Origin of the sequence: uncultured Maribacter sp., from assembly GCF_947495965.1 — a bacterium.
Classification (GTDB): Bacteria; Bacteroidota; Bacteroidia; order Flavobacteriales; family Flavobacteriaceae; genus Maribacter_B.
Genome location: NZ_CANMBB010000001.1, coordinates 749,730 through 807,400, shown reverse-complemented (window position 1 = coordinate 807,400; position 57,671 = coordinate 749,730). Strand labels below are relative to the sequence as shown.

40 protein-coding genes and 1 tRNA gene (2 of these 41 cut by a window edge) are annotated in these 57,671 nt (G+C 31.0%); 19 read left to right on the top strand and 22 right to left on the bottom strand.

Annotated elements, in window-relative coordinates; genetic code table 11:
* Positions 1–1,634: the 5' portion of a chloride channel protein gene (locus Q0820_RS03215; protein ID WP_298485035.1), read on the bottom strand. 151 nt of this gene lie to the left of the window's left edge; 1,634 of the gene's 1,785 nt are visible here — the first part of the coding sequence; it begins with the start codon at positions 1,632–1,634; its stop codon lies off the left edge, out of view.
* Between the two features lie 63 nt (positions 1,635–1,697).
* The gene (aspS, locus tag Q0820_RS03210; RefSeq protein ID WP_298485033.1) at positions 1,698–3,452 is read right to left on the bottom strand and encodes an aspartate--tRNA ligase; all 1,755 of its coding nucleotides are present in this window, start codon (positions 3,450–3,452) and stop codon (positions 1,698–1,700) included.
* Positions 3,453–3,703: 251 nt separating this feature from the next.
* Here aspS and Q0820_RS03205 point away from each other — a divergent pair, with 251 nt between their 5' ends.
* On the top strand, positions 3,704–4,054 hold the full coding sequence (locus tag Q0820_RS03205; protein ID WP_298485031.1) for a nicotinic acid mononucleotide adenyltransferase: 351 nt from the start codon (positions 3,704–3,706) through the stop codon (positions 4,052–4,054).
* 127 nt (positions 4,055–4,181) lie between these two features.
* Here Q0820_RS03205 and Q0820_RS03200 read toward each other — a convergent pair whose 3' ends face one another.
* The 6 genes from Q0820_RS03200 to Q0820_RS03175 all read right to left on the bottom strand — a co-directional run bounded on the left by Q0820_RS03200 (position 4,182) and on the right by Q0820_RS03175 (position 11,860).
* The gene (locus Q0820_RS03200) at positions 4,182–7,673 is read right to left on the bottom strand and encodes an efflux RND transporter permease subunit (RefSeq protein WP_298485029.1); all 3,492 of its coding nucleotides are present in this window, start codon (positions 7,671–7,673) and stop codon (positions 4,182–4,184) included.
* Positions 7,674–7,677: 4 nt separating this feature from the next.
* Positions 7,678–8,847, bottom strand: a complete 1,170-nt coding sequence (locus Q0820_RS03195) for an efflux RND transporter periplasmic adaptor subunit (RefSeq protein WP_298485027.1) — start codon at positions 8,845–8,847, stop codon at positions 7,678–7,680.
* Positions 8,848–8,876: 29 nt separating this feature from the next.
* A complete protein-coding gene (locus Q0820_RS03190; protein WP_298485025.1) occupies positions 8,877–10,217 on the bottom strand; it encodes a TolC family protein in 1,341 nt (446 codons plus the stop codon).
* Entirely contained in the window at positions 10,218–10,823 is a 606-nt protein-coding gene (locus Q0820_RS03185) for a TetR/AcrR family transcriptional regulator (RefSeq protein WP_298485024.1), read from the bottom strand.
* Between the two features lie 76 nt (positions 10,824–10,899).
* Complete coding sequence (locus tag Q0820_RS03180; RefSeq protein ID WP_298485022.1) at positions 10,900–11,313, bottom strand: hypothetical protein; 414 nt, start codon at positions 11,311–11,313, stop codon at positions 10,900–10,902.
* A gap of 10 nt (positions 11,314–11,323) precedes the next feature.
* Positions 11,324–11,860, bottom strand: a complete 537-nt coding sequence (locus Q0820_RS03175) for an RNA polymerase sigma factor (RefSeq protein WP_298485021.1) — start codon at positions 11,858–11,860, stop codon at positions 11,324–11,326.
* Between the two features lie 174 nt (positions 11,861–12,034).
* On the opposite strand from Q0820_RS03175, the gene Q0820_RS03170 reads away from it, so the two are divergent.
* On the top strand, positions 12,035–13,009 hold the full coding sequence (locus tag Q0820_RS03170; protein WP_298485019.1) for a polyprenyl synthetase family protein: 975 nt from the start codon (positions 12,035–12,037) through the stop codon (positions 13,007–13,009).
* A gap of 4 nt (positions 13,010–13,013) precedes the next feature.
* On the opposite strand, the gene Q0820_RS03165 is transcribed toward Q0820_RS03170, so the two are convergent.
* Positions 13,014–14,090 (bottom strand): DUF2652 domain-containing protein, encoded by a 1,077-nt coding sequence (locus Q0820_RS03165; RefSeq protein ID WP_298485017.1) that lies wholly within the window; start codon positions 14,088–14,090, stop codon positions 13,014–13,016.
* Between the two features lie 76 nt (positions 14,091–14,166).
* The gene (locus tag Q0820_RS03160; RefSeq protein ID WP_298485015.1) at positions 14,167–16,455 is read right to left on the bottom strand and encodes a TonB-dependent receptor; all 2,289 of its coding nucleotides are present in this window, start codon (positions 16,453–16,455) and stop codon (positions 14,167–14,169) included.
* Positions 16,456–16,547: 92 nt separating this feature from the next.
* Between Q0820_RS03160 and Q0820_RS03155 the strand changes: the two genes are divergently transcribed.
* The 11 genes from Q0820_RS03155 to Q0820_RS03105 all read left to right on the top strand — a co-directional run bounded on the left by Q0820_RS03155 (position 16,548) and on the right by Q0820_RS03105 (position 30,818).
* A complete protein-coding gene (locus Q0820_RS03155) occupies positions 16,548–17,204 on the top strand; it encodes a metal-dependent transcriptional regulator (RefSeq protein WP_298485012.1) in 657 nt (218 codons plus the stop codon).
* 2 nt (positions 17,205–17,206) lie between these two features.
* The gene (locus Q0820_RS03150; RefSeq protein WP_298485010.1) at positions 17,207–18,028 is read left to right on the top strand and encodes a ZIP family metal transporter; all 822 of its coding nucleotides are present in this window, start codon (positions 17,207–17,209) and stop codon (positions 18,026–18,028) included.
* A gap of 112 nt (positions 18,029–18,140) precedes the next feature.
* Positions 18,141–19,163 carry an endo alpha-1,4 polygalactosaminidase gene (locus Q0820_RS03145; protein WP_298485008.1) on the top strand — a complete coding sequence of 341 codons (1,023 nt, stop codon included), beginning with the start codon at positions 18,141–18,143 and terminating at the stop codon, positions 19,161–19,163.
* Positions 19,164–19,300: 137 nt separating this feature from the next.
* Positions 19,301–20,812: a GT4 family glycosyltransferase PelF gene (gene pelF / locus Q0820_RS03140; protein ID WP_298485007.1), complete on the top strand. Its 1,512-nt coding sequence runs from the start codon at positions 19,301–19,303 to the stop codon at positions 20,810–20,812.
* Between the two features lie 30 nt (positions 20,813–20,842).
* On the top strand, positions 20,843–22,450 hold the full coding sequence (locus Q0820_RS03135) for a hypothetical protein (RefSeq protein ID WP_298485006.1): 1,608 nt from the start codon (positions 20,843–20,845) through the stop codon (positions 22,448–22,450).
* Between the two features lie 40 nt (positions 22,451–22,490).
* Positions 22,491–23,252, top strand: a complete 762-nt coding sequence (locus Q0820_RS03130; RefSeq protein ID WP_298485004.1) for an endo alpha-1,4 polygalactosaminidase — start codon at positions 22,491–22,493, stop codon at positions 23,250–23,252.
* 3 nt (positions 23,253–23,255) lie between these two features.
* Complete coding sequence (locus tag Q0820_RS03125) at positions 23,256–25,235, top strand: hypothetical protein (RefSeq protein WP_298485003.1); 1,980 nt, start codon at positions 23,256–23,258, stop codon at positions 25,233–25,235.
* On the top strand, positions 25,232–29,236 hold the full coding sequence (locus Q0820_RS03120; protein ID WP_298485001.1) for a DUF2194 domain-containing protein: 4,005 nt from the start codon (positions 25,232–25,234) through the stop codon (positions 29,234–29,236). Before Q0820_RS03125 ends, Q0820_RS03120 begins: the two co-directional genes overlap by 4 nt.
* A gap of 61 nt (positions 29,237–29,297) precedes the next feature.
* Entirely contained in the window at positions 29,298–29,729 is a 432-nt protein-coding gene (locus Q0820_RS03115) for a hypothetical protein (RefSeq protein WP_298484999.1), read from the top strand.
* A gap of 144 nt (positions 29,730–29,873) precedes the next feature.
* Complete coding sequence (locus Q0820_RS03110) at positions 29,874–30,386, top strand: hypothetical protein (protein ID WP_298484997.1); 513 nt, start codon at positions 29,874–29,876, stop codon at positions 30,384–30,386.
* A gap of 54 nt (positions 30,387–30,440) precedes the next feature.
* A complete protein-coding gene (locus Q0820_RS03105) occupies positions 30,441–30,818 on the top strand; it encodes a DUF423 domain-containing protein (RefSeq protein WP_298484995.1) in 378 nt (125 codons plus the stop codon).
* On the opposite strand, the gene Q0820_RS03100 is transcribed toward Q0820_RS03105, so the two are convergent.
* The 5 genes from Q0820_RS03100 to Q0820_RS03080 form a co-directional block, all read right to left on the bottom strand.
* Positions 30,808–32,340: a carboxypeptidase-like regulatory domain-containing protein gene (locus Q0820_RS03100; RefSeq protein ID WP_298484993.1), complete on the bottom strand. Its 1,533-nt coding sequence runs from the start codon at positions 32,338–32,340 to the stop codon at positions 30,808–30,810. The genes Q0820_RS03105 and Q0820_RS03100 overlap by 11 nt on opposite strands.
* Positions 32,341–32,513: 173 nt before the next feature.
* The gene (locus Q0820_RS03095; RefSeq protein WP_298484991.1) at positions 32,514–32,669 is read right to left on the bottom strand and encodes a FeoB-associated Cys-rich membrane protein; all 156 of its coding nucleotides are present in this window, start codon (positions 32,667–32,669) and stop codon (positions 32,514–32,516) included.
* A gap of 2 nt (positions 32,670–32,671) precedes the next feature.
* The gene (gene feoB, locus Q0820_RS03090) at positions 32,672–34,909 is read right to left on the bottom strand and encodes a ferrous iron transport protein B (RefSeq protein ID WP_298484990.1); all 2,238 of its coding nucleotides are present in this window, start codon (positions 34,907–34,909) and stop codon (positions 32,672–32,674) included.
* A 3-nt stretch (positions 34,910–34,912) separates the two neighbouring features.
* On the bottom strand, positions 34,913–35,146 hold the full coding sequence (locus Q0820_RS03085; protein WP_298484988.1) for a FeoA family protein: 234 nt from the start codon (positions 35,144–35,146) through the stop codon (positions 34,913–34,915).
* A 95-nt stretch (positions 35,147–35,241) separates the two neighbouring features.
* Positions 35,242–35,916 (bottom strand): SCO family protein, encoded by a 675-nt coding sequence (locus tag Q0820_RS03080; RefSeq protein WP_298484986.1) that lies wholly within the window; start codon positions 35,914–35,916, stop codon positions 35,242–35,244.
* Between the two features lie 163 nt (positions 35,917–36,079).
* Here Q0820_RS03080 and rseP point away from each other — a divergent pair, with 163 nt between their 5' ends.
* The gene (gene rseP / locus Q0820_RS03075; protein WP_298484984.1) at positions 36,080–37,435 is read left to right on the top strand and encodes an RIP metalloprotease RseP; all 1,356 of its coding nucleotides are present in this window, start codon (positions 36,080–36,082) and stop codon (positions 37,433–37,435) included.
* Between the two features lie 81 nt (positions 37,436–37,516).
* Positions 37,517–37,590: transfer RNA gene (locus Q0820_RS03070), tRNA-Asn, on the top strand.
* 374 nt (positions 37,591–37,964) lie between these two features.
* On the opposite strand, the gene Q0820_RS03065 is transcribed toward Q0820_RS03070, so the two are convergent.
* A complete protein-coding gene (locus Q0820_RS03065; protein ID WP_298484982.1) occupies positions 37,965–38,513 on the bottom strand; it encodes a VOC family protein in 549 nt (182 codons plus the stop codon).
* A 321-nt stretch (positions 38,514–38,834) separates the two neighbouring features.
* Between Q0820_RS03065 and Q0820_RS03060 the strand changes: the two genes are divergently transcribed.
* Entirely contained in the window at positions 38,835–39,734 is a 900-nt protein-coding gene (locus Q0820_RS03060) for a DUF1080 domain-containing protein (protein ID WP_298484981.1), read from the top strand.
* Between the two features lie 25 nt (positions 39,735–39,759).
* The gene (locus tag Q0820_RS03055; protein ID WP_298484978.1) at positions 39,760–41,016 is read left to right on the top strand and encodes an Ig-like domain-containing protein; all 1,257 of its coding nucleotides are present in this window, start codon (positions 39,760–39,762) and stop codon (positions 41,014–41,016) included.
* Positions 41,017–41,124: 108 nt separating this feature from the next.
* On the opposite strand, the gene Q0820_RS03050 is transcribed toward Q0820_RS03055, so the two are convergent.
* Both Q0820_RS03050 and Q0820_RS03045 read right to left on the bottom strand, forming a co-directional pair.
* Positions 41,125–42,363: a hypothetical protein gene (locus tag Q0820_RS03050; protein ID WP_298484976.1), complete on the bottom strand. Its 1,239-nt coding sequence runs from the start codon at positions 42,361–42,363 to the stop codon at positions 41,125–41,127.
* Positions 42,364–42,426: 63 nt separating this feature from the next.
* Entirely contained in the window at positions 42,427–43,644 is a 1,218-nt protein-coding gene (locus tag Q0820_RS03045; RefSeq protein ID WP_298484974.1) for a family 43 glycosylhydrolase, read from the bottom strand.
* Between the two features lie 437 nt (positions 43,645–44,081).
* Here Q0820_RS03045 and Q0820_RS03040 point away from each other — a divergent pair, with 437 nt between their 5' ends.
* The gene (locus Q0820_RS03040; protein ID WP_298484972.1) at positions 44,082–45,668 is read left to right on the top strand and encodes a tetratricopeptide repeat protein; all 1,587 of its coding nucleotides are present in this window, start codon (positions 44,082–44,084) and stop codon (positions 45,666–45,668) included.
* Between the two features lie 333 nt (positions 45,669–46,001).
* Here Q0820_RS03040 and Q0820_RS03035 read toward each other — a convergent pair whose 3' ends face one another.
* The 3 genes from Q0820_RS03035 to Q0820_RS03025 are packed head-to-tail and all read right to left on the bottom strand — an operon-like array spanning position 46,002 to position 52,455.
* Positions 46,002–47,612, bottom strand: a complete 1,611-nt coding sequence (locus Q0820_RS03035) for a hypothetical protein (RefSeq protein WP_298484970.1) — start codon at positions 47,610–47,612, stop codon at positions 46,002–46,004.
* 11 nt (positions 47,613–47,623) lie between these two features.
* The gene (locus Q0820_RS03030; protein WP_298484969.1) at positions 47,624–49,354 is read right to left on the bottom strand and encodes a RagB/SusD family nutrient uptake outer membrane protein; all 1,731 of its coding nucleotides are present in this window, start codon (positions 49,352–49,354) and stop codon (positions 47,624–47,626) included.
* An 11-nt stretch (positions 49,355–49,365) separates the two neighbouring features.
* Positions 49,366–52,455 carry a TonB-dependent receptor gene (locus tag Q0820_RS03025; RefSeq protein ID WP_298484968.1) on the bottom strand — a complete coding sequence of 1,030 codons (3,090 nt, stop codon included), beginning with the start codon at positions 52,453–52,455 and terminating at the stop codon, positions 49,366–49,368.
* A 770-nt stretch (positions 52,456–53,225) separates the two neighbouring features.
* Between Q0820_RS03025 and Q0820_RS03020 the strand changes: the two genes are divergently transcribed.
* Entirely contained in the window at positions 53,226–57,431 is a 4,206-nt protein-coding gene (locus tag Q0820_RS03020) for a two-component regulator propeller domain-containing protein (RefSeq protein ID WP_298484966.1), read from the top strand.
* A gap of 8 nt (positions 57,432–57,439) precedes the next feature.
* On the opposite strand, the gene Q0820_RS03015 is transcribed toward Q0820_RS03020, so the two are convergent.
* Positions 57,440–57,671, bottom strand: partial view of a VCBS repeat-containing protein gene (locus Q0820_RS03015; protein ID WP_298484964.1) — the end only. Its footprint extends 3,101 nt past the window's final position; the window shows 232 of its 3,333 coding nt (coding positions 3,102–3,333); its start codon lies off the right edge, out of view; it ends in the stop codon at positions 57,440–57,442.

Here is a 57,671-nt window from a genome sequence, read left to right as displayed (position 1 = left end):
CCATAAAAAATATAATCTGGAGCTTGGTGCATAAAGGTTTCTACTTTTGTGGTTTTATACAAAGTTCTATCAAACATAAACTCCCGAATATCATCTAGCAAAACAATACCAACTAGCGCTTTTTTATCATCTACCACTGGGTAAATATTTCTGGTAGATTTTGCTACAGATTTAAGCAGCATGTCTCCAAGTGTCATTTCAGGATGTATAACCTTAAAGTTATCTTCTATAACATCATCTAACTCCATTAAAGTTAATACCGTTTTGTCCTTATTATGAGTTAATAGGTTGCCACTTTCTGCCAGTTCTCTAGTATAAATAGAATGGTCTACAGCATTCTTAGTTATTAAGTAAGATATAGAAGCTGTTATCATTAATGGAACAAATAGTTCATAACCACCAGTTATTTCTGCAATTAAGAAAATAGCCGTTAGCGGCGCATGTAAAACCCCTGCAATTAAACCAGCCATTCCTATTAGTGTAAAATTACTCTCCGATACAGAAAAACCTAAACCTAAATGGTTAATTACCTTTGCTACAACATTACCTAAAGCACTACCCATTACCATTGTTGGGATAAAAATACCACCAGAACCACCAGCGGCAAACGTAGTGGTCATTGCTACGGCCTTAAAAATGGTAAGCCCAAAGAGTAGCGCAATTACCACCCATATATTATTCTTATAAGCATCAAAAGGAGTGGTTCCTATTGCTTTTAAATGATTGCCTTCTAAAAGATTATTAATAAAACCAAAACCTTCTCCATATAGTGGCGGAATAAAATAGAGCATAATACCAATGGCTAACCCACCAACTAAGAGTCGGTATTTTGGACTTTTAAGAGGTTTAAAAAGGTTAAGAATGCCAAAGTACATTTTTGTAAAATAGATAGATGCAATAGCTGTACCTACGCCCAGTAAAATATAGAATAAGGTGTCTTTAATTTCAAAATTATCGGTTAAGGAAAATTTAAACAATACTTCATTACCCAAAAAGAAATACGAAGTTAATACTCCAGAGATAGATGCTAAAAGTAATGGAAGTACAGAAAGCATCGTAAAATCTAAGCTAAAAACTTCTACGGCAAAAATAATAGCAGCAATGGGGGATTGAAATATAGATGCTATTGCCCCTGCAGAGGCACATGCAATTAATAAAGAACGAGTTTTAGCATTTACATGCAATATACGGCCAAGATTAGAGCTAATAGCTGCGCCAGATGCTACTGCTGGCCCCAGTAACCCAACAGAACCTCCAAAACCAACGGTAAGTGGAGCGGTTATTAAAGGACTATATATTTTTTTAAGTTTGATGAGACTTTTTTTCCTAGAAAGCGCAAACAAAATAGAAGATACTGCGTGTTCTATTTTTTCTTTGTGGATGTATTTAACATATAGATAAACCAACGTTAAACCTAAAATAGGCAATATAAAGTATAACTGATTGCTTGAAAAAACTATCCCAGTTTCTAGAGAAGAACTAATAAAATAGGTAAGGTTTTTTAGTGTAACCGATGCTAAACCTGCAAGTAAACCTACTAGTATACTTAATATATGTTTAAAATTCTTATCAGAGATATGTTTATATCTCCATTTAAGAAGTTTTGTGAATAGTGTTTTTTGTTGGGCTGGCATTTGTAAAAATCCTTTCTTAAAAGTATTAAAAAAAATCCTGCTAATTAGCAGGATTTTATATTATTAAGACTCTAAGTTTAGTTGTAACCGTAGTTCTTTTAATTGTTCATCATCAATAGGAGCAGGAGCATCTATCATAACATCACGCCCGCTATTGTTTTTAGGGAAAGCAATAAAATCTCTTATGGTTTCTTGTCCGCCTAAAATAGAAACTAATCTATCTAAGCCAAAAGCAATACCGCCATGAGGAGGAGCGCCATACTGAAAAGCATCCATTAAAAAGCCAAATTGTGCTTTTGCCTCTTCTGGTGTAAATCCTAAATGCTTAAACATAGTTGCCTGTGTTTCTTTATCATGAATACGAATAGAACCTCCACCAATTTCATTACCATTAAGTACCAAATCATATGCATTTGCTTTTACTGCTCCTGGGTTGGTATCTAACAATTCTAATTGCCCTGGTTTTGGTGATGTAAATGGGTGGTGCATGGCATGGTAGTTTCCTGTTTCTTCATCTAATTCTAATAAAGGAAAATCTATTACCCATAATGGAGCAAATTCTTCTGGCTTGCGTAGGCCTAAACGTTCTGCCATTTCCATACGTAAGGCACTTAACTGTGCTCTTGTTGCATTGGTGTCTCCAGAGAGTACACAAATTAAATCGCCAGCTTTAGCTCCTGTAACTTTTGCCCAGTTTGCTAGATCTTCTTGGTCATAGAATTTATCTACAGAAGATTTAAAACTACCATCTTCATTACATTTTACATAAACCATTCCCTTAGCACCCACTTGTGGTCTGCGTATCCAGTCTATAAGTTTGTCTATTTCTTTTCTAGTATAGGTTGCTGCACCTGGTATTGCTATACCAACTACTAGCTCTGCAGTATTAAAAACATTAAATTCTTTGTGTTGTGCAACAGCGTTTAATTCTCCAAACTCCATCCCAAAACGAATATCTGGTTTATCATTACCATACTTAGCCATAGCGTCGTCATATGTCACTCTTGGGAAAGAAGTAATGTCTATACCTTTTATTTCTTTTAAAAGGTGTTTTGTTAAACCTTCAAAAGCATTTAAAATATCTTCTTGTTCTACAAATGCCATTTCACAATCTATTTGTGTAAATTCTGGCTGGCGATCTGCACGCAAATCTTCATCTCTAAAGCATTTTACTATTTGAAAGTACTTATCCATGCCACCAACCATAAGCAATTGCTTAAACGTTTGTGGCGATTGCGGTAGCGCATAAAATTGCCCCTCATTCATACGACTAGGAACCACAAAATCTCTAGCTCCTTCTGGAGTAGATTTAATTAAATACGGAGTTTCTACTTCTATAAAACCACCATCGGAAAGATACTTGCGTACTTCCATAGAGACCTTACTCCTAAATATAAGGTTGTTCTTTACTGTATTTCTTCTAATATCTAAGTAACGATATTTCATTCGAATATCTTCCCCACCATCAGTGTCATCCTCAATAGTAAAAGGTGGTGTTTTAGATTCATTAAGAATAGTTAGTTCTTGTACCAATACTTCTATATTTCCTGTTGGGATATTTGCGTTTTTAGAAGCTCTTTCTAATACAGTACCCTTTATTTGAATTACAAACTCTCTTCCAAGACTACGAGCTTGCTCTAGAAGTTCTTTAGAAGTTCTTTCTTCATCAAAAATAAGTTGGGTTATTCCAAAACGGTCACGTAAATCTATCCAAACAACAAAACCTTTATCTCTAGTTTTATGTACCCAACCAGATAGGGTAACAATATTATCTATATGTTCTTCTCTTAATTCACCACAAGTATGACTCCTATACATGATATTTTACTTTTGAAGGCAAATTTAAGAAGTATCGGGAGTTTTGTTGGTTTTATTACAACGGATTTTTATTTAATTATGTCGAGAAATGTTACCGTGACAAAAATAGTTAAGTTATTTGTTTTCAATTGTTTATGTGTTCAATGTTAATTTAATGTAAACTAAATGTTACGTATTTGTTGATTTTGTGTAAAATATTTATATATTTGTAACGTTAATGTTAGTATAATGTTTATTAAAATATATAAAATATGAAAAAAGTAATCTTCTTTTTAGCACTTATAGCAACTGTTGGTATGTACGCACAAGATAAAACCCCTTCTTATGAAATAGAGGGAGAAATAGTAAAAGCAACATTTTACCACAATAATGGAGAAATTTCTCAAACTGGTTATTTCGTAGATAAAAAGTTACATGGGGAATGGAAAATGTACAATGAAAACGGAAAAAAAATTGCTATGGGGCAATATGAAAATGGTGTGAAAACTGGAAAATGGTTTTTTTGGAAAGGTGAAGGTCTTAGTGAAGTAGATTATTCTAATAACCAAATTGCAAATGTTATTCAGTGGAATAACGCAGAAGCTGTAGTATTAAATAAATAGAGCTTCTTATATAACTTAAAAATAAAGAGTTTACTTTCCCTCGTAAGTAAGCTCTTTTTTATTAGTGTTTAAGAAAAAGCCCTTACAAGAAATTCTTGTAAGGGCTTTTTATGTAATGTTAAATTCTTTAGGTTGTTAGGCCTATCTCTTCTATATCTGTTTTTGGTTTTCTTTTTATTGCAATTTTAATACGGTATACTATATTAAATAATACCGGAACAATAATTAGAGTTAAGAATGTTGCCACAATTAAACCAAAAATAACGGTCCATGCTAATGGTCCCCAGAAAATTACATTATCTCCTCCCATATATATTTTAGGATTAAATTCTGAGAATAATGAAAAGAAATCTATGTTTAAGCCAATAGCAAGCGGAATTAAACCAAGTACTGTAGTAATTGCAGTTAAGATTACAGGGCGTAACCTTGCTTTACCACCTTTGGTAAGTATTGTTGTTACCTGTTCCATAGATAGTAACTCTTTTTCATCTATATCTAATTCAACCTTTTTTCTATCAATAAGAATTTGGGTATAATCTAAAAGTACTACACCATTATTTACAACAATACCTGCTAAAGATATAATACCCATCATTGTCATCATTATAACGAAGGACCAACCTGTTAGCATTAAACCTCCAAACACACCAATAAAACTTAAGAAAATAGCAATCATAATTATTAGTGGTTTAGAAATGCCGCCAAATTGAAAGATTAGAATTAACATGATTAACCCTAGACCAGAAAAGAAAGCACCTACTAAAAACGCCATTTGTTTGTTTTGCTCTTCTATTTGTCCTGTAAAATCAATCTTAACGTCTTCGGGGAGTTTTTTATAACTCTCCATTTCTTTCTGTATTTGAGCAACAATAACCGTAGCATCTGTAAATCCTGGTTTTAATCCAGAATATATAGTTACTATTCGTTTTTTGTTTTTATGTTTAATAGCACTAAATCCAGAAGTGTTTCTTTGTTTTGCTACTGCAGAAACAGGTACTTCTTTAATTTGCCCGTTAGAAGGGTCTCTGAAAATAATATTTTGATTAAAAAGAGCGCTTTTATTGTAACGTATATCTTCGTTAAAGCGAACATTAATGTCGTAATCTTCTCCATTAATTTTATATACACCGGCTTTTTCACCAAATAAAGAACGTCTTAACTGTTGTCCTACTTGTCCAACACTTACGCCTAGTTCTCCAGCTTTTTCTCTGTCTACAGATACTTCCATAGATGGCTTACTCTTGTTAACATCAATTTTTAATTCTTCAATACCTGCTATATTTTTAGTATTTATAAAATTTCTTACATCTTCAGCCGCATTTATAAGTTCTTTATAATCTTTCCCTTCAATTTCAATATTTATTGGGTATCCAGCTGGAGGACCAGCAGCATCTTTTTCTACAGATATTGTAACTCCAGGATAAATGCCTGTTAAAGCATCTTGTATTTTTCCTCGAAGCTCTTCCGTATCTCTACCTCCTCTATATTTATACTCTTTCATAGAAATAGTAACTTTACCTCTATGTGGCATTTCTGCAGAAGAACCACCATCTGTCTGTGGGTTACCAGCACCTTCCCCTACTTTAGAGACTGCAGATTCTACTAAGTAATTAGTGTCTCCGTTTATATATGGCTCACTATTAATAATATCATAGACTCTTTTTTCTATGGCTTTAGTAATGGTATTTGTTTTTTCTATAGAAGTTCCTTGAGGGTATTCTATGTAGGCATAAATCTCATTAGGGGTATTATCTGGAAAAAATTCTATTTTGGTTCTTCCAGAACCTATAGACATTCCAAAAAGCATAAATACCGCAATTAAAGTAAAGAAAGTAAAACCAAAATACCAGTACACATTTTTACCTCTTAAGGCATGTTGTATTCTTCTTTCATACCAGTTTTCAAACTTTACCATGGTATTTTTTTGGAAGCTAATTGCCCATTTTTTTAGCGCATATTTATAAACCCAAAACATAATTGCTGTAACTATCATGACAGTCCCCAGACCTCGCATAGCACCTCCAAAAACTAGTATGAAAAGACCAAAGCCACCTAAAATTGCACTAATTTTTATTAGCTGTTTTACTTTAAGTACTTTTTCTCCTAGTTCCATAAATTGAGAAACAAGCATGGAATTCATAAAAATAGCTACAAATAAAGAAGACCCTAAAACTACAGATAATGTAATTGGAAAGTACTTCATAAATTGCCCCATAATTCCAGGCCAAAGTCCTAAGGGAACAAAGGCAGCAACGGTTGTTAGGGTAGAAATAATAATAGGAAATGCAATTTCCCCAATACCTTTTTTTGCAGCTTCAGTCCTAGACATTCCTTCGTCCATTAGTCTATATACGTTTTCTACAACTACAATTCCGTTATCTACAAGCATACCTAGACCCATAATCATTCCAAAAAGAATCATAGTGTTTAATGTGTAGCCTAAAAGGGATAATATCATGAAAGACATAAACATAGACATAGGAATTGCAAACCCAACAAATAAGGCATTACGGAATCCTAAGAAAAACATTAATACTGTTACTACTAGTATAATACCAAATATTATATTATTTACAAGGTCATCTACTTGGTTTAGAGTTCTTCCAGAAGAATCATTTGCAATAGAAATATTTAAATCTTTAGGGTAGTAATTTTCTTGAGATTCTTTTACAATTTCTCTAATCTTAGTAGTTGCTTCAATCATGTTTTTACCAGACCGTTTTTTGATATCTAGCATAACTACACTCTCTCCAAACTCACGAGCAAATGTGGTTTTTTCTTTTTCATGAAAAGAAACTTTTGCAATATCTTTTAGGTATGTAGCACCATTTTCAGATTTTACAACAAAGTTATTTAGTTCTTGTGGGTCTATAACTTCGCCCATTATTCTAATGGTTCTACGTTGTTCTCCTGTTTTAATGTTACCCGCAGACATGGTCATGTTGCCTCCGCTAATAGCAGTTAAAACATCTTGAAAACTAATTTTGGCAGCCATCATTTTATAAACATCAACCGCTATTTCTACCTCTTTCTTTTGCGCTCCAAGAATATCTACTTCTTTAATTTCCTCTAAGTCTTCAATCTCATCCTCTAAATATTCGGCAAATTCTTTTAATTTTTCTACGGGATAATCACCAGTAAAATTAACGTTCATTATAGGGAAAGATTCCGAAAGGTTTAAATCAAAAATATTAGGCTCTACTTTAGCGTTATTAAATGTAGGCCAATCTTCACTAGCTTTTTCGCCATCTACTTCATCTTTAATTTTTTGTTTTGCTTGCTCTACAGTTAATTCTTCATCAAATTCAACCGTAATAATAGAGTAATCTTCTTGTGATGTTGAGGTTACTTTTACAACATTACTAACATTATTAATCCTATCTTCTAAAGGGTCTGTAATTAAACGCTCTACGTCTTCTGCTGTATTGCCAGGGTAGGGTGTACTAATGTATATTTTAGTTTCTACTATTTCTGGAAAATCTTCTCTAGGCATAGCAAAATATGCTTTAAGACCAATCCATAAAAATAGGCCAATCATCACATAAATTACCGAAGGGTTATTTATAGACCAAGAGGATAAGCCAAACTCTTTATTTATATTTTTTTTCTGTTTGCTCATAATCTTAGTTGTTTAAGATTTGTACATTTTGCCCATCATTAACGTTTCTTGCACCTTCTTTAATTAATTGTTCTCCTTTGGCAATTCCGCTAATAATTTCTACTAAACCTTCTTGAGTTTTGCCAGTGTTTATAATACGTTTTACAGCTTTTGCTTTATTGTCTTCGTTTGGTGTTGCTACGTATACATATTGGTTTCCTTCTGCGTTTTCAGAAATTATACTTTGTGGTATTAAAATGGCATTTTCTTTAGAATAATCGTTAAGATTAACTTTTGCAGTTAGGTTAGGTTTAATGTTCCCTGTTTTATTTGTAACAGGAATTTCTACACTAAAAGAACGGTTATTAGGGTTAATAAAGTTCCCTGTTTGTCTAATTTTAGTATAAATAGTATCCCCTAATACAGGAAAAAATACAATAGCTTCTTTTCCTTTTTTTATATTATTTACATGACTTTCAGGAACATCTACCTCTATATACATATTAGATAAGTTTACAATACGAAATACCTCTGATCCTGGACCTGGAGATACAACAGTACCTTGGTCTTTTATAATATCATCTATAACACCAGAAAAAGGAGCCCTGATAGTAGATTTGCTTAACGTACTTTGTGCTTGCTTTACAGCACTTTCTGAAGACTCATAATTAGTTTTAGCCTGTAAATATTGTATTTCAGAACCTATTTTTTGTTCCCATAATCTTTTTTGGCGATCAAAGGTTGTTTTTGCAAGTTCTGCTTGCGTTTTTAATTGTTGTAATTGACTAGCCATGCCACCATCATCTATAGATGCTAGTAATTGCCCTTTATTTACTTTTTGTCCTTCTTTTACATATACACGTTGTAATGTGCCAGAGGTTTCTGGGTAAATTAAAACATTTTGTTTTGTTTTAACATTACCTTGTAATTCTAAAAAGTGGTTAAAAGGAGTTTCTTTTGCAATAATAGTAGTTACCAAAGGCAGTTTTTCATTGTTGTCTAATATTGCAATTACAGAGTCTAACTTACTCATATCAATATCTAACGCCTTTTGCTTTTCTGAAATGCTGCTTTTTAAAGTTCTAATTGCATTAATGTCTTTTGATGCAATAATATTCTCTATAGATTGGTCTTGTTGGCCGCCACAAGAATACAAGACTATTGTAATGGCTATTAGGTAAATTATTTTTTTCATTTTGATTGTTTTTTATTGTTGTTTTTTGATTATGATTGTGTATTAAGAATAATTTCTAATTCGGTTTTTTTATTAATAACTTCTATCATAGATTGTAAATATTCCTGTTGCGTACTATAGAGTTGTGTTTGTGCTTGTCTAAGCTCAAAACTAGTAGCCAACCCTTCAAAATATTTGATTTGATTTTTTTTCTCTATTCTTTCTGCTAAACTTAAGTTGTCTTTTGTAGTTTGGTAATTTTCTATAGCAAGTATATAATTACTCTTTGCATTTTCTAGTTGTAAGCGTATTTGTTGTTCTGCTTCTTGTAATTGCGTTTTGGCTTTTTCTAATTCTATTTTAGCACGTTGTGTACTTGCACTTCTTTTTAAAGAACTAAAAATTGGAATATTAAGGTCTATACCAAGTATAGAGGAATTATACCATTTTTGCTCACTATTAAAAAAATTAAATTCATCTGCAAAAGCAGAACTTCCATAATTTACAAAAGCATTTAAACTAGGCAAAGCTCTACTTTTTGCAAGCTTGTGCTCGTAAAAACGTTGCTGACTTAAATTAGTAGCAAGTTTATAGTCTATATTATTTTCTATGTTTAAATTACTTTCTAATAAACTTAATTGTATTTGTTTTTCTGTAAGATTATCTAGGTTGTCCTCTAACTGAGTTGGTGCATCTATAGTTATGCCCATTACTAAATTTAACATTTGTAATGTAATACCTTTAAGACGTATGGCATTTTTTAATTGGTTATCTATAGAAGATAAAGTAATTTGTAACTGCTCTACACTTTCTTCGTCTCCTAAACCATTTTCAAATATTTTAGTAGTTTCAAATAATGTTTTTGCTAGGGTTTCTTTATTTTTTTCTAAAATAGAAACACTTTCTTGTGCTAATAAAACATTACCATATGCCTCAGTAACAGCTTTACGAATTTCTAACTGTGTTTTTTCTTTATTGTTTGCACTATAATTTAAAAACACTTTGGAAGCCTGTACACCAACAATGTAGGAACCATCAAAAATTTGTTGTGATAGGGTAGCTGTTGCAGTTGCTGTTTGTGCTTGTCCAAAAACAATAGGAACAAAAGTGCCAGGAGCACCACCAGCAAATTCTCCAGGAATTAAGGATACAGGCTGTTTTAGTTGGTTTTGATAACTTATAGAACCGTTAATTTGGGGTAAACCGCTAGCAATGGTTTCCCATTTTTGTTTTTGCGCAGCAATAATATCTCTACTCGCATTTATGGCGCTGTAGTTGTTTTCTAGAGCAAAAGATACAGCTTCGTCTAACGTAAAGCTATACGTTTTCTCTTGTGCTAGTCCTATATTGCATAGGACTATGGTTAATAATACTACTAATTTAGTTTGCATTTAATCTTGATTTGAATTGATGATTGTATTTAATATTTTTCGTCCTTTTGGTGTTACAATACCTCTTAAATGGTATTCTAAATATTCGTTCATTAGTTTGGCTGGACTAAAGCTTTTTGATGGAAAAAGATTTAAATCTTTAATGCTTGTTACTCCAGAAAAATATATTCTTGAAATAAAGTCTATATTCAGGTTTTCTCTATAAATACCCATTTCTAGCCCTCTTTTTATATTAACAATTACACACTCATTCATGACCTCAAAATGCTTTTGCTTTATAGAGTCATGTATTTTGGGATAATATTTTTGTAATTGATATTGCGGAGAAGTTTTGTCTCCTTTTAAATGTAGTAAAACAAATTTCTTTATTTCATAAAGCTCTTCAATAGGATTTTTTTCTAATGCGCATATAGCATCAATCCCTTCTGATACAGAACAAAATAAGGATAAAGTAATTTCATTTACTAACTCCGTTTTATTTTTAAAATGGGAATAGATAGTTTTTTTAGAAATAGCCATTTCCTGCGCTAAATCATCCATCGTAACGCTTTTAAACCCGTAGTTTAAAAACATATCAGTCGCCTTTTCTAGAATCTTTTCTTTCATATAAGGGGCAAATATAAGTCAAGGAAACTTTAAAAACATTAAAAGTTTCCAAAGTTTTACGTTTTTTTAACATATATTATTTTTCTGACTGCTCTTTATCTACAGAATCTTTGTTTAAATAAGAGTTAAAAGCACTTTCCCCTTCTTCTTTCCAGAATTTGTCATATTGTTTCCATTTAGAAAAGTCATTACAGTTCATATCGTCCTTATCCGAAGAAGACTTATTTTTTTTACTGCTTGATGCGCTAGAGCTGCTACCGCAACCAATACTACCTATAAGAATTTTAGAAAGTGCAAATAACCCAATAGCTTGCCAATACCCAATTGTAGCGAGACCAAATAGTTCTGGCATTAACCAGTTCCAGAGCCACATAATTCCAAAGCCTAAGAGAATAGCAAGGGCTATTGCGGCAAATATTCCAAAAATTACCCAACCAATTATTGTCCCTATATTTTTACTTCTAATTTTATGTTTTATATACTGTTCCATAATTTATTTTTTAATTTATATGTCTTTTAGTTTCTAATTTTTTTGCTAATATGGATAATGCTCTATGTCTTCTAGACATTAGTGTTCCTATAGGTATTCCTGTTTCATTTGCTATTTCTTTATAATTGTATCCTTCAAAATCTACCGCAATTAAAATGCTTTGATATTCGGGTTTTAGATTACTAATTGCTTTTTTTAATTCTATTTTAATAGTGTCAGAATATGTATCAGAGGAATTTTCATAAAAAAGCTCCGAAAATTCTAGTAGTTTTAATTCTGTTTGCTCCTCAAAAGACATTCTTTTAGTTTTGGTTCGCATAGTATCTATAATTTTATTTTTTATAGCGCGGTAAACAAAACCTGTAATGTTAGTAATAGGAGAAGAATTATCGGTTCTAGAAAAAAGTTTTAAAGCTACTTCTTGTATAATATCTTCTGCATCACGATCCGTTGTGTCCTTAATTTTAGAGTGTACATATGCCTTTAACGAAACATATTCGTTATTAAAAAACAACTTTAAATCTTTGTCATTCTCCGTGTTTGGCATTACTTATTTGGCAAATTACCTAGGTTGGTTGTCTTTAAAGACGAAGTTTTTTAAAACTATTGCATTTATTTTTATAAATCATAAAAAGAGAAAAGATATTTCTTTTTAGATGTTGTAATGTATCTTAAAGAAGATTTGATAAAATGGACGTATTTTTGAAAAAAAATTGCAAGTATGCATTCTGTAGATTATTTCCGTACCGAATTTATTTCTTATCTAGAAAAAAAAATTATAACCAAAGAACCTGTAAATCTTTATGAGCCTATATCCTATATTTTAGAATTAGGAGGCAAGCGTTTAAGACCTGTCTTGACTTTAATGACTGCAGAAATTTTTGGAGTAGATTTTAAAAAAGCTTTAGATGCAGCACTAGCAATAGAAGTTTTTCATAATTTTTCTTTAGTACATGATGATATTATGGATGATGCTCCTTTACGAAGAGGAAAAGCATCTGTCCATGAAAAGTGGGATATAAATACGGGAATACTTTCTGGAGATGCAATGCTTATAAATGCTTACCAACTTTTTGAAAATTATGAAACTGAAACCTTTAGGGCTTTAGCGCAATTATTTACAAAGACAGCCATAGAAGTTTGTGAAGGCCAACAATATGATATGGATTTTGAAACCAGAGATAATGTAACGATCTCTGAGTATTTAAAAATGATAGATTATAAGACTGCTGTTTTAGTTGGTGCAGCAATGAAAATGGGGGGCATAATTGCACATGCAAGTGTAGAAGATCAAAATAGAATTTATGATTTTGGAAGAAATTTAGGTATAGCTTTTCAATTACAAGACGATTATTTAGATGCTTTTGGAAATCCAGAAACTTTTGGAAAACAAGTTGGTGGCGATATTATTGAGAATAAAAAGACCTATTTATATTTAAAAGCCTTAGAGTTAGGAACAAAAGAGCAAATAAGAGAGTTAACCGATTTGTATTCTATACATCCAAATGATACAAAACACAAAATAGATACCGTTAAAGAGGTTTTTGTAGAAACTGGTGTTGTAAAAAATGCTAAAGAGAAAATAGCGGAGTATACTTTAAAAGCATTTAAAGTTTTAGAGGAACTACAAATTACTAAAGAAAATAAAGAGGTTCTTAGAGAATTTGGAGAAAGTTTAATGCAAAGAGAGGTTTAGTTTTTTAAGCTATAGATGTTAATTTGGCTATATTTTCCATGGTATCTATAACGGTTTTGTTAATTTTTCTTTTGGCAATTAAAAAAAGGATAAATTTTTTAATTGGAGATGTGACAAACCAGTAAGTTTCTATTTTTAAATTTGATTGTTCTTTAGAAAGTGGTGTAATAGTGTAAAATTGATAATAAGTATCTACTATAGGAGGACTTTTAGTGAATTCTCCATAAATTAATTGTCCCATTTTTACTTCTTTTACTACAGTGGTAAAATCTAAATGCTTTTCCTTTATAACACAAATATGCTCTGTACCTTCTCTATTAATTTCATTTTCATTGTACTCAAATTTATCTACTCCATTTACCCATAAATGACGGTATTTAAAATTAGAAATATATTCATATAATTTTTCTGCAGATAATGCAATATTTTTAGAGTAGGTTACATTTGGAGGATTTGGTAAAACAACCTTTTCTATAGATCTAAAAGGCTTAAGTTGTAAGAGTTCAGAATTAATAACTGCATAGATATAGGTAAGCTCTTTAGAGTCGTAAATGTCTATACCTTCTTTAAATTTAAATAGTTTGCTATAATAATAAATAGGTAATCCTATTTCAGAAGCTAAAGATTTACTTATTAAAATGTAGTTATTACTATCTACAGAGTTTTTAAGCATTCTATGCGCTTCAATAACCTGCTTTCCAAATGGTTTTCGGTTTCCTTGTACTTCAATAAATTGTAATTCTCCACAATGTGCTATAATTTTTAATTGCAAATTTGGTGCAGTTGCGCAAGCATTACAAGGACATATCCTGTTGGTTTCCAATAATTTTAAATGACTATAGAATGCTGTAAACATAGATTCTATTTGTGCAAGAAGCCTTTCTTGTGAAGGTACTTCTCCCTCCTTATAAAAAAATAAAGCATCTCCTTCAACTTCGGCAAGTTGCAAATCTTCAGTATTAGATTGTATTAAAACTTCTAATAGCTCTGCAATAACATGTTGGCTGTGTTCTACTTCTGTTGTTTGTATAAATTCTGTAAATCCAGAAATATCAGGTATAAAAAGCAGAGAATTAGCCATTTTATAGGGTTTTGTTATTTATAAAAGTATATAAATTTTGTCGGACTAATAAGACAACCTTACTACTAATTTTACTTTAATCTAAACGATAACGTATCCCAAAAAATCCTCTAATACCTTGGTTAGGGCCATAAACATAGGTTGGGTCAAAAGTTAAAGCGTTAGGGTTGTTTGCTGTAGCAACAGCATCTCCGTTGGCATCAAAAGTTACCTCTTTATCAAACGGGTCATTAGCTCTTGCAATAATAAAAGGATTTCCACGGTTGGGCGTCCAGTCTAAAAGGTTTTTAACTCCTGCATAAAGCTCTACATTTTTTATTCCCTTATATGTAAATTGTATGTTTTGTATGCTCCAAACTGGGGAGTATTCACTTCTTGGGTCTAGCGCTCCTAATAATGGCAAACGCATTGGACCATATAGGTTGCCTGTATAATCTACGGTTAAATCCCAAGGGGCAATGGTATATGTTATTCCCCATGTTCCAGAATAACCTTCGGTAAGTATTTGTCTTTCTGTTACTCCACCTTCTGTATTACTAACATCCATAATTGTAGCCCCTAAAGAAATTTTTAATTGGTTAGGAAAGGAAACATCTAAATTTACACTAGCTCCTTTAGATACGGATTTTCCGTCTAAATTATCATATATAATTTGATTAGGGTTTGTGTCATAATCTGGTAGAATTACATTACTAAAATGGGTATAAAAAAGGGATGCATCTAGTGTAGAAAAAGTACCGTTAGTCCCGTAGAATTTTTGCAAATAATTAAGGTTGGTATTGTAAGATTGTTCTGGTTTTAATGCATTAGCAATTATTACTTCTCTAGACCCAGTTAATGCAGCATGGTCTTCTGTAAATAAATTTACAACTCTAAAGCCTGTTCCAGCATTTAATCTTAAAATACCATTGGTAGTAACTTTCCATTTATAAGCGGCTCTAGGGGTGAAAATAGAGCCATGTCTGCTATCATAATCATACCTAGCACCTACTAATAAAGAATGTTTTTTATTAAACTTTATTTCGTCTTGAACAAAAAGGCTAGGAATAACTATTTCATCAGGGTTATTTTTGTTAGTAGTTTCCGTAGCAGAGGTATTATCATCATAGTAATTATATCGTAATGCTGTTCCAAAAAGTAAATCGTGTTTCCCTTTGGTTTTATCCCATGTAAGTTGTGTAAAACCAATACGCTGGTCTGCCAAATAAGGTGTATCTCCATAAAAAGAATCTTGATGATGGTCATTATAAGAAAAAGAAAATAGTACTTTCTCTTTTATTGGCAATTGGTATTTGCCTAATACTTCCCATCTTCTGGTTTTTATGCTTTCGCCATAAATATCTGTTCCGCCTCTAAATTCTGGAGTCCATTGCAATTCTCCTCCCCAGCGATTTTCATAAAAAAATCTTCCAGCAAAGGAAAGTATTCTATTTTCTTTACGCTTAATATTCCATTTTTGAAAAACAGATATTCGCTCTTGTATGGTTAAATCGGTAAAATTATCGTTGTTATTATCTATTGGGTTATCGTAATTAAAGTAATTAATTCCTATTAGCGCATCTGTCTTTTTACCAACACTTAGTTTTGTGCCAAAATCTAAACTATACTCTTCCCAACCTGTAGCAAATGCATCGGCAAAAAATATGGGAGCATCTTCTGTACTTTTTGTAATAATATTTATTAGTCCACCAACGGCTTCACTACCATACAAACTAGAAGCTGGGCCTTTTACAATTTCTATTTGTTCTATAAGAGAATTTGGTATTCCAGAAAGTCCGTATACAGTTCCTAATCCGCTAACTATTGGCATGCCATCTATTAGAACCAAAGTATAAGGACCCTCAAGACCATTAATATGTATATCTCCAGTATTGCAAACACTACAGTTTATTTGTGGCCTAACACCATTTACATTTTGTAGTGCTTCAAAGATATTTGCGGTAGGGTTCTTTTTTAAAAAAGTAGGGCTATATACTTCCACAGGAACTGGGCTATCTAATCTATTTACAGCCTTTAAGGTTCCTGTAACTACGGTTTCTTCTAATTCTTCAGAAGAAGCTATTAAATTTATAACTACTGTTTTACTTTCTTTTTCTTTAAGTGCTATTTTCTTAGCATAAGGTTGGTAACCAAGTACAGAAACCAATAATGTATAATCTCCAGCGCTTAGATTTTGTAATGTAAAAGCACCTTCCTCATCTGTTGATGTTCCTTTTATAGTACCTTTTAAAAGAACATTAGCAAAGGGTATAGGAGTGTTGTTTTCAGAAACCACCCCATTTATTTTTCCTTCTTGAGCAGTTAATGTACTATAGTTGTATAAAAATAGAAAGCTAATTAATAGAGACTTGTATAATGTATTCATTAATATTTTTATCGATGTAAAATAAAATTTAGGCAAATCTAAAAATTTGTTTTTAGTAATAAAAATGTATTTTTGTTAAAAATGAAAATTTAATGACGCTCTCAGAAGAAGACTATATTAAAATTATATATCATTTAGGCAAAGGGGAACAAGGAAAGGTTTCAACAAATGCTATTGCAGAAAAAATGGAGACAAAGCCATCTTCTGTTAGTGATATGATTAAAAAATTGTCTGAAAAAGGCCTTGTAAATTACAAAAAATACCAAGGTGTTACGCTTTCAGAATATGGTTTAAAAGTGGCGTTGTCAATTGTTAGAAAGCATAGACTTTGGGAGGTTTTTTTGGTAGAAAAATTAGAATTTTCTTGGGATGAGGTTCACGAAGTTGCAGAACAATTAGAACATATAAAAAGTGAAAAGCTTATTGATATGCTAGATAAGCATTTAGGATTTCCGCAAATTGATCCTCATGGTGACCCAATACCATCTAAAAGTGGCGAGTTTAAAAAATCTATTAAACGATTATTAAATGAAGTGCCAATTGGGAAGGAAGGTATATGTGTAGGAGTAAAAGACTCTTCGCCACCTTTTTTAAAGTTTTTAGATAAAAATAAAATAGCTTTAGGAGATTCTATTTTTGTTGTAGACAAAGAAGAGTTTGATGGCTCATTGCATATAAAAATTAGAGATATAGATATTCGAATATCAGACCAAATAGCATCTAACTTATATTTAAGAATAATAGAATAATCATGGAACAAGTAATTGCGTATTTAGAATCTATAGACCCAATTTTAGCAGCATTTTATGCTACCACTTTTACATGGGCATTAACAGCGGCAGGAGCTGCATTAGTTTTTTTGTTTAAAACCATGAATAGGGCAGTTTTAGACGGTATGTTGGGTTTTACAGGAGGTGTTATGGTGGCAGCAAGTTTTTGGAGCCTTTTAGCACCTGGTATAGAAATGAGTCCTGGAGAAGGATTTGTAAAAGTAATTCCGGCAGCAGTTGGGTTTTTGCTTGGAGCATTATTTTTATTTGGCTTAGATAAGATATTACCACACCTACATATTAATTTTAAGGAAAGCGAAACAGAAGGGATAAAAACACCATGGCATAGATCGGTATTATTAACACTAGCAATAACCTTGCATAATATTCCTGAAGGTTTGGCAGTGGGAGTTTTATTTGGTGGCGTTGCTGCAGGTTTTGATGGTGCTTCTATTGGTGGAGCAGTAGCTTTAGCTTTAGGAATAGGACTTCAGAATTTTCCAGAAGGTTTTGCAGTTGCTATGCCTTTAAGAAGGCAAGGTTTAAGTAGAACCAAAAGTTTTATGTTTGGACAAGCATCTGCACTAGTAGAACCAATTGCAGCAGTAATTGGAGCATGGGCAGTACTAACTTTTCAGCCTATATTACCTTATGCACTTTCTTTTGCTGCGGGAGCAATGATCTTTGTAGTAGTAGAGGAAGTTATTCCTGAAACCCAACAAGACAAACATACAGACATTGCTGTTATGGGTTTTATTGGAGGTTTTATTGTAATGATGACTTTAGATGTAGGTTTGGGGTAAAATATTAATCATATTAACATAACATTAGTTTTTTTAGGGGGTTATATATTTGCTCGTTAACCTAATAGTAAATATGTATTACATTTGTCACAGTTTGTAAACTATGAATACTATGAGTTTTATAAAATTAGTTTTGTTTTTATTTTTCATCAATGCAGGATGTGAAAAAAGTAAAGATGTAAGCACAGATGCGCTAGAAAAAAGTACTATTCCGCCATCTATAAGAGATAGAGATTTTAGAGAAGATATGCGTTCCTTTGTTATTGGATTAAGTGAGCATGCAAAAGAACAAAATCCAGATTTCTCTATAATACCTCAAAACGGTATAGAATTGGTTACAAAATCTGGTACGGCAGATGGTGCACCAAGTAAAAAGTATTTAGAAGCTATTGATGCTAATGGCCAAGAAAATTTATTTTACGGGTATAAGAGAGATAATGTAGCAACTAAACCTGATGTTACAGAATATAACATAGATCTTTTGAAAGTTTCTCAAGAGTTTGGAAATTCAATTTTTGTCATAGATTATTGTTCTTCTGAAGCTAAAATAAAGGATGCTTATACTCAAAATTACAATTTAGGGTTTATCCCTTTTGTGGCTACTCAAAGAGATTTAACATTAATACCACCGGTACCTACTAAACTTAATAAATTAACTAGCAGAGATGTATCTTCCCTTGATGATGCAGAGAATTTTTTATTTATTCTTAACTACGAAGATTATAATACAAAAAATGAGTTGCTTAATGAAATAGGAGACTCTAATTATGATGTAGTTTTTTTAGATATGTTTTTTAGTGATGGTACTCCTTTTTCTAAATTAGATATTGAAAAGTTAAAAACGAAACCAGGTGGTGGGCAAAGATTAGTTATTTGCTACATGTCTATTGGAGAGGCAGAAGACTATAGATATTATTGGGATAATGATTGGGATAAAAATGAACCAGTTTGGTTAGATGAAGAAAATAAAAACTGGAAAGGGAATTTTAAAGTACGGTATTGGGAAGAAGAATGGCAGAATATTATTTATGGAAATGAAGATGCCTACTTAGATAAAATACTTTCTACAGGATTTGATGGTGTTTACTTAGATATTATTGATGCCTTTGAGTATTTTGAGAACTATGATGAGTAGTGTATTTTATCGATGAAGGTAATGAATATGACCTTTTATAGATTAAATGCAATGCTTTAACTAATATAAATTAACATATCTGGATTATGTGTTTTCTTTGAATTTGTTTAACCAACTATAACAATAGGAAAACCTACATGTCACTAACCAATAATCCAATAAATGTACTCCTTATTACAGAAGGGACGTATCCTTATAATGGAGGTGGAGTATCAACTTGGGCTCATGATTTATGTTCTAAAACTAAGGGCATAGATTTTACTTTATATTCTATAAACGCAGGTGTAGAAGTAACCCCTAGATACCCATTAACAGAAAACGTAAAAAAAATTATTCAGGTTCCTATGTGGTCTCCTGAAGAACCTTTTGATTGTGTAGATTATAATATAAAATATTCAACAATACTAAAGGCAAGGGAATTTACATCAAAAGATATTATTAAAAATTCTTTTGTCCCTAATTTTAAATCTTTCATAGAAGAAATATATTCTGAAAAACAATCTTTAAAAACAATAAATGCTTGTTTTTATAAAATGTGGCGTTTTTTTCAGAAATACGATTACAAAACAACAATGACCAGTGAGCCGGTTTGGAATACTTTCTGTGATGTAATTTCTAATGTGCTCCCTAAGGATGAGCTAAATAGAATTCCATTAGAAGACATGACTACAGCAATGCGCTGGATATATCGTTTTCTTATTCCTATGGCAATAGAAGTTCCTAAAATGGATATATCTCATATTACTATTTCTGGAATTGCAGTTATACCAGCATTGGCATTAAAATATAAATACAATACTCCTATTTTAGTAACAGAACATGGTGTTTTTATTAGAGAACGTTTAATTGCAATAAGCACTGCAGATTATTCTTATTTCCTAAAAAAGATGCTAATTAATTTTTCAGAATGTATTACCAAGTTAGTCTATTATCACGCATCTAAAATTACTACAGTAAGTAAATTTAACGTGTCTTGGGAAAAATTTTATGGAGCAGAGTTATCTAAAATTGAAGTAATATATAATGGTGTAGATGAAAATTTATTTAAACCAAGATCCAAGCCAGAGCATTTAAAAGATATTCCTACTGTAGTAGCTGCAGCAAGAATTTTTGATTTAAAAGATATACTTACAATGATTAAGACTTGTGCAGAGGTTATAAAAACAATACCAGAAGTGCAGTTTTTAATTTATGGTAATAAAGATGCTGTACCAGAATATACAGTAGAATGTGAAAATTTGATAAAAGAACTTAAAGTAGAAAATAACTTTTTCTTAAAAGGCTTTCATAATAAACCAGAACTAATTTATTCAGAAGGAGATATATCTATATTAACATCAATTTCAGAAGGTTTTCCTTATACAGTAATAGAGTCTATGAGTTGTGGTGTGCCAGTAGTTGCAACAGATGTAGGAGGTGTTACAGAGGCTTTAGATGATACTTGCGGACTTGTTTGCAAACCTAAAGATTATGTAGAAATAGCAGAGAAGGTTGTTAAACTATTACAAAACCAACAATTAAGAAGTTGGATGGGAGAAAATGCAAGAAATAAAGTAACGGACCATTTTACTATAGAAACCTTTATTAAATCTTTTGAGGAGACTTATCAAAACTTAGGTCAAAAATACACTCATTTAGTAGAGTATTAAAAAAAATTAAATCCCCCTTTTTTTTTCTTAATGAAAAGCTTGCATAAAAATATAGAAGATATAACTGCATCTGTAATACAAAAAATAGGAAACCCTGTTAGTGTTATGGTTGTTTTGGCTACTTTAGAATCTTTTGGAATACGAGATAAAGATGTTTTTTCGGATTATGGTTTTGTAACTATATCAGATTTAGCGAAACATATTTATGAAGACCTAAAAGGTAGAGATGTAGAATCTCTTAAAAATGTAAATGAGCTTAAAAAGGAAAAAGAAAAAACTTCAGTTATACCAGTCTCGAGTTATTTATGGATGAAAACAAAATTGTTAATGCAATTTTATCCACTAGGAATATTTCATTTACTACCAATTTTTTTACAAATAGCATCTATAATTGTTTTTGGCTATTCTTTATGGGCTTTTATAGGTTTTAATATTGTACAGTCTACCTCTGTAGTATTTGGGGTAATTATAGGGCTAATAGTATCTGGAGGATATGTTCAGGTACTTGGAAGGCAAGCATCTTTTTATTGGCATCATCAAGAATATAAACAAGCAAAAATGGTGGTTAATAAATTAATAGAGTCTGGAATAAAAGGGTTATTGGTAACGTTTTTATTCATATTTGCTATAAATTTTCTTTTTAACCTTTACCCTTTTTCATTTATTTTAATTACTTGTATTTATGCCTTTTTAATAGGCCTGCTTCTTTTGGTATCAGCACCCTTTCATACCATAAGGCAAAGATGGGTAATATCCTTAGCAATATTAATGGCAACGGGAATAGCTTTAGGTTTAAAGCTTTATACTACGTTGCATGTATACATAACACATTGGGTAGGTATTGTGGTAGCTATATTTATATCTAAATTATTCTTAGAATACTTTTTTAATAAGAAAAGGGGATCTTACACAGAAGAAACTCTTAGGCCAAAAAAACTAATGGTAATCTATAAAAACTATAGATACTTTTTTTACGGAACCCTTATCTATGTTTTTATTTTTATTGATAGAATATTGGCATGGTCTGCAGATATAGATTTAACCCATCAGTTTATTTTTCTTTATGAGAAGAACTATGAAATTGGTATGGATCTGGCAATTGTAATCTTCTTTATGTTAGCGGGTGTTTTAGAATATTCCATTGCTTCTTTTAGTAAGTTTTTAGATGTTAAACAACGTAATATTTTATTAGTAAATAAAGATACGTTTAACCGCAGCTTGTTTAAAATGTATTTAGGACATATTTCTTTGTTGCTGCTTACGGCACTGTTAACTACAACTTTTATCTATTTATTAATTACCCAACCATGGGGGTACCAAGCAAATTTTGGGGAAGCCCTAGATTTTATAAGTATTAAAGTATGTATTATAGGAGGTATAGGATATTTGTTTTTAACATGGGGAATGCTTAACTCTTTATACCTTTTTACACTAGATGCTCCAAAAGGGCCATTGCGTTCTATACTAATTGCTTGTTTGGCTAATTTAATTGTAGGTTTTATTTTATGTAGGGTAATAAGTTATGAATATAGCGTTGTGGGTATGCTAGTAGGAGCAGGGCTTTTTATGATGTTAACTTTGCGAGAAACTATTATTTTTTTTAAAAAACTAGATTATCATTATTATGCGGCTTATTAGTATGTTTTATTTTTTATTACCTTTTTTAGGTGTATCACAGATGCATACTAAGCATAATTCTATACAGGATAAATTATTTGTTTGTTATGGCAAAGTAAATCCAGAATTAGTAAAAGGCTATGCTTTGGTAATTATAGAATCGGAACATTATTCTACTTCAGAAATTGCTGTGTTTAATAAAAACAATGAAAAGGTTGTAGCTTATTTAAGCTTATCCGAAGTAAATGAATATGCTTCTTTTTATAAAGAAATTAAACCATATACCTTAGAAAAAAATGATATTTGGAATAGTCATTTCATTGACATAAAGAATGAAAAAGCGCAACAAGTATTATTAGGTGAAATTAACAGAATGCAAAAAAAAGGTATTCAAGGTTTGTTTTTAGATAACTTAGATAATGTTTCTAAGTGGGGAAAATTATATAATCAAAAAGAAGCTTTTTTAAGCTTTTTAAAAAAACTAAAAACTAAAAATAAAGACATCTATTTAGTACAAAATGGGGGGCTTTTTATAGCTAAAGAACTTAGTAATATTACTAATGCTATCCTTATAGAATCTGTTATTAGCTCCTATAATTTTGATAAAAAAGAATACAAGTTAAGAGATAAGGATACTAAAAAACAAATTGTAGAAAATTTAAAAGCAACAAAAAAACAAGTAAAAAAACCTATTTATGTAATAGAATATGCCGAAACTTTGGAGATGAAAACCATTATTAATAGAGAGTTAAAAAAAATGGGGTTTTCATCATTTGTAGGACAAATAGATTTACAAACTATTCCAAAATTTAAAAGTAATTAAAAAATGGTGATTCTAGATAATGTTCTTTTAGGTCCTTTTCGGGTCTTGCTTCTTTTTTTAGGAGTGCTTTTTGTTCATCAAATAGTTACAAAACAACCAATAAAAACCTATAATTTAGATTACGTTGTAAAGCGTTCTATATTCTTTGGAAGTGTAATATTATTATTAATTTTTACACTAATACAGTTTAAGATGTATGATGTTTTTGCGTTAATTTCTATGTTCATTGGATTACTTCTTTTTTTATATTTAGACTTAGGAGGTCTTCGCAATTCTACTAGTCAAATTCAAAAAAAGAGAAAAGCTTTTCTTCTTTCTTTTTTTAAATTCATGGAAGAGAGACCAAATATTTCTAAGCAATTAAAAAAGAGCAAAAACTTTTTTGTTCCTAAGAAGATTAATTTTAAAATAGTAACCGCTTTTTTAGTTTCTTTTGCTTGTTTTGTTTCAAGATATTTATTTCTAAAAAATGATTTATATACGCTGTCGGGATTATGGATTCAGAATTTAGAATTTGTAAAACAGTTTAATGAGAATAAATGGTTTACTCCTGGCTTTATACTATTAGGAGAAAATGCTTTAATAAACTTTTATAGCAAAATAACAGGCATAAGTGAAGAAATGGCTGTACACTCTTTTGGATTGTTAGAAACTTTTGCAGTAAGTTTAATTCTATATTGGATATTAACTAAAATTACTAAATCCAATTTTTTAGCGCCTATGATGGGGGTTCTATTTTTTGGCTTTTTTTACAAATATTTGCCAATAAACATAAACTTATTACTAGAACATAACGCCTTATATATGGCTATATGTTTTGCATTACCGCTTATGTTATTTACTGTACAACCAAAGTTGCTTGCAAAGGAAAAGCGTAAATTTTTTATACTATTATTTATTATTTATACTGCTTTAGGATTAATAAATTTATTTGTGACTTTAATAATTATGCCAATCTTTTTAGTATTAGCATTGCTTTTAGTTACTAAGAAAAATTTACCATATGTTCTAAGGAGCTTACTAAGTTATGTTTTGGCAATTAGTTTAATATTTATTGTACATGTAATAGCTTGTTGGTATACTGAAACTTCTTTTTTCTCTTTTTTAAGAGAAAATATGATATTAGTAGATGTGTATACTTATTTTCCTCAATTGGTAATTAGTATAGATGAGTTGGTTCTTGTGTATTCTTTATTAGGAGGCATTACAATATTAGTTCTTTTACCATTATTTATAAAAAATAGAGAAAAATGGAATCCAGCAATGGTTTTTCTACTTTTCTTTAATGCCGTAATTGCTTTAAAATGGTTAAAATGGTCATGGATAGATATTGATTTGTACTATCAAACTTTATCCGTATTAATTGTTGTTCTTATAGGAATATTCTTTGGGGTATTGGCACATTACTTAAAAATTTCTGTTCCTAAAAAAAGAAACTTAAGAGTAATTAGTATCGCTGTTATTTTTATCACTTTTATTTTTGTTTCCTATTTTACAAATAGTTTTTTTAAATATGATTTTAAAAAAACAGACGAACTTAAAACAGACATTTTATTAGTATATAATGATTTGTCTAGTAATTACTTACCTTTTTCTTATGCCGTTGTAAATCAAGATTACGGTCGTAGTATTAGTAAAAGTGAGCATCACTTTATCAATTATAATATTTTTACAGAATTATATTCTAAGAGAGATTCTATCTATCAAACTATAAAGGATGATGAAGAATTAATGAAAAAGAATTCGAGCAATATTTTACCCAATAGTGTCTTTATTTTTATTCCTAAAAACAATTCTAATTCTACCGATGAAAATTTTATAATTAAAAAAGAAACCGCTTTAAAAATAGATGCGCAAATAAATATTCTTAAGAAGAGGGGACGTAGGGTAAAGGTTTATTTTGAAGATGAATTTTTAACCGTTTATGAAATAGTAAACAAAGAAAATGCTTCAAAATTGAATGATTTAATTTTTGATTTATGATTAAAAATATAAAATATGGTTTATTTATCTTTTTATTAGGATTAACTATAGGTTGCCAAAGAGATATTTACAGGTTTACACACGAGTTTAGTATTCCAGAAAAGAGTAAAGAGCTTCCTCTAGTGCAGTTTTTAGTTAGCAAAAATGAATATAGTAATGCTATAGAAAGCAAAAACTTATATAAAGCATTAGATTACACTAAAATACCATATAAAAATTTATATGTTAAAGACTTTAATGAGGTTCCTAAAATAGCACCAACAACAAGAGTTTTATGCATATACGAAACCACTCCTTTAAATGATAATGCTATTAAAGCAATACTAAATTTTGTTGCTAAAGGCGGAACATTATATGTAACTAAAGCAATTAAAGATGAACGTATTTCTTTTTTATTAGGACTTAATCCAGATGCAAATTGGGAAACTAATTTAACAGCACAAGGGTATCATCTTATCTCTCCAATTTTCCCTGGAAAACAAGGGTTAAAGTACAATGATGATGGATTACATTTAGGTTTCTCTGGACGTAATTTTTCGGATAATACGCAGGTTTTAGTATGTGCTACTAACAATAATGATTATCCTGTTTTATTAGAAAATAAGATTGGAAAAGGAAGAGTTATACTCTTTAATTCTGCTACATTACTTAATAAAAGTATGCGTGGATTTATGTTTTCTAGTATCCTTAAAGGTTTAGAAGGTATTCCTTACCCAATAGCAAATGTGGCTACAATATTTTTAGATGATTTTCCAGCTCCCACATATAGTATTTATAAAGAACCTATTAAGTCTGAGCTAAATATAACGGTAACAGATTATGTAAAAGACGTTTGGTGGCCCGATATGAAAAAATTTGCATTAGAGCAAAACATGGAGTATACAGCTTATGTTACTTTTGATTATAATGCACATGTTATTCCACCATTTACCTTTAAAGAATGGGATAGAAATACGGTTGTTAAAAATGGTTCTACCCAAAAACTAAGTGCTTGGATTGCTAGAGATGTACTTAAAAGTGGACATGAGTTAGGTTTTCATGGCTATAACCATGTCTCCTTATTAAAATCGGATTGGAAAAATCCAAAATATATAGTTACTGGACTAGATGCTGCCGAAAAAAAATGGAAAGTATTAGATTTTAAAAGTTTACCAACTTCTTATGTACCACCATCAAACTATATAGATAGTGTTGGGCTAGCAAAGTTACATGAAGGAATGCCAAGTCTTAAGTATATGCAAAGTATTTATTTAGGAACAAAAGAAGAGGGCGGTGATAGAGAATTTGATCCTGATCCTTACAATGATAAGTTTTTTGATTTTCCTAGAATAAGTAGTGGTTATGTATTAGAAAAAACAAATACATGGGCTATAGAATCTATGTATATATGTACTGGTATATGGACACATTTTGTGCATCCAGATGATGTTTATCAAATTCCAGATGCATCAAATGCTGCAACTAGTGGTCATTTTAGTTATAGAAATAAACACAAGTTAAACTGGTATTCTAAAAATGGTAAAAAAGGGATGTTTGATACTTTTAAAGACCATATTTATGAATATAAGAGAGATCATCCATTTTCAAGGTTTATTAATGCAACAAAAGCATCTGAAAAAACCATGGATTGGCGTTATGCGTATTATAGACATTCTAATTTTGATGGTCTATATGAAGTTGAGAGTACTAATGCAAGAAACAAGGATAAGAGTAATTTTTGGTTAATGTATGTAGATAATGCCAATCTTAAGTTAGTAGATGAACTTTTGGAAGGGGAAGAGGTTGAAGTTAAAAAAACAGCAATGTTAGATGGCTTTTTGTATTCTGTAAAAACAAGAAACCCATCTATCTCCGTTCCAGATTTATTTGGCAAATCTGGAGATGTGAATATACCAGACAATGTTGTACTATCGGAAGTGAATAAGGCATACGAATTATACTTGAAGAATAAAAAATTAATGGCTCCAATGGCAGATTTGGTTAATAGATTTGTTGCAGATGGAGATTTAAAAAAAGCCACTGATTTAATAGAAGAAAACTTTAAAACAAACCCAAATGCAAGCTCAGATATATGGAAAGAATATGCAACTTATATGGCTTGGCAAAAAAGAGAAAAAGAAATTTGGGTGAACCTAAACAAGTATTACTTAAGGTTCAAATCTAAAAATACAGCAGATATTTCAAGAAAAATTAAACTTATTGAAGATTATCCTAATGATATAGTTCGCAAACAATGGCTTACAAGACAAATAGATTGGAAAACAAAAGATGCCAATGTTTTAACGGAGTATGTAGATTATTTTAATGAACCCCAAAATCATAAAAAAATAAAACAAGTATTAAAGCAGTTACTAATTATACAGCCAAATTCTAAAAACGCATCACTCTATATAAATCATTTAATAGATAAGAGGGATCCTGATTTAGTAAACGAATTAATTTTATTAGAGCCCTGCAATGCTGCTTATAAAGAATTGGCTAGTACTATTGCTTGGACTTTTGCAGATAACCTTAGGTTTGATAAAGCTTTAGAATGGGAAAAATGCGCAAAAGGAATAGATAAAGAAACAAAAGATTTTTGGGTATTAAGTTCTTCTAATTTTGAAAGGATGAAAGAAAAAGATTTTCCATATTACATAGCTTTATTATTAGCAAACGATACAAGAAAAGCTGTTAAGGAACTTAAAAACGAAGAAAGTTGTTCTAAAGAATTAAAGCACTTATCTAATAAAATAGCAATAGCTTTTGCAGATTATGGAAACTATAAAAAAGCGTTAGAATGGGCAGAATGTGCAGATAGAATAGCAATTAAGGACAAAATGTCTTGGCTCTATGAGACAAATAATATAAATAAGTTAAGAAAAGTTTTTAGAAAGTATAATGCTAAAAACCCAAAAGATTATGATGCGCGTTCTTTTATGGCTACTATAATGTTGTATGAAGGAAAAATAGAGGAATCTGCTAGAATAGCATTTAGTATACCAAGTGATAAAATTGATAAAAAATATAAAAGAGCTCTTAATAAAGAAGTAAAAGACTTAGAGCTTAAAGAACAATTAGCAATATTTAGAAAATATGGCGATTTATTAGACCCTGAAATTGGAGCACAAGTTGCAAAGAAAATGAGGCAAGAAAGAGGCTCTTCTATAAGTTTTGGTTCTTTTAGTATTAATGATAAGTTAAGACCTAATGCATTAACAAATAACCTAACATATAGTACTCACAATAGTAAAGGAGATATGCATAGCTTTTCTTTTACACAAAGTACTATGTATAAATTAGATGGTTTTCCTAGAAGAAGGTCTAATGTAGGTCATGATTTAATGGGGTTAGAATATGGGTTTACAAAAAAATCTAGTAAAAAGTATAAATATGCTTTAAAAGGAAGAGCAGAGAGAGACAATTTTGGAGAGTTCTTTTTTCAAGCAGGAGCAGAACTAAACTATGCTAAGAAAGATAATTTCACAGCTTTTCAATTAGACGCTTTTCCAGTAAGATCAGGGCCTGGATATTCTTTAGATATTTACAGGCTGCAGTTTAATGTTTATAAAGAAATGGTAATAGGTAAGAAGTTTGTACCTATAATTTCATTAGAGTCTAATTATTATACTGATAAAGAAAATGATCATATGTTAATGGGTAGGTTAGAGTATAAACTCATTAAGTTTAATAAATTTAAGCTTAATCCAATGATAGAAGGTGCAGGAGGTATTGGTAGTACAGACCGTAGGTCGGGTTACCCATATTGGATGGCTAAAGAAAGAATTTATGGGGGTGCAGGAGCTATGGTAGTGTTGGGTTCAGATAAAAGTAAATTTAATTTTTCTGCAGACTTTGGTTTCTTTTTAGAAAAGAATGAACCTACTTTTCAAAGGTATATTGGAGATATGTCCTATAGAATAACAGATTTCACAAAGATTAATCTTGGATATGAATTTTATACCATTAAAAATTTCTATTCTAACGTTATTCAGTTTGGGTTAATTTATAATTTTAAATAAAAGAAGCTATCTTGTAGTTTCTTTTATTTAACTTAATAAGTTATAAATTAAAATCCTTTTTATGGCAACAAAAAAAAGACACTGGTTATGGAATTTAATATTAATAATAACATTAGCTGTGTGTTTGTTAGCCTTTGTGGTTCATTATAAAAACTGGACAAAAATAGAACCAGATGGTATTAAAATGGTCTCTGGAATATATTATAAAGAGATAAAGTTTAATGAGGTAGATAGTGTTTCTTTAGTAGATAGAATACCCCCTATGGAGCGCTTAAATGGTTTTTCTGCCTTATCTAAAGGTAATGGCTTATATAGGGAGTTTAAAGATTCTCTTACCAATAAAGAAGTACATGTTTTTGTAGATAATTTTGAACAGCAGAAAATTAAAATAGTATACCAGGATTCTTCAAAGCTTTTTTTTAATTATAAAGATAGTTTAGAGACATTAAATTTAGTGTCACTTCTTAAAAGTAAAATGAAAACTAACCATTAGGTTTTTAACATAAAAAGTTAAAATTCAATTAATTATAAATATTTCGGGTGATTTTCCGTTAGAATATAAATAGTAAAAGACACAAGCTCCCTCCTTTAAAAGTCTTTTAACTAAACCAAATCTAATATTCTAAAACCACCTACAATGAGAAAGCATCTATCTGTTTTTTTTGTTATCATTCTTAGTGTTACATCCTATTTACAAGCGCAAAAAAGTGTAGATATAGACGGTCGTTTGCAGCCTATATTAAATGATTTTTTTGAAGAATGTAAAAAGTATGGGATAGAGTATCATTCCAAATTATTTGAATTAAAAAATATTGATATAGTTAATAATTTACCGCTAGAAGAAGGAAATACAGTACTTGGAAAAGTATCTCGTAATGAAGCTGGTATGGTAGATGAAATTTTAATTAATTGGGCGGCAATGTTAGATCCAGAAATTCTTAAAGTAGTAGCTTTTCATGAATTTGCGCATCATTTTTTAGATTATAAACACACATGCCAAGACTGTAATGAAATTATGGCTGTAACCAATACTAGTTATTTTAATATTGCTAACGATTGGGAAAACCAGGTTGAAAATCTTTTTACTACGTCACCTATTTATTTGGCAAATAAAGAAGCGCATACTGTTGCTGTGAATACTTACGAATAGATAAAGAACAGTCTTTTGTAAGATATAACTATATTCGTTTCTTAAAATGAATATATGGTTGGTGTAGCACAATTTTTTGGAGCTTTATTTGGAATGTTAGCAATTATTTTTGGTGCGTTTGGCGCACATGCATTAAAGAAAATATGTAATGAAGACCAACTAAAAAGTTTTGAGACAGGTGTAAAATACCAAATGTACCATGCTCTACTATTGTTATTTTTAGGATTTAATTTAAAACTAGAAACAGTTTTAGAACATACTATGGTGTATTTTATAATTGTAGGGGTACTATTATTTTCTTTTAGTATATACGGCCTTGTATTGAGTAGTACAAAAGGGAAAAAATGGCGGTTTTTAGGGCCTATTACTCCTCTTGGAGGAGTATTACTAGTATTAGGTTGGGGAATATTATTATATACTGTTATTCTATAATTTCTGTATTCGAAATAAACTCTCGAATAGCTTGGTTAGGTTCTATTATATCATATCCTTTCCAAAAATCGGGATTGTAATTAGGCATATACGTTGGTAAAATAGTATTGTTTTCTTGGAAGGAATTATATTGTGAGCTACTTATGGTAGCTTCATCAAAAACAACAAGTTCATATCTATTTACATTACCAAAATCAAAATCTACTTTTAATGAAAGTTCATTTTGTTTTCTACGGCCTTTTACATTTTTATTTTTTTCAATTATTTTTAGAGGTCTGCGAAAACCAGCCTTAATTCCTTTGGATATATCATAGTAGCTCAAATGATATTTTTTATCTTCTCCTTTGCTAAAAATAATTTTACCAGCAGCTAAATATTCTTTCATAGAAACACCAAGTAACCCAAAATCACGCAAAGGTTTTACATTTTCAAAATCCATCCTAATTAATGCAAAATCATCAGAATTTATATATAGTTTTCCTTGGTAATCTTCAGACCTTTTTGGTTTAAATGTAATAACATAAACGGCAGCATCTCCTAAATACGTAAAATCTTCAAGAGCTAAATTATATCTTCCAGGTTTAAAGAGCACATTATAATCAGAACTTTCATAAACAGGAATATTCTCATAGAGTTTCCCCATGGTTTCTCTTTTATATTTGGCAAAAAACTTTTTTCGTTCTTCTTTGTTCTTTTTTTCGTCTGCTAATTTTTTATTTAATGCAGCAACATCTGTGGAGTCAACCTCAGATTCAAACATTTCATCAGCATCTACTTTGGTTCCAAAAAGTCCAGATTTTATTTTAAAGTAAGAGTCCGTTTTTACATTTTCTTGCATAATTTTATTGAATTTTTTCTCTAGAATTTCAAAATCTAGTTCCATACTTTTATCATACAGTTCAGATGCTTTAATAAGATTTAGTTTTTGTTCTTCACTATCTCCCGCACCATATAAATCTCCTAGAGCTTCATTGTAAACCGTATTGTTTTTAGGAATCTGATTAATAAGGTCGTCTATAAATTTTTTATTAAAGGCTTTTATTGTAGATTTCTTCAAGGTATAATCTGTCTTTAAAATTCTATTATTATACGTTTCTCTTAAAAAAACTCTTTTTTTGGCAAATCCTAGATTATAATTCTTTAGAATACTGTCTTCTACAATTTCAAGTATTTCTTCTGGAGTATAGTTTTTATTAGTTACAATAACCGGGTTAAGTTCTATTGCCATAGGAGCTAAAGAAATAGTACTCTCGGTAAATTCTTTTATGGGTTTTCCTAATGTTGCATACCCAATGCAGGATATATATAGAGAATCGGTCTCTTTAATTTCTTTATTTAAAAGAAAGCTAAAACGCCCTTCTTCATTTGTAATTACCCCCTTGTTATTTAACTTTACAGTAACATAGGGTATTGGCTTTTGTGTGGTAGAGTCTACAATTGTTGCGGTTAAAGATTGTGCGTGGCTATTAGAGCAAATAGCAGAAATAACAATAGATAAAAACCAGAAAGTAATTTTTTCCATACAAAGTTGTGTTGATTGTATTACAAACTAAAGGAATGAGAAACAAAGCACCAGCCTTTTTTTAATTTCTTTAGTACAGTTTTATCTTTTTTTTAAGAACTGTACCTGTCTTATAGACGAACTGTTCTAAGTTTTGTTACTAAGATGGAGATAATAAATTAAGTAGTGTTGTGCTAACTACAACTGCAGCCACCTTCTTGACCACAAGATTTAGTAAATTTGTTTTTATTAACTTTTACTGGTTTAGGAAGAAAGAATTTTTTAACTAAAAAACCAACAGCAAGAATTAAAGTTGCAAAAACTAAGATATCTTGTATAATTGTACTCATAATTAATGTAATATTTGGTATGCGACTAAAGCTACAATATAAGCAAAAATGCTCATAAAAACTAGTTGTCCTGCAGGCCATTTCCAGGAGTTTGTCTCTCTTTTTACAATAGCTAAAGTACTCATACATTGCATGGCAAAAGCATAAAATAATAATAGGGAAACCCCAGAAGCAAGATTAAATAATGGTTTTTTAGTTACAGGATTAATCTCTGCAGCCATTCGGTTTTTTATCGTGTTCTCTTCATCACTTCCCACACTATAAATGGTTGCTAAAGTACCTACAAACACTTCTCTGGCAGCAAAGGAAGTTAGCACTGCTATTCCTATTTTCCAATCATAACCTAATGGTTCTACAATAGGGGTTATAGCTTTTCCTAGGTACCCCATATAGGAATTTTCTAATTTATAACTAGCAATTTCTTGGTTTTTAGCTTGTTTATAAAGTTCTACACTTTTTAGTTTAAGGGAGTCTTTTAATAGCGTTGGGTTTGTTTTATAAAGTGTTTTACCATCACTTTCTAGTAAAGCTTTTTTGTAGATTGCTAAATCTTCTACAACACTTTCTTGATTAAAAGTAGATAATCCTTCTTTTTTTATTTTGTTCTCTATAATTGTGTCTGCATTTTTATAATTTTCAGAAAATCCATTAGACCCTAAAAACCATATGATTATAGAAATAGCTAGAATAATTTTACCTGCTCCAAAAACAAAACTTTTTGTTTTTTCCCATACGGTATAAGCTACATTTTTAAATAATGGGAGTTTGTAATTTGGCATTTCTACTACAAAGAAAGACCTACTTTTAATTTTTAATATTTTGTTTAATATCATTGCAGATAGGATAGATGCTGCAAACCCTATTAAATATAAAAGCATTAAAGTAAGTGCTTGGTAACTTAAGCCTAAAAATCTTCCTTCTGGTATTACTAAAGAAATAATTATTAAATATACTGGTAAACGTGCAGAACAAGTTGTAAAAGGAGTTACTAGGATGGTTATTAAACGTTCTTTCCAGTTTTCTATAGTTCTTGTGGCCATTATTGCAGGAATTGCACATGCAGTACCAGAAATTAGAGGTACTATACTCTTACCACTTAATCCAAAAGGGCGCATTATACGATCGGTTAAAAAAACAACTCTACTCATATAACCTGTTTCTTCTAGCAATGCAATGAATAAAAATAAAAAGGCAATTTGGGGTATAAAAATTACAATGCCACCAATACCAGCTAAAACTCCTTCGGCTATTAAATTTGTAAATGCTCCTTCTGGTAAGGTATTTTTAACCCACTCACTAGCTGCTGCAAAGGATTCATCAATAAAATCCATTGGGTAGCTACTCCAATCATAAATTGCTTGGAAAATAAGAAGAAGAATAAGAAAGAAAATTACATACCCAAATATTTTATGTGTAAGTACTTTGTCTAAGGTAGCTCTTACTCCTGTAGCAGCATTAACATCTATAGAATATGCTTCTTTTAATGTCTCATTTATAAATTTATACCTTAAAATGGTTTCTTTTTGTTGCAGCCTTTTAAGTTCTGATTTAGATTTTGTAGAAAAAGAAGAGGTATCTGGGATTACCTTTTTTTCTATAGGCATAAAGTTTACATCTTGCGTTATAACTAGCCAAAGTTTGTATAAGTCTTCTTTAGGAAAAGCTTGTTGTAGGTTGTTAAAATATTCACCGTCAATTTTGGTGGTATCTACGCAAGGGGTTGTAGACAAATTTTTATAATCTGTTATAAGCTCTTTTAATTTATCTATTCCTGTTCCTTTTCTAGAACTTACTAGCGCAATTTTAGTATCTAATTTTTCTTCTAGAAGTTCTATATCAATCACAATCCCTTTTTTGGTCATTTGGTCTGCCATGTTAATGACTAAAAGGGTAGGAATTTTAAGGTCTTTTATCTGTGTAAAAAGTAAAAGATTCCTTTTTAAATTTTCAACATCAGAAACAACAATAGCTACATCGGGGTGGTTTTTATCTTTTTTATTTAATAATAACTCTACCGCTACACTTTCATCTAAAGAGGTTGTGTTTAAGCTATAAGTTCCAGGTAAATCAATTATATGAGCTTTTACACCTCTTGGGAGTTTACAAATCCCTTCTTTTTTTTCAACCGTAATGCCAGGGTAGTTACCAACTTTTTGGTTTAATCCTGTTAACTGGTTAAAAACAGAAGTTTTTCCAGTGTTAGGGTTGCCTATGAGGGCTACGTTTATTTGTTTACTCATAGGTTATTTTGTTTCTATAAGATCTAACTTAATCTTTAAAGCCATAGCACGTCTTATAGCAATATGAGAACCATTTACATTAATATAAATGGGGTCTTTTAGTGGGGCAACTTGTACAAGCTCTACCATATTCCCTGGCAAACAACCAAGTTCTAATAGTTTTATAGGAAGAGAATCATAGGCAATATCTTTAATAATACCTTTTTCTCCCCTTTTTAAGTTTGCAACTGTAGTCACTAATGTTTATTTAGATTCATTTTAATTAAGAGCAAAAGTAAGGGAAAAACCCGAATTCTAATAAGGCTATTTATAAAATTTATTATGAAGCTTTTTTATTCTAGGTAGGTTTTTTTAAGAATCTCTAAATCGGATAATAATTTTTCTATGTCTTCTGTTTTAGTGCCATCGTAAAAACCTCTTATGCGTTTTTCTTTATCTACAAGTATAAAATTCTCTGTATGTATCATATCATAAGGGCCACCATCACCATCTGTTTTAACAGCTAAATAAGATTTTCTTGCCAGTTCATATATTTCTTTTTTACTGCCAGTAACTAAATTCCATTTGGTATCTATTACCCCTTTTTCTAGAGCATATTTTTTTAATTGTGCAACAGAATCTATATCTGGAGTAACAGAGTGTGATAATAGTAAAACATTGGTGTCTTTTACTATTTTGGACTGTATTTCTCCCATATTTTTAGTCATTATGGGGCAAATAGTAGGGCAGGTGGTAAAAAAGAAATCGGCTATATAAATTTTGTTCTTATAATTTTCTTGTGTAATTGTTTCCCCATTTTGGTTAGTTAATGAGAAGTTAGCTATACTGTGGTATTTTTTTACATACTGTAATGTGCTATCTACTAATTCTGCGTTAACCATAGCTGGTTGGTATATAGGAAGCGTTTTTTTAGGAGTTAATGCTGTATAAAACAAGTAAATTATTATACCAGAAAGCACTAGCATAACTAATCCAAAAAGCTTGTATTTACTAAAAAAAGAAAGCATAATTTTTTATGCAAAGGTACATTAGCGTAGTATAGTTATCAAAATAAAGAAAGTTATATTGTTGCTAATAATATCATAAAAACGCTGTAGTAAAGGCAGTTTCTTTTTTTAAGACTTTGTAAAGATGTATTTTTGAGCCGATTTTTAACGATACAAAACAAAAATGAATCCAATTTTAATTAAAACCATCCAATTCTTTTTAAGTCTATCTCTATTGATTGTACTACATGAATTGGGGCATTTTATACCAGCAAAATTATTTAAGACAAGAGTAGAGAAATTCTACCTGTTTTTTGATGTTAAGTTCTCTTTGTTTAAGAAGAAAATAGGAGAAACCGTATATGGTATAGGTTGGTTGCCTTTGGGAGGATATGTTAAAATCTCAGGTATGATTGATGAAAGCATGGACACCGAAGCCATGGCTGAAGAACCAAAAGAATGGGAATTTAGAAGTAAACCAGCATGGCAACGATTAATAATTATGTTAGGAGGAGTAACCGTTAATTTTATATTAGCAGTAATAATATACATAGGAATGGCTTGGTCTTACGGCGATGAGTATATTTCTGCCACCAGTTTAAAAGATGGTTTTTGGGTTACAGAACAGGCTATTGGGGATAAATTAGGAGTAAAAACAGGAGATTTAATAGTTGCTATAGATGGCGTTAAAGTAGAGAGGTTTAGTAGTATCGTTGGTAGTATCGCATATGGTAATACCATTACTATAAAAAGAGATGGAAGAACTTTTGACCAAGAAATTCCCGAAGATTTTATAGCTAAGCTAATAGAAGACGAAGATAAAATGCGTTTTTTAACCTTAAGACAACCATTTATTATAAATGAAATTTCGGAAGGTTCTGTAAATAAAGACACTGATTTTCGTAAAAATGATGTTGTTTTAAAAATAAATGACACCGATGTTACTTACTTGGATCAAGTAAAACCATTATTAGAAGAAAATAAAGAAAAAGACATACAGGTAACTTTAAAAAGAGAAGATGGTGCTGTAGAGACTATTGCTGCAAAAGTAAGTTCAGAAGCAACTTTAGGAGTTGCATTAGGAGCAATGACAATGCAACAATACCAAGACAAAGGATATTTTAAGATAGAAAAAGTAAATTATTCTTTTGTAGAATCTATACCAGCAGGAATAGATAAAGGAATAAAAACCTTATCAGATTATATAAAAGGGATGAAAAAAATATTTAACCCTTCTACAGGAGCTTATAAAGGTGTTGGTGGTTTTGCTGCAATTGCAGGTATTTTTCCTGATGCTTGGAACTGGCCAGCTTTTTGGAGTGCAACAGCCTTTATATCTATTATTCTGGCTTTTATGAATATATTACCAATACCGGCATTAGATGGCGGACATGTAATGTTTTTATTATACGAGATGATTACTGGAAGAAAGCCAAGCGATAAATTTATGGAGTATGCACAAATGACAGGCTTCTTTATTTTAATAGCTTTATTATTGTTTGCTAATGGTAATGATTTGTATAAATGGATAACTAAATAAAAACAATAAAAAATTGTTTGGTGAATTTGAAAAAACATTTATATTTGCACCCGCTTTAGGTTACTAAAGCAAAAATAACACTCCTCCTTAGCTCAGTTGGTTAGAGCATCTGACTGTTAATCAGAGGGTCCTTGGTTCGAGCCCAAGAGGGGGAGCAAAAAACAAAAGCCTTTACAGAAATGTAAAGGCTTTTTTGATTTTGACTAACTGTAAATACTATGTTTTACAAGGATTAGTATTATAATTTATTTTTCCATTTAATAACGAATTTATTAAGCCTATAACCAATAGAAGGTACCCTATTAGGGGTACCACATATTAAACTAATTCTATTATTTGTTTTTTTAAGTTTTAAATACAATCATTTGGTTTGTTATATTTTGGGGTAGAAGAAAATAATGAGTGTAATAGTTTATGTAGTTTAGTTTACTATACTGCATATACAATACAAAATTAAAACTAATAAAAAAGGTCTTGGCGTATATACTGTTACCAAGACCTTACTTTACAAAGTATAATGTTGTTTAAATTAATCCCAAGCAGATAAACCTATAATTTCTCCGTTAGGTCCTACAAAGAATGTGTATTTATCACGAGCGTAATTTTCATTTTCCAGCGCATAGCCTTCTTCTTTTAACTTGTCTCCAATTGGGCCAATGTTATTTACCTTTAACATAAAGTGGTTGTGGTTAGTGTTTCCTATTGGCCCTATAGTATCTATAAATTCTGGAGCCGTAAGCGATAGCCCAATTGTTAAGTCATCGGCCTTTAGTTTCATTACGAGCATTCCTTCAAGTCCTGGCCCATGAAGTACTTCGGCATCAGACATTTTAAAACCCAGTATTTCGCGATATAGCTTTAAGGTTTTTTCCAGTTCTAAAACGTGCACGCTAATGTATTTTAAACCAGTAACCCTTGCTTCTGTTTTATTTTCTTTAGCTGAAACTTTAGAATCTGTACTTTGAGCTAAGGCATTATTAGCGCCCAAACCAAGAAATATTACAAAGAAGCAATATCTGCAAATAAGTTTTGATGTAAAGCTGTTTACTTTTTTACTCTTACTATTATAAATTTTCATAATTAAATATTGTTTTCTTAAAAATAGGATAATATATAATGGTACTTAACTAAACTAACCTGAATAAAAACTGAATAAAATATTTTTTTTTAAAAAGACGCTAATCCTTATATAAATATGCATCAATAAAAACTAGACAAGTCGTTTAAAATTTATTATTGAATAAGCCTTTGCTCCCTTTTTTTGTAATATTACTCTAGCATATTTTACAAAGAGTGTGTTAACTCCTTTTATTTTTTATTACTATAAATAACCTAATTCTACATATTTTTTCTTCTGTAGAATTCTATAAAAGAATACCAATAAAATACTAAAAATAATATGAAAGTTTTTAAAAATATTTTGCCATTACTTTTACTTCTTGTCTCTTGTAACCAATTAAAAAAAGTAGATAATAAAAGTGTTAGTGAAATATATGAATGGGAAGAATTAATAGATAAAGATTTAACCCATTGGGATAATTATTTAAGTTACCAACACCAGCCTGGTTATGACGGTTCTGTGCCAAAAAATAAAGAAGGGCAAGAAATTGCTCCTATTGGGGTAAACAACCCCTCTTATAATGTTTTTACAACTTTTTTAGAAGATGGTAATACTATAATTAAGAATACAGGAGAATATTATGGATGTTTAATTACCAAAAAAGAATATAAAAACTATCATTTTCAATTACAATATAAGTGGGGAGATAAAAAATGGGCTTATAGAAAAGATTTGCTTAAGGACTCAGGTATTTTATACCATTCTATGGGTCCAATGGCTGTAGAATATTGGCGTTCATGGATGCTTTCACAAGAATTTCAGATTATGGAGGGACATACTGGAGATTTTTGGAGTCAAGCAAATTCTGCTATAGATATTAAAGCCTACAAACCAGAATCTGTTTTGGATCCTTTAGCTCATGAGTCGCAAGAGTACTTGCCAATAGGTATGGGTAGTCCGTATAAAAACTATTGTTTGCGAAGTGGTAACTATGAAAAACCCAATGACGAGTGGAATACACTTGACTTGATTTGTTATGAAGGGAAAAGTTTGCATATCGTAAATGGGGAAGTTGTTATGATTTTGAAAGATTCCAGATATATAGATGAAAATGGTAAAGAAGTACCTCTAATACAAGGAAAAATTCAATTACAGAGTGAAGCTGCGGAAGTGTTTTTTAAGGATATTAAAATCCGAAAAATAGATTCGCTCACACAAGAGCAAAGTAACCTTTTTTAAATTAATAAAACCTAAAAAAAATATTATGAAAACTTACTCATTTCTAATTATTGGCCTTGTAAGTATACTTATCTCGTGCTCCTCTAATTCTAATGAAGAATCTGGTGGTCCAACGGCAGCAGATGATTCTCTTTCTGTTACAGAGAATAGTAAATCTGGTGATAATAACCAAATAGATGTGTCTGTAAATGATAATATTGGACCCAATGGAGGTGATACAAATAATTATAGTTTAGCAAGCTCTCCTGTAAATGGAAATGTTACAGAAGTTAGTGATGGCGTTTTTGAGTATGTACCTAATTCTAACTTTTTTGGAAGTGATAGTTTTACCTATAGAATAATAGATAAAGATGATAATGGCGTTACAGCTACAGTTGCTATAGAAGTAACTGAAAATCAAGGGCCATCAGCTGAAGTTTTTGAAAATATAAATCCTGATTTTCCTTCTTTCGTATCTATAGAAGATACCACTCCAAATGATAAAAAATGGGTTAAAGTAGATGCTCTTTCAGATGAATTTGAAGGTCTTTTGGATATTTCTAATGATCCAAATGATACATCAAAAAAGTGGTATAATTCATTTTGGAATTATGGCGGAACTCCTGTTTTTATGAGGTCTGAGAATTCTTATACAGAAGATGGTAATCTTTGTATTCAGGCAACATTAAGGAGTGATCCAAATTGGTTTCAAACTGCAAGAGTTCATTCAACTACTAAAATAAAGTATCCTATGTATACAGAATGTAGTATGAAAACCGCTCATATCTCTGCTTTTAATACTTTTTGGATGAATAATGGTGATATTGATGATAGAGATGAAATAGATATTGTAGAAAATAATTCTAAACCAACAGAAGATTGTGTAAATACTTCTATGAATACACCAAATTTTCCATGGACTACAAATTTATTTCCAACACAAATGAACTCACAATATTTTATAGCTAAAAACGGAGTTACAGAAAGACATGAAGATAATTATGATACAAGATGGTTGTCTGATGAAAATCCGAAAAAAGACAAAACTTGGAACGAAGATTACCATATTGTAGGGTGCTGGTGGATTGATGAGCGTACCGTTCAATTTTACCTAGATGGCGAGCCTGCAGGAAAAGTTACTACAAATCAAGATTTTACTTTAGAGTTAGAGCTTATTTTTGATTTGTGGACTGCTGATGAATGTTTCTTAGGAGGGTTGGCAGATAAAAATGATTTGGCTGATAATACAATTAATACTATGAAGGTTGATTGGGTTCGTACTTGGAAACTAGAAGATAAATAGCTTTTAAAAGTTTACACATTATAAAATTTATTGAGAAATAATAATGAGTTTGAGTTAAGTTTAGTTTTAAGTAAAGGGTATGGGTAGGGCCATGCCCTTTTTTAATTATTATTGTTTAAGTAGAGGGTTATATTTATATTCCTTACTCTTCATATAATCTTTAACCATTTGGTGCTTCTTTTTAATTTTATTGCCTTTCTCTAAAGATAAATCGCAGTCAAAGCGTACAAAATGATACATAGGGTATAGTTTATGACTAATTCCCCATGTTATACCTTGTCCTGGTTGTTTATTGCTATCTGTGAATTTCCCAGGCCTAAAGGCACCGCCGCCCATAGGAACAGTTACACCTTGTATTACTGGGTAAAAATTTATTCCATCTTCAGAAAATAAGATACTGTTTCTTTCTGGTCCCTCAGGTAATGTAGCGCATATACCATTACGGTATGGCCAAACCATACTACCATGCCCTCCCATTAATACAGGATTATATTTTGATTTAATGTACGGTCCTTTAGGAGAGTTCGCTATAGCAACACCAGTTGCTAAGGGAATGTCGGCATGTTTTTTATTATATTTTCCAGATGTTATGTTAGGAGTCCAAGGTAACCGGCTATGACTTTTGTAGTATAAAAAATACTGTCCTCCTTTAACAATAAAAGTGGGTTCATGAATAACTTCTCCATCCCAGCTATCTTCTGGACCAGGTTTTAAAATGGGTTCGTCCAGAGGCTCCCAAGGACCTGCTGGGGAGTTTGCTACAGACATGCCAATTACATTAGGGGTAAAATCTCCAGATGTTAAAAATAGTTTAGACCAGCGAGCATCTTTTATACTTTTAGCAGCCTGGTATGCTAGATAATATTTACCATCTGCAAATAAAATCTCAGGGTTAAAAACGCTACGATGATCGTAGCGCCCTTTTTTACCTCTAGAAATTGCAATTCCTTGCTCTTCCCATTTATATCCATCAATAGATGTAGCAAACCATACATCACACAAATCCCAGTGAAAAGCTCTTAGAGAATCTGTTGCGTTATTGGGGCCAACTACTTTAGTGTTTTTTTGTGGTTTAGAGTACCACATATAATATAGCCCGCCATCTTGTATAATACTAGATGGGTAATAACGTTCAATGCCTTTATCAAAATCAAATCCTTCTAGTTTTTTATAACTAAACTGGGTGTTAAATTCATTATACTTCTCATAATGGATATGATTTTCACGAAAACGCTTATAAGAAGAACTCTCATAGGTTGTTAGATGGTTGTTTTTACATGAAAATAAGTTTATTACAATAAGTGTTAAAATAAATGAAACACCTTTTTTTAGTAGGTTAGCTGTCATGATATTGTTTGTTTTTTTAAACACAGAATGCTACCCTTATTAACTATAAGCTAATTTTTTAATTTATTCTCCTTTAGCTCTGTGTTGTTTTTTTGTTTTAGATGTATAACTCATAATACTTTGATAATTCCAACTATTGTATATATGAGATAATCCCCAACGTAATATTTCTGTAGGTTCTTTTTCATTATCGGAGGTTCTATTTAAACCAATAGCATGAGCACTAACTCCTGGTATAACAGACATTATCTCAAAGTTAATACCATCTGGCGCCCATTGAATGGTGTTTTTCTCTGGGCCATCAGTTGTAATTAACGCAGCAATACCTCCGTTGTATGGCCAAACGCAAATTTCATGTCCGCTATTACTAATAGGGTTATAAGGAGACTTTATATAAGGCCCTTCTGGTTTGTCTGCTATGGCAAGCCCATGACGTATTTGTCTTCCTCCAAATGTAATTTCTTCTCCCATTTGTTCTCCTTTATAATAAAGATGAAATTTACCATTGTAAGGTATAATACAAGGATCATGTACTTTATGACTATCAAAATCACCTTTGCGTTCCACAGCAAATCTATCTTGTTTTTCACCTTTCCATATGCCATTATCCGCAGGACTTAATATTGGCTCTTTACTTTTTGTCCAAGGTCCATCAGGAGAATTAGACCATGCTAAACCAATTTGGTTTTTAACACGTACTGTATATGGAGACTTTACAGTTTGGTAGCACAAATAGTATTTGTCTTCATGTTTCATGATTTCTACTGTAAATACAGACCTATCGTCATACGCACCTGCTTTTCCTCTAGGTACCGCTAGGCCTTCTTCTTTCCAAGTTTCTCCGTCTTTTGATGTTGCATACCAAATATCGCAACGATCCCAAGGAAATACTTTGTCGTTTTCAACATCGCCTCCAAACCCTTGTGTAGGCCCAGTACTTTTAGAATACCATACATAAAATTTTCCGTTTTCTTTTATAATAGCGCTAGGGTCTCTACGTACAACACCTTCTTCATAGGCTAAATCTCCTTTTAATGGACTTAAGTTAGAAAATTCTACAAACCAATCATTTCCAAGATCTGTAGGCCACATTAAGGCTCTTTTAGATGCTGCACTTAAATGGTTTATATCTGTTATACCTAAATGGTCTATTTGTTCCTGAGTTATTTTAGAAAAGTCTATATTATTTACCTTAGTTGGGGAGTTAATTTGTGCACTAGAACTAATCGTAATTAACGTTGTAATAAAGGACAGGAAAATAATGCTTCTTCTTAATTTCATTTTGTAATATTTAATTTATTATAAATCTTAGAGTTATTTGTTTAGTTGTTGAGATTTAGAATTTTGATGTTCTATATTTTAGGAATATTTAAAAATCTAAAATGCATTTGATTTTACCTTTTTTAATTCTTCTGCAATAGTTTTATTGAACATGAAATACTTTCTATTAAATCTTTGTACTAAACATGATATCTGCACAGCATTGCCATATTGATAAATTTTTAACTAATTTTTTATACAAAAATCACTTTAATATGGTAAACACCCCTTGTTTTTTGATGAATTAAAACTGAACATTACCAAAAAGCAGCATAATTATAATAGATAATAACTAATCAAATATTATATTGACATAGACTTAAACATCATTTTATTTGTTCAGTATAAATTTCAATACTGTCATTTATACATTTATTATGAATTAAAATTTTATGGCTATGAAAAAGGGTATGAGTTTACAAAAAATGTTTAGTATTATTTTTTGCATATTTTGTATGTACATAAATGGTCAAGAACCTTATGTTACTAATAAATATATAGAAAAGGCTAAGCATTTAACAGAGAAAAACATAGATAGTGCTGTTTATTATTTAAATAGTGGAATTGATTTTTATCGTAAAGAAAATGACACTTTAAATCTTATAAATAGTATTTGCCAACTTTCTGCACTTTACAGTAATATACTAGATTATGGAAAATCCTATGATGGTTATTGGGATGCATTAATTCTTGCCGATTTGTCTAACGATAATATTTCTAAGTCTATGATTTATAGAGAATTAGGATGGTTGTATAATTCTTACAGAAGAGAGGAAGAATCTTTAGATTATTTTAATAAATCTTTAAGGCTTAAAAAAGAGTTGGTTAAGGAAAATAAAATAGGAGTTGATTATTTAGTTAGTAATTATTATGCAATTGTTAATTGTTATCGTATAAACAATAACTTAAAAATGGCTAAAGTTTATTTAGATAGCTGTATGCTATCGCTAAAAAAAATAAGTCCCTATGAAAAATCATTTTATGTAGAGTCCGAAGCGGCTTATTATAATGCAGTCGTAAAAGGAAACTATAATGAGTCTCTTAGTAAATTAAATAATGCTAAAGAGTTTTTTGAAAAAAATGACCCTTCATACTTAACAGTTATTTATTATTTGTTTGGTGAAATATATACATTAAATGGAGATACAACACAAGCAATAAATTCTTTTAAAAACTCCCTTTCTTTTTCTGAAAAGTATAATAAGCATTTAGGATACAAATTATTTAATTATAATATTTTATCAAAATTGTATTCTAATAAAGGTAATTATAAAGAGGCATTTGAATTTAAAAAGAAAGCAGAAGAGTTAAATGAAAAAATATTTGGGCTTAATAGTAAAAATAACAAGCATTTAATAGAGATAAAAGATAAATACAGATTACAAAAAGAAAAGGAATTAGAAATGCTTAATGAAGCCAAGATTCAAGAACTTGAAAGTCAAAAAAGGATTAGTTTTTTACGAAACATTTTAATGGCAGCTGCTTTTGTTTTTTTACTACTGTATGGGATGCTTTTTTTTAGGAATTTAAGGAGAAAAAATAATTTAGAAAAAGAGAAGATTAATGAAGTTATGAAGTTAAAAAATAGAGAGCTTACGACTTCAGTATTACAATTAATAGAAAAAGAAGAGTTTATAATTAAATTAAAAAATAGTATTGCCAAGAATGATGCTATTGACGTTAGAGCAATTCATAGTATGGTTAATAGCTTTCAAAACTCTATTGGCGATAGCTGGAAAGAGTTTGAGACTAGGTTTATTTCTGTTAACCAAAATTTTTATAAAAACATGAGAAAAAAATATCCAAACTTAAGTCAAACAGATTTAAAGTTATGTGCTTTACTTAAACTAGGTTTTTCTAGTAAAGAAATGTCTTCTTTGTTGGGTATTACAATAGAAAGTGCACATACCTCTAGGTATAGATTAAGAAAAAAATTAAATTTAGAAAAAGGAACAAACCTTGCTAAATTTATGGCAAATTTTTAGTAGTCTAAATGGATATATTTATCCCTTAAAAAAGATAAGATATAGTATAAATAAAAAGGGTTGTATACTAGTATACAACCCTTTTACTTTTAGTAAACTATTATTTGATTTATGGCCTAACAGGTACTTCTGCTAAGAAAAAGTCATCTAAATAGAAGACAAGAGCGTTATCATGAAATTCGTTGAATCACTTTAGTTTACCAAGTGATGTCACGACCAGGTCCCGCATCAAATATTTGATTTTGGTAAATCCATTGCCCCGTAAGTATATAAGAAGTAAAAGGGTTGACCATAAATAAGCCAACCCTTTTTCTAACTTAACTAACTCAATTTTTATGGTCTTACGTTAAGTTGCCTTAACGCCATCCCGTCGATAAAAAACTTAATAGGACTGGCATAGTTCGCGTTTTGTCCTCTTATTAAGAACTTTGAATTTGCAGTATTACCAGGTATGAAAGTTGCACTTTGGTAAATCCATTCACCAGTTGGCATGGACGATTCAAAAACTGTACCAACTACATCTGAATAATTCCAGCTAGCATCATAAAATCTAATATCTGATGCTGCATTATCTACCGGAGCATTAGGAATTGGATCTTCTAAATATAGCCAATAGCTAATTTCATACGTTTTTCCACCTTCTACTGGAAATTCTGTATTAGCGGAAATAATCATTCCTCCATTAGGTCTAAAATTTATAGACATACCTTGAGCTCCTTCAAATGCAAGATTTGCATTAATTTGTATATCATATTCACCCCAGTTGCCTCCCCAACCTTGGTATGGCCAGTCGCCTCCGCCACTTTCAGGGCCATTAGCTGTGGTAGATTCAAAACTATAATCAACACCATTAGAAACAAAAAGGTTTTCTGGAGTTGGGAACTCAGTCACTTGTGCATCAATAATAGGATCAGAAGCAACTTCATCAGTAGTTGTTAAACTACCAGGTGTATAGGTTACATAAACTAGATCGTCAATATAAAATGGTGTGCCGTCTAATTCAAGAAAAATTATGGTTGCTTCATCACTATCCACAGTAGCAGATACAACTGAAGGGTTAAGTACAATAGGATTCATTGCATCCTTATTGTTTTCTATTCTAACTGTAAAATCACCAGCGTTAACTGTAGCGTCATCAATTTCTCTACTGAACTCTAAACCAATTTTATCATCTACTTGAAAAAGTCTATCTAAAGTAACTGGTTCTGTAGAAGGAATCACCTTTATTAATTTTTCATAGAAAAGGGTATCGGCATCGGTAGGACGAAATCTATCAGCTATGTATTGTAAATCCCAAGAACCTAACTTACTAAATTTCATATCTACAAAATCATCTGTTTCCTCTTGCGGAAGTAATTTAGGATTACCACCTTCAGAAGACCAATTTACATTTTGAGGCTCTCCAATTGCGGTATAACTCAAACGAATGGAGTTACTCGCTTCTAGTTCATGTTCTGCGTTATCTGCTAAATTTAGTTCCGTGCCAGTACTACCATCTTCATTAACTCGATAGGCCTTTAATACTGAAGTAATTGAATCTATTACGGTTACTACAATGGTTGTATCTAACTCTCTAGTATCGCTTGGCTCTGTACTATCATCATTACGAAAAACATTTCCTTTAAACTTTTGGTTTAAGATAACATCGTAAACTCCTGCTTTATTAAAAACTGCCTTAATAACTTTTTCAGATGAAGTAGTACCACTTCCTCCAGAAATAATACTTCCATTGCTTGGAAGTGTCCATATTCTAGATTCAACACCTCTTGAAATATCACCGAAATCAATATCTGCACCAACGTTTATTGTATTAGAAAAGTCTTGTTCTGATGTTACAATAATGCGATGGCTTACATCATTTATATTCAAATCTTCTTGCTCTTCGCAAGCTACAAATAGTAGACTCATGACAAAGAGCATGCTTAAAAATTTATTTTGTTTCATATCTAGCTATTTTAATTATTGATATTTGGATTGTTTAACGCTTCTCCTGTAGGAATTGGGAAATAGTCGTGTTGTTCGGATTGGTAGTTATCAGCAGACAACACAAAATCTGGTCGAACAAATCCTGATATAAATAAAGGTGCTTGACCTTCACCCGAAACATCCAAGTTCTCCTCACGCCAAACTTCATCAGCACGTAATTCGTCAAAAACCTCTTTAACAATACCCCAACGAACTAAATCTTTGTAACGATGTCCTTCAAAACAAAGCTCTATTTTTCGTTCTACTTTTCGAATATGTTCCATTACTGTTTGCGCATTAGGATCAACAAAAGTTAGGTTCCCACCATTAACTTGAGGACTCACGTGAAACGCTGGAAACTGTCCACCATTCATATCCATATATTGCTGTAAAGTATATACACCTGCACGACTTCTTACCATATCAATATATTGAATGGCTGTCATAAAATCACCACTATCATTGATTATTGCTTCAGCATACATTAATAGAATATCGGCATAACGAATATGTCTAAAGTTTATTCCACTACGTCCCATTAGAGGTTCTGTTTCCATATGATACCAGTTAGAATGTTTTTTTACGAAGGCACTTATTCCACCACCCCATGCAGCTGGTGATTCAGCAAATGGTTCTAAATAATAATCCCCTTCCCCGTTTCTTGGAGCAATGGTATAATTCATTCTACGCGATTCTAAATTACCGTCGTTAATTGGGTTGTTTGGATCTACCTCGTCATGCACTAACAACTCATGTAAACTATACGAAGTCAAAACTGTGTTAAAAGCACCATGATTAAGAGTTCCTATTTCATTAGAAATGGCAGTTGCCTCAGATCCTATAACGCCAGTTGTAGTATCGTCTTTAAAAGCACCGCCAGCTCCTGGCACTAAATCGAACGAAAAGTTTACTTCAAAAATAGATTCTTCATTAAACTCGTTAAAGTGCGTAAAATTATCTTCAATATTACGTGTTAAATCGTATATACCAGAATCTATTACTTCTTTGAATAAAGTTGCTGCTTTATCCCATTGTTGGTCATACAAATATACTTTACCTAACATTGATGTTGCCGCTCCCCATGTAGCTCTACCTACTTGATCTGCTTCCCATGATTCTGGCAAGTTGTTCATTGCAAATTCAAGATCTGGAATAATTATCTGTGTATTAACTTCAGCAGTACTTGATAATGGTTGATTCAATTCTGCCAACGTTTGAGCAACTCCATCATGTATCATTGCACCCCCATAGGTGTGTACAATTTGGAAATAAAAGAACGCTCTCAAAAATCTCACTTCCCCTTCAATTTTTGCTTTAGCCTCATCATTTAAAGTATCTTCCTCAACTCGTTCTAACTGAGTAAGTATGGTATTTGCTCTAAAAACACCCAGATACAACTCTTCCCACTTGTTAGTAACGTGATTTTGAGCGTTATTATACGTTAAATTTCTGAAAGGAGCAGGACGATACCAAGGTTGCGTACCGGCTATATCTCCTAGTACGAATTCCTGAACCAATTCAGAACCACTTACCCCTCGGTTTTGTAAAGCACCATACACTGTAGTAAGCGCAGAATTAAAATGGGTCTCTGTTTTCCAAAAATTAGCTTCTGTAAGCGCATTTGGATTTTGTTCGTCTAAAAATGTGCTTTCGTTACAACTAGTAATAACTAGCGCAAGAAGAGCAAGACTTTTTATTATTATTTTATTCATTGATTTCATAGTTATTTTTTTTAGAAACTTAATTGAACTCCCATCATAAACTGACGAGCGATTGGATAATTTCCATTATCTACTCCTCTCTCAAATAGATTATTACCACCTACCTCAGGATCATAACCCGTATAATTGGTAAACGTAAACGGATTTACAGAAGATAAGTATAATCTAATTTTTTCTAATCCATAATCTTGTGTGTTCGGAACAGTAAATCCTAAAGACATGGCTCTAATTCGCAAATACGTACCATCTTCTAAGAACCAATCTGAAAATGGTTGTACGTTAAAGTGTTGGTTACCTCTATGGGTAGGAATATCAGAGTTTGAATTCTGTGGAGTCCATTGAAAAACTTGATCTTGATGACGCCCTCCCTGATAAGCCAGCACCTTATTACCATTATATATTTCTGTACCATAAGCCATATAACCTTGAACCGAAAAATCCCAATTTTTATAGCCAAAGTCAAGATTTAAACCAGCTTCCCATTGTGGAATACCAGAACCAGAGAATACACGATCCAAATCATTAATGGCACCATCACCATTAACATCTTTAAACTTTATATCTCCCAATTCAGGAGAACCAATAGTTGATGTATTTAGGGCTTGGTACTCAGCCAATTCTTCCGGTGTTTTAATAACGCCATCATGTTGGTATAAATAGAAAGACCCAGCCGGATTTCCTAATCTTAAAATAGTTGTTGCAAGATTACTAGTACTACCATCAAAATTCCTGATTCTACCTCCATTAGGACCAAGTATTTTACCATTTAAATTGGTAATCTTGTTATCGTTCAGCGTCCAAGTTCCAGAAATTCCAAATTTAAAATCGTCACCTATTGTACCTTTATAGTTAACAGCAACCTCAACACCCTTATTTACCATGTTACCAGTATTGACTGGTATAGAACCGTATACATTTGTTGCTCGCGGTTGCCACAAACCAGCGGAGGGAGCAGTTTGTTCATTAAGTAACATATTCTCCTTGTCATTTTTATAAACATCTGCTGTAATGTTTAACTTATTGTTAAACATGCCCAACTCAAAACCAATATTGGAAGAAACTTGAGTTTCCCATTGTACATCAGGGTTTGCAAATCTACGTTGCACTAAACCGTTTTGTAAATTTTCATCGACACCAAAAGGATAGTTGACCCCTGATTCGATTACGGGTATAAATGCATAATCATTAATACCGTTAAATCCTACTTGTGCCCAACTACCACGAATTTTTAAATTGCTAATAGCATCTACATTAAACCATTCTTCATCACTTACATTCCATCCTGCTGAAAAACCATAGAAGTTTTCGTATCTACTCTTTGTAGGAAATTTAGAAGAACCATCACGTCTTAGACTGGCACTAAAAAGATACTTGCCATCATAATTGTATTGTATTCTACCTAATTTACCTGCCAAAGTATTGGCATTTCTATTTTCACTTGGAGTAATTGGGCTGGCTCCTGCATTTAATACCTGTACATCATTAGATGCATCCTCAGCAAAAACCGTACCTGTATTCAGGGTTCTGAATTGGTATTTTTCATAAGAGGCAACTGCTAAGAAATCTAAATTATGCTTTCCAAAGGATTTTTTATAATTTAAAATGTGTTCTATAGTCTCTCTTTTAGAAAACCACTGATTGTATTGCAAAGTGGCCTGTGGTGTGGAACCGGATACAACCGGATCTCCATTACGGTCGAAAGCTAAATACTGAGGCTGAAAGAATTTTCTAAAATTTTGACCTTCATTACGACCAATATTTAATTTGTAACTCAATCCATCTAAAATTTCGTACTCCGCATTTAAAGAAATACTATTGCTTCTATTTTCTCTATCATCAGTATTATCTAGCTGACGTGCTAAGAAGCCATAAAATATTGCGTTATCCACATCATCTAATTGTACTGTATTTTGACCATCGGTTTCAAATGCACTAAAAGGAGCAGTGTGAGGAGGGTTACCTATAGCAAATCCAAAGATATTCCAAGGTTCTTGTTTACGATTTTCTGTTGTTAAACTAGCAGATGCAAAAGCTTTAAATCTTCCTTTAGTAAATTGCCCAGTAATACGGTTTGTTAAACGATCAAAATCTGAATTGATTAAAGTACCTTCTTGCTTGTAATACGTAGTATTATAATTGTAGGTTAGGTTTTCTGTACCTCCAGATAAGTTTACATTAAAATTTTGTACAACAGCATTATCGTTTAGTACTTCATCAACAAAATTCGTATCCCAATCTAAGGCGTTAGAATTTATTCTAAATGTTTGTGGCTCAGTACCATTTACTTCCTCAGAAGTCTCCCTAACGTAGAGATAATCGGTAGTGTTTGATAATGCAGTTCCCGAAGTAATGTTTTGGATACCTGTAAACATATTTACATCTACCTTCATTTTACCTTTTTTACCACGTTTTGTTGTAATCAAAATTACACCTCCTGCACCACGCACTCCATAAATAGAAGCTGATGCACCATCTTTAAGAATATCGATAGACTCAATTTGTTCTGGAGCCAAATTAGGATTACCCTCTTGTGGGATATTATCTACTACATATAATGGCTCTCCTCCGTTTAAAGAAACTAATCCACGAATTTGCACGTTAGAAGCTTCACCCGGACGCCCACTTGCAGCTTGGATGTTTACCCCAGCTACTTTACCTTGTATGGCAGCACCAATATCAGATACAGCAACTTTTACTAATTCATCAGAAGCTACTTTAGCAACAGCACCAGTTACTTCCTTTTTCTTTTGGGTTCCGTACCCAACAACAATTACCTCATCTAAGGCTTGAGAGTCTTCTTGCATTGCAAGGTTTAGAGTTTTTGTGTCAGCTGTTACAACACGTTCTATGTTCTTAAAACCTAGATACGAAAATAATAGAGTCTCGCCAGCCGTGGCAGAAATAGAATAATTTCCGTCAAAATCCGAGACTGCTCCATTATTGGTGCCTTTAACAATAACGGTAACTCCAGCTAAAGGAATTTTTTGATCGTCTGTAATTACACCGGAAATTGTTTCTTGCGCATGCACCCAGCCTATTCCTAGAAATAGAAACAGCAGCAAAGCATTTGCTCTAATAAGTTTTAATTTTTGTTTTTTCATAATGATGAGTTAGATAGTTAGCATTTTAATACCATTATCGATATGGTATTAAAACTGGTTTAACATTAAATTTTTAATAATTATTAGGAAATAAAACTATCAAATTATCATTTTAGGCTTGTAACTTGTACCCTGAATAAAAAATAGACATGTGCTTTAGAGATGTCTTTACTTGTTTTTATTTACTTAAAAATGGGTTTTCTATATGCTGTTTTATAGCTTTCTTTTGAAGTAAAACAATTTTTATGTGTTGGGTTTTTATTTTATTTAAAATACGCTTGTATTTTATAGCTAATACTAATTTTAAAGTACTTATTTAGATAATGGAATAGATACAATAAAGCTCGTGTCTATTTAAGAAAAATTATGCGTTCAGTTTTTGATCAGCTATTAATTTTTTATAAAAATTTTATTTACGGTAATAATTTATGGCAATTAAAAACCATAAAAATTTTAAATTAATACATGTAAATTACATGTTACAACTAGCAATATTGAATACAAAACTCTTAGTTTATGAATATTTTTGCGGTTTATGCCTTATTAATAATTACCAAAAAGCATAAAGCCTTTACATTTCTGTAAAGGCTTTATGCTAAAAAAAGAGTTAATGTACTACAAGTTTTTTTTCAATAATAAAATCTGTTCTAGCTGTTATGTTAGATTTAGCGTAATCAAAATAAATTGTTTCATTTTCTTATAAATACACTATTAGGAATGTTTTAATATGTAGTATATTTAGTAAAGTATCTTTTTTTAAGAATAGTAAAATGTATTATAAACTAAGTATTTCACTTTTTTTCTTTTCTGTAATAATTTTTTCTCAAGAATCTGTAAAGTTTAGTCATATAACAACCCAAGATGGGCTTTCTCAAAATGACATAAATGCAATATATCAAGACAGTAAAGGGTTCTTATGGTTTGCTACCCATGATGGACTTAATAAATACGATGGATATAGTTTTACATTATACTTGCCAAATACTAAAGACCCTCATAGTATAAACAGTAATCTAGTATATGAAATTGTTGGCGATGATAAAGAGAATCTATGGATTGGTACCACAGGTAGTGGTATTAATTATTTTGACCAAGACAAAGAAACTTTTACCGAATATAAGCATGATGATGATGATAGTTTTAGTTTGATTAGTGATTATGTAACCACTATGTTACTAGATAGTAAAAATAGGTTATGGGTAGGTACTTCAGAAGGTCTAGATATGGTAGACTTAGAAAAATTTGAAGGTAATTTAAAATTTAACCACTTTTATCCAGAACAAAATGTAAGTAATAGGTTCCCCAAGTCTTATACAATTAATTCTATTTATGAAGACGGTAATGGAAAAATTTGGGTAGGAACATTGCAAGGTTTATTTGTAATGTCACGAAATAAAGAAGGGGATTATTACATGAACCAATTAGAATTGGGTTTTGGTATGCCAAGAACTGTTATTGGAAGTATAGGGGAAGATAAATTTGGGAGACTCCTTGTAGGTTCTGGTGATGGTGTATATATAAGTAAAGACGCAGACAAATCTGAAGTTCAATTATTACGCAGAGCGTTTTGTATTGATTTATTGGTAGATAATACAAATGGAATATGGGTAGGTACTAATGACGGCTTATTATCTTTTGAAAACGAAAATAAAAACGAATTGCCAAAATTAAATGGACACTATAAATATGACTCTAAAAACCCTTATAGCTTAAGTAAAAACGTGGTAAAGTCTTTATTCATGGATAAGACAGGCATTATCTGGGTTGGTACTAATGGAGGTGGGGTAAATAAGTATGATGCGCAGAGGAAACAATTTCAACATTTTAAGAAAAATTTAAACACTAATAGTTTAAGTTATGATAAGATTAGATCCATTTATGAAGATAGTAATGGTTCTTTATGGATAGGAACAGAGGGCGGAGGGTTAAATATGCTTTTAAAAAAAGACGATGATGGTAAGTACGATAAATTTCAAATATACCCTAAGATTAAAAAACCTTTTGCAATAAGCGAAACTATAAAAGATGGTAAAAAAACTCTTTTTGTAGGAGTAGAAGGGTATCCTGGTCTTCTTCAATTTGATATTACAGATCCAGAAAATGTTAAACAAAAAGGTGTAGATGAAGTTATAAAAATAGATAGGAGTGTATTTTCTTTATTAACAGATGCAAAAAAGAATATATGGATAGGCACCTATGGGAAAGGTGTTTTTAGATGGACTATAAATAAAGAAACTAAGAAGTATATAAATGAAAATTTTACAAATGTAAAATATAAGCCTAATACCATTTCTGATAACATTATTAGGAACATATATGAAGATAGTAAGGGCAATATTTGGTTTGGTACCGCTAATGGTTTAAGTAAGTTGTCTTCAGAAGAGAAATATAAAAAAGATTTAAATTTTACGGTTTATAAGAATAAATCTGATGAGATAAATTCTATTAGTCATAATTATATTTTATCAATACGCGAAAGTAAAGCAGGAGATTTATGGATAGGTACTTTTGGAGGTGGACTTAATAAACTAGTTCCTGGTAAAGATGGGGAAAAAGACACTTTTATTTCTTATACTCAAGAAGATGGCTTGCCTAATAATGTTATAAAAGGAATTTTAGAAGATGATGAGGGTAATTTATGGTTGTCTACCAATAAAGGCCTTTCTAGATTTAACCCTAAAGAGAAAATATTTAAAAATTATGATGTAAATGATGGTTTACAAAGTAATGAGTTTCAGGAACTAGCAGCTTTAAAGCGTAAAGATGGCGAAATGCTTTTTGGAGGAGTTAATGGTTTTAACGCCTTTTATCCAGAAAATATTAAAGAAAATACAAATAAGGTAGAGACAGTAATTACTAATTTTTTAATTTCTAATAAACCAGTACCAATAGGTGCTAAAGTAAATGGCCGTGTTATTTTAGAAAAAAGTATTGGAAAAACACAAGAAATTAATTTAAAATACAAAGAAAATAGTTTTTCTTTTGAATTTGCTGCATTACACTTTGCTGCACCAGAAAAAAATAGATTTGCATACATGCTAGAAAATTTTGATTCGGATTGGATTAAAACAACTTCCGATAAACGTTTTGCAACCTATACCAATTTAGAACCAGGAAATTATGTTTTAAAAGTAAAAGCCTCTAACAATGATGGTTATTGGGATAGTACACCTTCTACAATTAAAATAAGAGTAATACCACCTTGGTGGCGAACAAATGTAGCTTATATAATTTATGGCCTTATGGCAATTGGTGTTTTATGGTTGTTTTGGAGGTATACCTTTATAAGAACTACCAAGAAAATGCAATTAGAATTTGAATATAAGGAGAAAGAAAAAGCAGAAGAATTAAATAAAATAAAATTAGAATTTTTTACTAATGTTTCTCATGAATTTAGAACACCATTATCTTTAATAAAGGGGCCTTTAGAATATTTGCAAAAAAATTATGGCGAGCTAGCTCCTGCAAAAGCTCAAAAACAATTTAATGTTATTAAAAAAAATAGTGATTCTTTGCATAGGTTAGTAAATCAGCTTTTAGATTTTAGAAAAATTAATCAAGGAAAAATGAGGCTAGTAGTACGTAATACAAATGTCGTTGCTTTTGTAAAAGAAATTGCGGAACCGTTTCAATTTTTAGCCTACAAAAGAGTAATAGATTTTAAAATAGATATAAAAAAGGAACCTTTAATATCTTGGTTTGATCACGATGCACTAGAAAAAATAATGAACAACTTACTTTCTAATGCTTTTAAATTCACAAAAACTAATGGGAAAATAGAAATAGTAATATCTGAAGGAAAATTAAATACAACAGAATGTATTGTTATAAAAGTTAAAGATTCTGGTATTGGTATAGCAAAAGATAAAATTAAAAGTATTTTTGAAAAATTTCATTCAGAAAAAGGACAAGGAAAATTAAATTCAGAGGGAATAGGTATAGGTTTAGCATTTACAAAAAACCTAATAGAACTTCATAAAGGAAGCATAGATATTAATACAGAACTAAATACAGGCACAGAGTTTATTGTAAAACTCCCTAAAAATAAAGAAGCTTATCTTAATAGTGAAGAAATAAGCTGTAAAGAAGTAACAGATAATGATTACTTAATACGCTCTTCTGAGGCAGAATCTTTTGCAAAAGATTTAAATGATGAAATTGCGGACAATAACTTATCGCAAAAAAGTACTGAAAAACCCACATTGTTAATTGTAGATGATAATCATGAGATTAGAGATTTTATAAAAGATGTGCTAGAAATCAATTACACTGTTTATGAAGCAGAAAATGGAGAAAAAGGATTAGAAATTGCTAGGGATGTATTGCCTAATATTGTTATTAGTGATGTTCTTATGCCCGTTATGGATGGCTTAGAGTTTTGTGTTAAAATGAAAAATAATAAAGAAACTAGCCATATCCCAATAATAATTTTAACTGCAAAATCTTCTCAAGAAAATGAGTTAAAAGGGCTTCAAATTGGGGCAGATGATTTTTTAAAGAAACCATTTAATATAGAACTTCTAGAAGTTAAAATAAATAATATTATTAAGCGTAGAGAAAAACTAAGAGAGCGTTTTAATAAAGAAATAATATTACAACCAAAAGAAGTTGCAGTTACCTCTTTAGATGAAAAATTTTTACAGCAAGCTATGGATATTATAGAAAAACATATGATGAATACAGAGTTTAATGTAGAAATGTTAGTTAAAGAAATGGGCCATAGCCGTACCAATCTTTATATGAAATTTAAAGAACTTACTGGGTTATCTTCTGGGGAATTTATTCGTAACGTTCGTTTAAAAAGAGCGGTGCAATTATTAGAAAATAGTGATTTGCCAGTAAAAGATATTATGTATAAAACAGGGTTTAATACATCCTCTTATTTTTCTAAATGTTTTAGGAAACAATTTGGTGTAACCCCAAGCCAATATGTAAGAAAAAAACCTGCTATTAATACAAACGATGATTTAGTATAGTTTAAAAATTAATTAATAAGATGAAATTTTAAACTGTTATTATTAATGGCTGTTAGTATGCCAGCTTTAGTAGTTCCAATATTTATTTTTTTAACATCTTTTACATTAAAAGGCATATTGTAGCCACTATTAAGGTAATTCATAGGTTCAAAGATTCCTTGTTCTGTTCCTAATAAGAGCAAACCTATAGAGGCATCAGCTCTAGTGGTTTCTATTTCTACTTCAAACTTATTACCAGCA

Excerpts from the sequence above, each read along its gene's own strand:
- Q0820_RS03190 (WP_298485025.1), bottom strand. The coding sequence starts at position 10,217 with ATGCAAACTAAATTAGTAGTATTATTAACCATAGTCCTATGCAATATA.
- Q0820_RS03125 (WP_298485003.1), top strand. The coding sequence starts at position 23,256 with ATGGTGATTCTAGATAATGTTCTTTTAGGTCCTTTTCGGGTCTTGCTT.
- Q0820_RS03180 (WP_298485022.1), bottom strand. The coding sequence starts at position 11,313 with ATGGAACAGTATATAAAACATAAAATTAGAAGTAAAAATATAGGGACA.
- Q0820_RS03165 (WP_298485017.1), bottom strand. The coding sequence starts at position 14,090 with ATGGCTAATTCTCTGCTTTTTATACCTGATATTTCTGGATTTACAGAA.
- Q0820_RS03060 (WP_298484981.1), top strand. The coding sequence starts at position 38,835 with ATGAAAGTTTTTAAAAATATTTTGCCATTACTTTTACTTCTTGTCTCT.
- aspS (WP_298485033.1), bottom strand. The coding sequence starts at position 3,452 with ATGTATAGGAGTCATACTTGTGGTGAATTAAGAGAAGAACATATAGAT.
- Q0820_RS03080 (WP_298484986.1), bottom strand. The coding sequence starts at position 35,916 with ATGCTTTCTTTTTTTAGTAAATACAAGCTTTTTGGATTAGTTATGCTA.
- Q0820_RS03185 (WP_298485024.1), bottom strand. The coding sequence starts at position 10,823 with ATGAAAGAAAAGATTCTAGAAAAGGCGACTGATATGTTTTTAAACTAC.
- Q0820_RS03150 (WP_298485010.1), top strand. The coding sequence starts at position 17,207 with ATGGAACAAGTAATTGCGTATTTAGAATCTATAGACCCAATTTTAGCA.
- pelF (WP_298485007.1), top strand. The coding sequence starts at position 19,301 with ATGTCACTAACCAATAATCCAATAAATGTACTCCTTATTACAGAAGGG.
- rseP (WP_298484984.1), top strand. The coding sequence starts at position 36,080 with ATGAATCCAATTTTAATTAAAACCATCCAATTCTTTTTAAGTCTATCT.
- Q0820_RS03045 (WP_298484974.1), bottom strand. The coding sequence starts at position 43,644 with ATGAAATTAAGAAGAAGCATTATTTTCCTGTCCTTTATTACAACGTTA.
- Q0820_RS03030 (WP_298484969.1), bottom strand. The coding sequence starts at position 49,354 with ATGAAATCAATGAATAAAATAATAATAAAAAGTCTTGCTCTTCTTGCG.
- Q0820_RS03120 (WP_298485001.1), top strand. The coding sequence starts at position 25,232 with ATGATTAAAAATATAAAATATGGTTTATTTATCTTTTTATTAGGATTA.
- Q0820_RS03035 (WP_298484970.1), bottom strand. The coding sequence starts at position 47,612 with ATGAAACAAAATAAATTTTTAAGCATGCTCTTTGTCATGAGTCTACTA.
- feoB (WP_298484990.1), bottom strand. The coding sequence starts at position 34,909 with ATGAGTAAACAAATAAACGTAGCCCTCATAGGCAACCCTAACACTGGA.
- Q0820_RS03020 (WP_298484966.1), top strand. The coding sequence starts at position 53,226 with ATGTATTATAAACTAAGTATTTCACTTTTTTTCTTTTCTGTAATAATT.
- Q0820_RS03055 (WP_298484978.1), top strand. The coding sequence starts at position 39,760 with ATGAAAACTTACTCATTTCTAATTATTGGCCTTGTAAGTATACTTATC.
- Q0820_RS03205 (WP_298485031.1), top strand. The coding sequence starts at position 3,704 with ATGAAAAAAGTAATCTTCTTTTTAGCACTTATAGCAACTGTTGGTATG.
- Q0820_RS03160 (WP_298485015.1), bottom strand. The coding sequence starts at position 16,455 with ATGAATACATTATACAAGTCTCTATTAATTAGCTTTCTATTTTTATAC.
- Q0820_RS03100 (WP_298484993.1), bottom strand. The coding sequence starts at position 32,340 with ATGGAAAAAATTACTTTCTGGTTTTTATCTATTGTTATTTCTGCTATT.
- Q0820_RS03105 (WP_298484995.1), top strand. The coding sequence starts at position 30,441 with ATGGTTGGTGTAGCACAATTTTTTGGAGCTTTATTTGGAATGTTAGCA.
- Q0820_RS03065 (WP_298484982.1), bottom strand. The coding sequence starts at position 38,513 with ATGAAAATTTATAATAGTAAGAGTAAAAAAGTAAACAGCTTTACATCA.
- Q0820_RS03050 (WP_298484976.1), bottom strand. The coding sequence starts at position 42,363 with ATGACAGCTAACCTACTAAAAAAAGGTGTTTCATTTATTTTAACACTT.
- Q0820_RS03110 (WP_298484997.1), top strand. The coding sequence starts at position 29,874 with ATGAGAAAGCATCTATCTGTTTTTTTTGTTATCATTCTTAGTGTTACA.
- Q0820_RS03170 (WP_298485019.1), top strand. The coding sequence starts at position 12,035 with ATGCATTCTGTAGATTATTTCCGTACCGAATTTATTTCTTATCTAGAA.
- Q0820_RS03175 (WP_298485021.1), bottom strand. The coding sequence starts at position 11,860 with ATGCCAAACACGGAGAATGACAAAGATTTAAAGTTGTTTTTTAATAAC.
- Q0820_RS03115 (WP_298484999.1), top strand. The coding sequence starts at position 29,298 with ATGGCAACAAAAAAAAGACACTGGTTATGGAATTTAATATTAATAATA.
- Q0820_RS03095 (WP_298484991.1), bottom strand. The coding sequence starts at position 32,669 with ATGAGTACAATTATACAAGATATCTTAGTTTTTGCAACTTTAATTCTT.
- Q0820_RS03040 (WP_298484972.1), top strand. The coding sequence starts at position 44,082 with ATGAAAAAGGGTATGAGTTTACAAAAAATGTTTAGTATTATTTTTTGC.
- Q0820_RS03135 (WP_298485006.1), top strand. The coding sequence starts at position 20,843 with ATGAAAAGCTTGCATAAAAATATAGAAGATATAACTGCATCTGTAATA.
- Q0820_RS03145 (WP_298485008.1), top strand. The coding sequence starts at position 18,141 with ATGAGTTTTATAAAATTAGTTTTGTTTTTATTTTTCATCAATGCAGGA.
- Q0820_RS03195 (WP_298485027.1), bottom strand. The coding sequence starts at position 8,847 with ATGAAAAAAATAATTTACCTAATAGCCATTACAATAGTCTTGTATTCT.
- Q0820_RS03130 (WP_298485004.1), top strand. The coding sequence starts at position 22,491 with ATGCATACTAAGCATAATTCTATACAGGATAAATTATTTGTTTGTTAT.
- Q0820_RS03025 (WP_298484968.1), bottom strand. The coding sequence starts at position 52,455 with ATGAAAAAACAAAAATTAAAACTTATTAGAGCAAATGCTTTGCTGCTG.
- Q0820_RS03200 (WP_298485029.1), bottom strand. The coding sequence starts at position 7,673 with ATGAGCAAACAGAAAAAAAATATAAATAAAGAGTTTGGCTTATCCTCT.
- Q0820_RS03155 (WP_298485012.1), top strand. The coding sequence starts at position 16,548 with ATGACGCTCTCAGAAGAAGACTATATTAAAATTATATATCATTTAGGC.